40 protein-coding genes (1 of these 40 cut by a window edge) are annotated in these 57,671 nt (G+C 73.9%); 23 read left to right on the top strand and 17 right to left on the bottom strand.

All coding sequences use genetic code 11. The annotated features are described in order from the left end of the window. The 9 genes from K304_RS31265 to K304_RS0125235 form a co-directional block, all read left to right on the top strand. Positions 1-7,700, top strand: the 3' portion of a protein-coding gene (locus tag K304_RS31265; RefSeq protein ID WP_158687424.1) for a type I polyketide synthase. 487 nt of this gene lie to the left of the window's left edge; 7,700 of the gene's 8,187 nt are visible here — the last part of the coding sequence; its start codon lies beyond the left edge, outside the window; its stop codon occupies positions 7,698-7,700. 11 nt (positions 7,701-7,711) lie between these two features. Continuing rightward, on the top strand, positions 7,712-9,679 hold the full coding sequence (locus K304_RS31270; RefSeq protein ID WP_078529715.1) for an AMP-binding protein: 1,968 nt from the start codon (positions 7,712-7,714) through the stop codon (positions 9,677-9,679). Continuing rightward, complete coding sequence (locus K304_RS31275; protein ID WP_051308837.1) at positions 9,676-10,488, top strand: aspartate/glutamate racemase family protein; 813 nt, start codon at positions 9,676-9,678, stop codon at positions 10,486-10,488. Before K304_RS31270 ends, K304_RS31275 begins: the two co-directional genes overlap by 4 nt. Positions 10,489-10,499: 11 nt before the next feature. Then, on the top strand, positions 10,500-13,124 hold the full coding sequence (locus K304_RS31280) for an amino acid adenylation domain-containing protein (protein WP_051308838.1): 2,625 nt from the start codon (positions 10,500-10,502) through the stop codon (positions 13,122-13,124). After that, positions 13,121-21,244 (top strand): non-ribosomal peptide synthetase, encoded by an 8,124-nt coding sequence (locus K304_RS31285; protein ID WP_037791989.1) that lies wholly within the window; start codon positions 13,121-13,123, stop codon positions 21,242-21,244. Before K304_RS31280 ends, K304_RS31285 begins: the two co-directional genes overlap by 4 nt. Beyond that, entirely contained in the window at positions 21,241-22,533 is a 1,293-nt protein-coding gene (locus K304_RS0125220) for an MFS transporter (protein WP_027765968.1), read from the top strand. The genes K304_RS31285 and K304_RS0125220 overlap by 4 nt, the downstream gene beginning before the upstream one ends. 95 nt (positions 22,534-22,628) lie before the next feature. Beyond that, a complete protein-coding gene (locus K304_RS0125225; RefSeq protein WP_027765969.1) occupies positions 22,629-22,841 on the top strand; it encodes an MbtH family NRPS accessory protein in 213 nt (70 codons plus the stop codon). Positions 22,842-22,942: 101 nt separating this feature from the next. Then, on the top strand, positions 22,943-23,662 hold the full coding sequence (locus K304_RS0125230; protein WP_037792087.1) for a helix-turn-helix domain-containing protein: 720 nt from the start codon (positions 22,943-22,945) through the stop codon (positions 23,660-23,662). 7 nt (positions 23,663-23,669) lie between these two features. After that, positions 23,670-24,083: a hypothetical protein gene (locus tag K304_RS0125235; RefSeq protein WP_027765971.1), complete on the top strand. Its 414-nt coding sequence runs from the start codon at positions 23,670-23,672 to the stop codon at positions 24,081-24,083. Positions 24,084-24,111: 28 nt separating this feature from the next. On the opposite strand, the gene K304_RS0125240 is transcribed toward K304_RS0125235, so the two are convergent. From K304_RS0125240 to K304_RS0125250, 3 genes are all read right to left on the bottom strand, one after another. Further along, a complete protein-coding gene (locus tag K304_RS0125240; RefSeq protein ID WP_027765972.1) occupies positions 24,112-24,882 on the bottom strand; it encodes an SDR family oxidoreductase in 771 nt (256 codons plus the stop codon). Between the two features lie 2 nt (positions 24,883-24,884). Further along, complete coding sequence (gene paaI / locus K304_RS0125245; protein ID WP_027765973.1) at positions 24,885-25,295, bottom strand: hydroxyphenylacetyl-CoA thioesterase PaaI; 411 nt, start codon at positions 25,293-25,295, stop codon at positions 24,885-24,887. Between the two features lie 73 nt (positions 25,296-25,368). Next, entirely contained in the window at positions 25,369-26,394 is a 1,026-nt protein-coding gene (locus K304_RS0125250; protein ID WP_027765974.1) for an ATP-dependent 6-phosphofructokinase, read from the bottom strand. 264 nt (positions 26,395-26,658) lie between these two features. Between K304_RS0125250 and pta the strand changes: the two genes are divergently transcribed. The 3 genes from pta (at position 26,659) to pyk (ending at position 31,584) form a co-directional block, all read left to right on the top strand. Further along, on the top strand, positions 26,659-28,815 hold the full coding sequence (gene pta, locus K304_RS0125255; RefSeq protein WP_027765975.1) for a phosphate acetyltransferase: 2,157 nt from the start codon (positions 26,659-26,661) through the stop codon (positions 28,813-28,815). Further along, positions 28,812-30,074, top strand: a complete 1,263-nt coding sequence (locus K304_RS0125260) for an acetate kinase (protein WP_051308839.1) — start codon at positions 28,812-28,814, stop codon at positions 30,072-30,074. The genes pta and K304_RS0125260 overlap by 4 nt, the downstream gene beginning before the upstream one ends. 73 nt (positions 30,075-30,147) lie before the next feature. Next, positions 30,148-31,584, top strand: coding sequence for a pyruvate kinase (pyk, locus tag K304_RS0125265; protein WP_027765977.1), 1,437 nt, complete (start codon positions 30,148-30,150; stop codon positions 31,582-31,584). 90 nt (positions 31,585-31,674) lie between these two features. Here the strand turns inward: pyk and K304_RS0125270 are convergent, their stop codons facing one another. From K304_RS0125270 to K304_RS0125285, 4 genes are all read right to left on the bottom strand, one after another. Beyond that, on the bottom strand, positions 31,675-32,877 hold the full coding sequence (locus K304_RS0125270; RefSeq protein ID WP_078529717.1) for a toprim domain-containing protein: 1,203 nt from the start codon (positions 32,875-32,877) through the stop codon (positions 31,675-31,677). 112 nt (positions 32,878-32,989) lie between these two features. Continuing rightward, on the bottom strand, positions 32,990-33,568 hold the full coding sequence (locus K304_RS0125275; RefSeq protein ID WP_027765979.1) for a DUF6114 domain-containing protein: 579 nt from the start codon (positions 33,566-33,568) through the stop codon (positions 32,990-32,992). A 92-nt stretch (positions 33,569-33,660) separates the two neighbouring features. Further along, entirely contained in the window at positions 33,661-34,272 is a 612-nt protein-coding gene (locus K304_RS0125280; protein ID WP_027765980.1) for a DUF6230 family protein, read from the bottom strand. A 588-nt stretch (positions 34,273-34,860) separates the two neighbouring features. Beyond that, positions 34,861-35,820 carry a tetratricopeptide repeat protein gene (locus tag K304_RS0125285; RefSeq protein WP_027765981.1) on the bottom strand — a complete coding sequence of 320 codons (960 nt, stop codon included), beginning with the start codon at positions 35,818-35,820 and terminating at the stop codon, positions 34,861-34,863. A 128-nt stretch (positions 35,821-35,948) separates the two neighbouring features. On the opposite strand from K304_RS0125285, the gene K304_RS0125290 reads away from it, so the two are divergent. Continuing rightward, positions 35,949-36,539 carry a TetR/AcrR family transcriptional regulator gene (locus K304_RS0125290; protein ID WP_037791992.1) on the top strand — a complete coding sequence of 197 codons (591 nt, stop codon included), beginning with the start codon at positions 35,949-35,951 and terminating at the stop codon, positions 36,537-36,539. Between the two features lie 41 nt (positions 36,540-36,580). Here the strand turns inward: K304_RS0125290 and icmA are convergent, their stop codons facing one another. From icmA to K304_RS0125305, 3 genes are all read right to left on the bottom strand, one after another. Then, positions 36,581-38,281, bottom strand: coding sequence for a coenzyme B12-dependent isobutyryl-CoA mutase large subunit (gene icmA, locus K304_RS0125295; protein WP_027765983.1), 1,701 nt, complete (start codon positions 38,279-38,281; stop codon positions 36,581-36,583). 178 nt (positions 38,282-38,459) lie between these two features. Continuing rightward, positions 38,460-38,792, bottom strand: a complete 333-nt coding sequence (locus tag K304_RS0125300; RefSeq protein WP_027765984.1) for a DUF3817 domain-containing protein — start codon at positions 38,790-38,792, stop codon at positions 38,460-38,462. An 86-nt stretch (positions 38,793-38,878) separates the two neighbouring features. Continuing rightward, positions 38,879-39,391: a MarR family winged helix-turn-helix transcriptional regulator gene (locus K304_RS0125305; protein ID WP_027765985.1), complete on the bottom strand. Its 513-nt coding sequence runs from the start codon at positions 39,389-39,391 to the stop codon at positions 38,879-38,881. Between the two features lie 182 nt (positions 39,392-39,573). Here K304_RS0125305 and K304_RS0125310 point away from each other — a divergent pair, with 182 nt between their 5' ends. Then, positions 39,574-40,572: a winged helix-turn-helix domain-containing protein gene (locus tag K304_RS0125310; RefSeq protein ID WP_027765986.1), complete on the top strand. Its 999-nt coding sequence runs from the start codon at positions 39,574-39,576 to the stop codon at positions 40,570-40,572. Here the strand turns inward: K304_RS0125310 and K304_RS31290 are convergent. The 3 genes from K304_RS31290 to K304_RS0125325 all read right to left on the bottom strand — a co-directional run bounded on the left by K304_RS31290 (position 40,515) and on the right by K304_RS0125325 (position 43,370). After that, positions 40,515-42,293 (bottom strand): glycosyltransferase family 2 protein, encoded by a 1,779-nt coding sequence (locus K304_RS31290; protein WP_051308840.1) that lies wholly within the window; start codon positions 42,291-42,293, stop codon positions 40,515-40,517. The two genes, K304_RS0125310 and K304_RS31290, sit on opposite strands and share 58 nt — an antisense overlap. 421 nt (positions 42,294-42,714) lie before the next feature. After that, on the bottom strand, positions 42,715-43,017 hold the full coding sequence (locus tag K304_RS0125320) for an MTH1187 family thiamine-binding protein (protein ID WP_027765987.1): 303 nt from the start codon (positions 43,015-43,017) through the stop codon (positions 42,715-42,717). Beyond that, a complete protein-coding gene (locus tag K304_RS0125325) occupies positions 43,014-43,370 on the bottom strand; it encodes a DUF3817 domain-containing protein (protein WP_027765988.1) in 357 nt (118 codons plus the stop codon). Before K304_RS0125325 ends, K304_RS0125320 begins: the two co-directional genes overlap by 4 nt. A gap of 94 nt (positions 43,371-43,464) precedes the next feature. Between K304_RS0125325 and K304_RS0125330 the strand changes: the two genes are divergently transcribed. From K304_RS0125330 to K304_RS0125345, 4 genes are read left to right on the top strand one after another with little or no spacing between them, the layout of a single operon-like run. After that, positions 43,465-44,103 carry an AIM24 family protein gene (locus K304_RS0125330; protein WP_051308841.1) on the top strand — a complete coding sequence of 213 codons (639 nt, stop codon included), beginning with the start codon at positions 43,465-43,467 and terminating at the stop codon, positions 44,101-44,103. Next, positions 44,103-44,753 (top strand): AIM24 family protein, encoded by a 651-nt coding sequence (locus K304_RS0125335; RefSeq protein WP_027765990.1) that lies wholly within the window; start codon positions 44,103-44,105, stop codon positions 44,751-44,753. Before K304_RS0125330 ends, K304_RS0125335 begins: the two co-directional genes overlap by 1 nt. Beyond that, positions 44,750-45,499 (top strand): AIM24 family protein, encoded by a 750-nt coding sequence (locus tag K304_RS0125340; RefSeq protein ID WP_027765991.1) that lies wholly within the window; start codon positions 44,750-44,752, stop codon positions 45,497-45,499. The genes K304_RS0125335 and K304_RS0125340 overlap by 4 nt, the downstream gene beginning before the upstream one ends. A 13-nt stretch (positions 45,500-45,512) precedes the next feature. Continuing rightward, complete coding sequence (locus tag K304_RS0125345; protein WP_027765992.1) at positions 45,513-45,980, top strand: MarR family winged helix-turn-helix transcriptional regulator; 468 nt, start codon at positions 45,513-45,515, stop codon at positions 45,978-45,980. An 18-nt stretch (positions 45,981-45,998) separates the two neighbouring features. Here the strand turns inward: K304_RS0125345 and K304_RS0125350 are convergent, their stop codons facing one another. After that, positions 45,999-47,528: a sensor histidine kinase gene (locus tag K304_RS0125350; protein ID WP_027765993.1), complete on the bottom strand. Its 1,530-nt coding sequence runs from the start codon at positions 47,526-47,528 to the stop codon at positions 45,999-46,001. Continuing rightward, a complete protein-coding gene (locus K304_RS0125355) occupies positions 47,521-48,183 on the bottom strand; it encodes a response regulator transcription factor (RefSeq protein WP_027765994.1) in 663 nt (220 codons plus the stop codon). The genes K304_RS0125350 and K304_RS0125355 overlap by 8 nt, the downstream gene beginning before the upstream one ends. Before the next feature lie 113 nt (positions 48,184-48,296). Between K304_RS0125355 and K304_RS31295 the strand changes: the two genes are divergently transcribed. Together K304_RS31295 and K304_RS0125365 are read left to right on the top strand one after the other, a co-directional pair. Further along, positions 48,297-48,740: a PepSY domain-containing protein gene (locus K304_RS31295; protein ID WP_037791995.1), complete on the top strand. Its 444-nt coding sequence runs from the start codon at positions 48,297-48,299 to the stop codon at positions 48,738-48,740. A gap of 160 nt (positions 48,741-48,900) precedes the next feature. After that, positions 48,901-50,076, top strand: coding sequence for a CaiB/BaiF CoA transferase family protein (locus tag K304_RS0125365; RefSeq protein ID WP_027765995.1), 1,176 nt, complete (start codon positions 48,901-48,903; stop codon positions 50,074-50,076). 25 nt (positions 50,077-50,101) lie between these two features. On the opposite strand, the gene meaB is transcribed toward K304_RS0125365, so the two are convergent. Beyond that, positions 50,102-51,061 carry a methylmalonyl Co-A mutase-associated GTPase MeaB gene (meaB, locus tag K304_RS0125370; protein WP_027765996.1) on the bottom strand — a complete coding sequence of 320 codons (960 nt, stop codon included), beginning with the start codon at positions 51,059-51,061 and terminating at the stop codon, positions 50,102-50,104. 44 nt (positions 51,062-51,105) lie between these two features. Then, positions 51,106-52,311 (bottom strand): acetyl-CoA C-acetyltransferase, encoded by a 1,206-nt coding sequence (locus K304_RS0125375; protein ID WP_027765997.1) that lies wholly within the window; start codon positions 52,309-52,311, stop codon positions 51,106-51,108. 149 nt (positions 52,312-52,460) lie between these two features. On the opposite strand from K304_RS0125375, the gene mce reads away from it, so the two are divergent. The 3 genes from mce to K304_RS0125390 all read left to right on the top strand — a co-directional run bounded on the left by mce (position 52,461) and on the right by K304_RS0125390 (position 57,581). Continuing rightward, on the top strand, positions 52,461-52,916 hold the full coding sequence (mce, locus tag K304_RS31300; RefSeq protein ID WP_037791997.1) for a methylmalonyl-CoA epimerase: 456 nt from the start codon (positions 52,461-52,463) through the stop codon (positions 52,914-52,916). 240 nt (positions 52,917-53,156) lie between these two features. After that, on the top strand, positions 53,157-56,492 hold the full coding sequence (gene scy, locus K304_RS0125385; protein ID WP_027765998.1) for a polarized growth protein Scy: 3,336 nt from the start codon (positions 53,157-53,159) through the stop codon (positions 56,490-56,492). 135 nt (positions 56,493-56,627) lie between these two features. Next, positions 56,628-57,581, top strand: a complete 954-nt coding sequence (locus tag K304_RS0125390; protein WP_027765999.1) for a coiled-coil domain-containing protein — start codon at positions 56,628-56,630, stop codon at positions 57,579-57,581. Positions 57,582-57,671 lie beyond the last annotated feature (90 nt).

A 57,671-nucleotide genomic window follows, 5' to 3' on the forward strand; every position in this document is an offset into this window, starting at 1 on the left:
CGCTGGGGCTGCTCGACGACGTGGCGGGATTCGACGCGGAGTTCTTCTCGCTGTCCGGCCGCGAGGCCGCCTACGTCGATCCTCAGCAGCGTCTGCTGCTGGAGACCGCCTGGGAGGCGCTGGAGGACGCCGGCATCCCGCCGCGCTCGCTCGCCGGCAGCACGACCGGCGTGTTCGTCGGCATCAGCGCCAGCGACTACGGCCGCCTCCAGGGCGGCACGGGCGCCGCACTCGGCCCGTACAGCGGCAGCGGCCAGTCGCTCACCATGGCGGCCAACCGGCTCTCGTACCTCCTCGACCTCGGCGGACCGAGCATGGCCGTCGACACCGCCTGCTCCTCCTCCCTGGTGGCCGTGCACCTGGCGTGCCGGAGCCTGCGTTCCGGCGAGTGCGGCACGGCGGTCGCCGGCGGCGTCAACCTGATCCTGGCCCCCGACACCACCGAGATCTTCACGATGGCAGGGATGATGGCCGGAGACGGACGGTGCAAGACGTTCGACGCCGCCGCCGACGGCTACGTGCGGGCCGAGGGGTGCGGCGTCGTCGTCCTCAAGCGCCTGACCGACGCGCTCCGGGACGGCGACCCGGTGCTGGCGGTGATCCGCGGGACCGCCGTGAACCAGGACGGCCGCAGCAACGGCCTGACCGCGCCGAGCGGCGAGGCGCAACGTCGCGTGGTCCGGGACGCGTTGCGGGACGCGGGAATCCAGCCCGCCCGCATCGGCTACGTGGAGGCGCACGGGACCGGTACCCCGCTCGGGGACCCGGTGGAGACCCGCGCCCTGAGCGCCGTGCTCGCAGAAGGCCGCCGACCGGACGACCCGCTGCTGACGGGCTCGGTCAAGACGAACATCGGCCACGCCGAGTCCGCCGCCGGAATGGCCGGACTGATCAAGACCGTGCTGGCCCTGCGGCACGGCGTGATCCCGCCGCACCTGCACCTGAGGACGCCCAACCCGCGCATCGACACCGACGGCGTCCTGCGCATCCCGACCGTCGCGACGCCGTGGCCCGAAGGGGCCACGCCGCGTGCGGCGGGCGTCAGTTCGTTCGGCTTCGGCGGCACCAACGCCCACGTCGTCGTCACGGAGGCGCCGGAGGACGCCGACGGTGCCGCCGGACCGGGCGGCGAGGCGGGCGGCGAGGGCGCCGACGCGACCGGCCTGCGGCGGACGGACGTGCTGACGCTGAGCGCCCGCACTCCGGAGGCGCTGCACACCCTGGTCGACCGGTACGCGCGGGTGCTCCGGGACCCGGAGGGTCCGGCGTGGGACGACGTCTGCCACACGGCGGGCAGCGGCCGCACCCACTTCGCGCACCGCTTCGCGGTCGCCGCCGCGGACGCGGAGGAAGCCGCGGCCCGCGCGGAGCAGTGGCTGGCCACGGGGCGTGCCACGGGCACGCGCAGCGGACAGACCCTCGCCCCGATCGCCTCCGTCACCGCGGGCGGCACCCCTGCGGGCGGCGTGGCCTTCCTGTTCGGCGGCCAGGGCACCCAGTACCCCGGGATGGGGCGACGGCTCCTCGAGACCTCCCCCGCCTTCCGCCGCGCCCTGGAGGAGTGCGACGAGATCGCCGGGGCGCACCTCGGACGCACCATCACCTCGCTGCTGCCGGCGGAGTCCGCCGACGCGGACCTGCTCGCACGGACCCGCTACACGCAGCCCGTCCTCTTCGCGGTCGGGTACGCACTCGCCGCACTGTGGCGCTCCCGGGGCGTGGAACCGGCGTACGTGCTGGGCCACAGCGTCGGCTCACTCGCCGCGGCGTGCGTGGCGGGCGTCTTCGGCCCCGAGGACGGCCTGCGGCTGGCCGCCGAACGCGGCCGGCTCGTCGAAGAGCGGTGCGACGAGGGCCGGATGCTGGTCGTGCTCGCGGCCGAGGAGACCGTGCGGGAGGTCCTGGCCGGTCCGGACGTGGACGCGGCCGGTGCCGTCGTCGCCTGCGTCAACGGCGAGAGCAACGTCGTGGTCTCCGGCACGGCGGCCGGAGTGGACGCCGCCCGGCGCGCGTTCGCCGCCCGCGACGTGGTCACCCGCAACCTGCCGTCGGAGTACGCCTTCCACTCCCCGCTGATGGCCCCGGCCCGTGCCGCCTTTCTCGACGTCGCGCGCACCGTCGAGTTCGCGGCGCCCCGCATCCCCTTCGTCGGCGACACCGACGGTCGCCTCTTCGACGGGTCGCTGCGCCCGGACGCCGACCACTGGGCACGCCATCTGGAAGAGCCCGTGCGCTTCGCCGACGGCCTGCGCTCCCTGGCTGCCGAGGGCTGCACCACCTTCCTGGAGGCGGGCCCGGGCCGCACGCTGGGCACGGCGGGGCGTCGCACGGTGCCGGGCGCGCTGTGGCTGTGCTCGCTGCGGGAGGGCGCCGACGACCAGGCGGTGATGGCCGACGCCGTCGCCGGACTGTATGTCGCGGGGCATCCGGTCGACCGGGAGGGGGCCGGCGCGGGAAGGCCGCCGCGGCGCATCGCGGGGCTGCCCACCTACCCGTTCCGGCGCTCCCCGCACTGGCTCCCCTCCGCCGCGCCGCAGGACCCGGCGCTCCCGGCCGCCGGCCTCCGGCCGGCCGTCGCTCCCTCTCGTCCCCGAACGGAAGGAACCCTCCCCGTGGCACACCGGCCCGACGAATCTCCGGCGCAGGGCCGGGTGCTGTCGCTGCTCACCGAGACCGTCGGACGGCTGCTGGAGAACCCGGAGGCGGCCGATCCGGACGCGTCCTTCCTCGAACTGGGCGCCGACTCGCTGACGCTGATGCACACCCTGCAGGCGGTGCAGCGGACCTTCGGCGTACGCCTGCCGGTCGCCAAGCTCTTCGACGAGCTGAACACCCCGCGCCTGCTCGCGGAGTACGTCGAGGCGCAGGCACCGCAGGCCGCCGCCACCGCGGACCCGGCCGGGGCGGGGCCGCCGGAGCCGGCGACGTCCGTCGCCGCGCCGGGCACGCCCGCCGGGGAGCCCGCGGGGCGCGGGGCGCCGGGCGGCGACGCCGTCGAGCACTTCCTCTCCGTGCACGCCCGCGTGATGGACCAGGCGTACGAACTGCTGCGGGGCTCCGGGCGCCCACTGCCCCCGGGGGCCGCGGCGTCACCGGCCACCGCGACGGCGGAGGCGGGCCCGCGCACGGAACATTCGCACCGCGCCCCGACGGCCGCCCCGATCCCCCGCGCGGCGCCGGACACCTTCGTGCCGTTCCGGCAGGCCAAGGCGTCCGGCACGGCCGCTGCGTCCGGCTCCGGCCGGGCGGAGGGACGGGACGGCGAGGAGGCGAGCCGCCGCGCGTACGTCGCCGCCCTGGTGGAGCGGTACTGCGCGCGGACCGCCGAGTCCAAGGCGCAGGCCGTGCGGGAGCGCGTCCACCACGCCGACGTACGCCACGCGCCGCAGCCGCACCTCAACCTGAGAGAGGCGCGGTACCCGCTGGTCGTCACCCGCTCCGAGGGCTCCCGGGTGTGGGACGCCGACGGCAACGCGTACCTCGACCTCACCATGGGCTTCGGGGTCAACTTCTTCGGGCACCGCGAACCCTTCATCGAGCAGGCGCTCACCGAGCAGCTGGCCCGGGGCATGCACCTCGGCCCGCACAACGACCTCGCCGCCGAGACGGCGGAACTGGTCTGCGAACTGACCGGCCAGGAGCGGACCGTCTTCTGCAACACCGGTTCGGAGGCGGTGATGGTCGCGGTCCGGCTGGCACGCGCGGTGACCGGCCGGTCCAGGGTCGCGCTGTTCGCGGGTGCCTACCACGGTTCGGCGGACCCGATCCTGGCCGTGCAGAACCCCGACGGCTCCTCCGCCCACGCCGTGCCGCTCGCGCCGGGCATCCCCGAGGAGGTCGCGGCCAACGCCCTCGTCCTCCCCTACGACGACCCGGCCTCCCTGCAGGCGCTGCGCGACCACGCGGGCGAGCTCGCCGCCGTACTCGTCGAACCGGTGCAGAGCCGGCGTCCGGACATCCAGCCCGGGGAGTTCCTGCGCGAGCTGCGGGAGCTGACCCGGCAGGCGGACGTGCCGCTGATCTTCGACGAGGTGATCACCGGCTTCCGCATGCATCCGGGTGGCGCGCAGGCGCTGTTCGGGGTGCGAGCGGACCTCGCCGTCTACGGGAAGGTGATGGGCGGCGGCATGCCGATCGGTGCCGTCGCCGGCCGCGCGAAGTACCTCGACCCCATCGACGGCGGCGCCTGGACCTTCGGCGACGCGCCCTACCGGCAGAGCGTCCGGACCTTCTTCAGCGGAACCTTCTGCAAGCACCCGCTGGCGCTCGCGGCGGGCCGGGCCGTGCTGCGCGAGCTGAAGCGCCGGGGGCCGGCCCTGCAGGAGTCCGTCAGCCAGAAGACGGCGGCCCTGGCGTCCGCGGTCAACGGCCTCTTCGAAGCGGCCGACGTACCCGTCCGGCTGACCGCCTTCGGCTCTCTCTTCCGGTTCCGCTTCCTGCGGGAGACCGCGCTGTCGGAGACGGTGGAGGTCTTTCACACCGCCCTCGCGGCGAAGGGGATCTACGTCTGGGAGGGCCGCAACTGCTTCCTCTCCACCGCGCACACCGACGAGGACGTGGCCACGCTCGTCGCGGCACTCGCGGAGACCGCCGACGAGATGACCGAAGCCGGCTTCTTCCCCGGCGCGCGCACCATCCACCCACCCGCGAGCGTGCCGCCGGGCGACGCGCAGCACGAACTGTGGCTGCTGGCCCAGACGGGCGAGGACGCCTCGCGGGCCTACAACGAGAGCGTGCGGCTCGACCTCCGGGGGACGCTGGACCTTCCGGCGCTCCGTGAGGCCGTGCAGGCGGTGGTCGCCCGCCACGAGAGCCTGCGGACCGTGTTCAGCCCGGAGGAGGGCCGTCAACGGGTCCTGCCCGTCGACGCGTTCGACGTGCCGCTGGTGCGGTTCGGCGCGTCCGGTGCGGACGCGGCGGGCTGGGCGGACGCGGCCGCCTGGGCGGACGAGGTCTTCGACCTGGAAACCGGGCCACTGGTCCGCGCCGCGGTGGAACGGCTCGACGACACCCACCACCGCCTGCACCTGACCGCACACCACACCGTGGTGGACGGCTGGGCCTTCCGCGTGGCGCTGGAGGAGATCGGCCGGCTGTACTCCGCGGCCGTCGGCACGGACACCGAACCGCTGCCGCCGGCCCGCCAGTTCCGGGAACTGGTCCAGCGCGAGCACGAACGCCGCAGCGGTGAACGCCTGCGGGCCCACGAACGCTTCTGGCTGGACGCGCACGCCGACCCCGCGCCTCCGCTCCGGCTGCCGACCGACCGGCCCCGGCCCGCCCGCCCCTCGTCCGAGGGCGCGTCGGTGACCGTCACCCTCGACGACGGCCTCTCCCGCCGGATCGCCTCCGCCGGCTCCCGGCTCGGGTGCACCCCGTTCACGCTGCTGCTCAGCGCGTACGCCGGGCTGCTCCACCGGCTCACGGGCACCGGCGACGTGGTGATCGGCGTGCCGGTGGCCCAGCGCGACGAGCCCGGCGCCGACCGCGTCGTGGGCAACTGCAGCAGCGTGTTGCCCCTCCGCAGCCGCCCCGCACCGGACGCGTCGGTCCGGGACGTCACCGCCGCGATGCAGCGCCATCTGGCCGAGGCGTTCGCGCACGGCGACTGCTCGTTCGCGGCGATCGCCGCCCGGCTGCCCCGGGAAACCGAGGGCCCGCGGCGGCAGTTGCACGCCACCCTGTTCAACCTCGACCAGGCCCCCGAACCGCCCGAGCTGGCAGGGCTGGAGGTCTCGCTGGGCACGCCCGGACGGCGGCACGTCAAGTGCGACCTGGCCATGGACGTACTGCAGGAGGGCGAGCGCTACCACGTGACCGTCGAGTACCGCACCGACCTCTTCGACGCCGCCACCGTGCGCGGCTACGCCGACGCGTACACGCGGCTGCTGGAGACCTTCCTCGCCGCGCCCGACGGGCCCGCACCCGACGGGCCCGAGCCCCTCACCGGTACCCTGCGCGACGCCGGGACGAGAACGCCCCCGGCCGAGGAATCCCCCGCCGTGGAGTCCGTCCCCTCGGTGCCCGCCGCCGAGGCGGTACCGGACGCGCCGCCCGCCTACCGGGCCCCGCGGAACGCCACCGAGGCCGCCCTGCTCGCCGTCTGGCAGGAGGTGACCGGCAGCCAGGACGCCGGGACGGACGACGACTTCTTCGCCCTGGGCGGCCACTCGCTCCAGGCTGTCCGGGTGGTGGCCGCCGTGCGCGAACGGCTCGGCGCGACCATGCCGGCGCGCTGGCTGTTCGAGAACCCGACCGTCGCCGCGCTGGCCGCCCGGCTCGGCGCGGGCGAGGCCGTCGCCGCCCCGCCGTCCCGGCGGGAACGGCCGGACGTCCTGCCGCTGTCCCACGCGCAGCAGAGGCTGTGGTTCCTCGGCCGGCTCGAAGGCCCGAGCTCCACCTACAACCTGCCGCTGCCGCTGCGGCTGACGGGCCCGCTGGACACGGAGGCGCTCACCGCTGCCCTGGGCGACGTGGTGGCACGGCACGAGCCGCTGCGCACCGTCTTCGAGGAGCGCCGGGGCGTGCCGCGCCAGCACATCCTCCCGGTCGAGGACGTCCCGGCGGCCCCGGCCAAGCGGACCCTCGAACCGGCCGAGCTGGACGCGGCCGTACGACAGGCCGCCGCGCACCCCTTCGACCTGGCCGACGAGGTGCCCCTCAAGGGCAGCCTGTTCGAACTCGGCGAGCAGGACCACGTACTGCTGCTGGTGCTGCACCACGCTGCGGGCGACGGCTGGTCGCTGCCGGTGCTGGCCCGCGACCTGACGACCGCGTACACGGCGCGCCGCGCCGGGCGGGCGCCGGACTGGGCTCCGCTGGAGGTGCAGTACGCCGACTACACGCTCTGGCAGGCCGAGCGGCTCGGCTCCGCGAAGGACCCGGAGAGCCTGCTCTCCCGGCAACTCGGCTTCTGGCGCGAGGCCCTGGCGGGTCTGCCGGACGAGATCGCGCTGCCCGCGGACCGCCCGCGCCCCCGGGTCGCGAGCCACCGCGGCGGACAGGTGCGGTTCACCGTCGACGAGCGGGTGCACGCCGCGCTGGCGAAGCTCGCCCAGGAGAGCAGCGCCAGCGTCTTCATGGTGACCCAGGCCGCTCTCGCCGTCCTGCTCGACCGGCTCGGTGCGGGAACCGACGTCCCGATCGGTACGCCGGTGGCCGGCCGGCCGGAGGAGAACCTGGAGGACCTGGTCGGCTTCTTCGTGAACACCCTGGTCCTGCGCACCGACACCTCCGGGGAACCCACCTTCCGTCGGCTCGTCGAGCGCGTACGGGACGCCGACCTGGCGGCCCTGGCGCACCAGGACGTTCCGTTCGAGCAGCTGGTGCAGGCGCTCAACCCGCCGCGCTCGCGCGCCCGTCACCCGCTGTTCCAGGTGATGCTCGGGTTCGAGACGGAGGGCCCGCTGGAGCTGGAGGCCGCCGGGCTGCGGATCACCGAGGAGCCGGACCCCACCGACGTCGCCAAGTTCGACCTCTTCCTCAGCGTGCGGGAACTCCGCGCCGGGGACGGCGGCCCCGCGGGGCTCTCCGCCTGCCTGGAGTACAGCACCGACCTGTTCGACCCGGCGACCGCCCGGACGCTGACCGCCCGGCTGGAGCGTCTGCTCACCGCCTTCGCCGCCGACCCGGACCTGCGCTGCGCGGACCCGGCGCTCGGCCCCGAGCACCCCGAGAACCCCGAGAACCTCGAGAAGTGAGGGACACCCCCATGCCGGACAGCGACGTGCGGACCGCACCGACCCACCGCGTCGTGGTCGACCACGCGGGCCGGTACTCGGTCCACCCCGCCACCCGTGCCCGCCCTGCGGGCTGGCACGACGCGGGCTTCGACGGCACCGAGGATGCCTGCCTCGACCACGTCGCGCGGACGTGGTCCGGACCCGCGCCGACCCCGCTGCGCCGTCATCCGGCGTACCGACGGGCGGGCCGGGACACCCTCGTCGCGGTGCTGCGCGGGCACGCGCGGCAGCGACCGGACGACGTCGCCTGCACGGTGCTCGGCCTGCGCGGCGAGGAGACGGAGGAGGCCACCTACGCGGACCTCGACCGCCGGGCGCGGACCGTCGCCGCCGCCCTGCTCCGCCGGGCGGCACCCGGCGACCGCGCCCTGGTGGCGCTCCCCACGGGTGTCGACTTCGCGGCGGCCTTCTTCGGCTGCCTCTACGCGGGGATCGTCGCCGTCCCGGTCCCCCTCCCGGAACCGTCACGGGGCTTCCGGCGCCAGCTCGACCGGCTCCGCCTGCTGGTCGAGGACGCCGGGCCCGCCGTGGTGCTGACCACGGCGGACTTCGCCGGCAACACGGAGGCGGACGTCCTCGGTGACGTCGAACGCCTCGCCGTCGCAGGGCTGGAGGACGCGCTCGCGGACGACTGGCGGGACCCGGGCGCCACCCCGGAGACCCTCGCGTTCCTGCAGTACACCTCCGGTTCGACCAGCGCGCCCAAGGGCGTGGTGCTCACCCACCACAACATCATGGAGAACCTGGCCGCGGTGTGCGGCGCCCTGCGGTCGGCCGACGGCTTCGGCGTGGACACCGCCCCCGTCCAGGACTTCCGGTTCGTCAGCTGGCTGCCGCTCTTCCACGACATGGGCCTCTCCCAGCTGCTCATCCCCCTGTTCGCCGGCGGGCGCACCGTGCTGATGCCGCCCGCCGCGTTCCTGCTGCGCCCGGCGCTCTGGCTGGAGACCATCAGCCGCTACCGCGCCGCCGTGGCCAGCGGGCCCGACTTCGCCTACGGCATGTGCGCCCGGAAGATGAAGGACGAGGAGGTGGCGGCGCTCGACCTGAGCAGCTGGAGGCTCGCGCTCAACGGCGCGGAACCGGTGCGCTGGGAGTCGCTGCAGGCCTTCACCGAACGGTTCCGGGCGGTGGGCTTCGACCCGTCCGCGCACCTCCCCTGCTACGGCATGGCCGAAGCCACCGTGTACCTGAGCGGCGGCCGCGGCGCGGGCGAGGCGCGCGTCCTCGACATCGACGCCGAGGCGCTGGAGCTGTCCGGGCGCGTGACGCCGGCGCGCGACGGCGAAGGGCGGCGGCTGGTCTCCTGCGGACGCGTCCCGGAGCATCACGACCTGCGCATCGTCGACCCGCAGACGCTGCGCGAACGCCCCCCGGAGCACCTCGGCGAGATCTGGGTGTCCGGCGACAGCATCGGCCTCGGCTACTGGCAGAACCCGGAGGCGTCCCAGGAGCGCTTCGGTGCCCGGCTGGCGGGCACCGACCGGACCTTCCTGCGCACCGGAGACCTCGGATTCCTCTCCGGGGGCGAGCTGTTCGTGGCGGGGCGGGCGGACGACCTGATCATCATCGACGGCAGGAACCACTTCCCCCAGGACCTGGAGGGCACCGCCGCCGACAGCCACCCGGCCCTGGCCGGCGGCAAGTGCGCGGCCTTCCCCGACCCGGACCCGGACGTGCCGCGCGTCGTGCTCGCGGTCGAGACGCGCGGCGACCGGCGCGTCCTGCCCACCGGCGAACAGCCCTCCACCGCCGCCGAGGTGACCGCCGACGAGGTCACCCGGGCCGTGGTGCGGCGGCTGGTGGAGGACCACCACGTCGGCGTCTCGGCCGTCGTCCTGCTCCGGCCCGGCGGCCTTCCCCGCACCACCAGTGGCAAGATCCAGCGGAAGCTCACGCGGAAGCTGTACGGCGCGGGCGGACTGAAGACCTGGTGACAGCCCGGCTGCCCCTCCTGCCCGGCTCCCGGCCGTCCACGGCGCACGGCCGGCCCGGCGCGACCCCCGCCACCGGACGCGGGGGCGGGGGCGAGGCGACGGGTCCGGTCCTGGGGATCCTCGGCGGCATGGGGCCGCTGGCCTCCGCCGCGTTCCTGCAGACCGTCTACGAGACGGCCGTGGAGCGGTCCGGCGCTGCGGCGGAGCAGACGCTGCCGCGCTGCCTGCTCGACTCCGACCCGGGCTTCCCCGACCGCACGGACACCATCCGCAGCCGTGGGGAGGCCGCGTGGGCCGACCGGTTGCGCCGCGGTGTCGGCGGACTGCTGGACATGGGGGCCACGCGGGTGGTCGTCGCCTGCGTGACGGCGCACCACTTCGTCGGCGCGCTGGAGCCCGAGCACCGGCGACGGCTGATCTCGCTGGTGTCCACGACCCTCGACGAGCTGGCGGCCGCCCCCGCGGGCGCGCGCTACCTGCTCGTGGCCACCGACGGCACCCGGGAGGCGGGGATCTTCCAGCGCGCACCGCGCTGGCCGGAGTCGGCGCACCGGGTCGTCCTTCCGGAGCCGGACGTGCAGCGGGAGCTGCACGGGCTGCTCTACCGCCTCAAGGCGGAGCCGCTGACCGCCGCCCTGGCGGACCGTTTCCGCGTGCTCGCCCACCAGCACGGCTGCACGGGCCTGATCGCCGGGTGCACCGAACTGCACCTGCTGTCGCAGTGGCAGCGCAGGAACGGCGACGGGACCACCGTCATCGACCCCCTGCTGGCCATCGCCACACAACTCACGACCCTGCTCAGCCGATAGAGGAGTACACGGTGGAATCGGAGACAGCACTGCGGCACTGGCGGGAAAGACTGGCCGGCTTCGCGCAGCCCACCGCCCCCGGCGGCTGGTCCCGCCTCCCGGCACCGGACGCGCCCGGCTCCGGCAACGACCGCGCCCGAACCTCGCTGCCCTGGACGCCCGCGCGGGTCGCCGAGCTCGACCGCGCGGCCGAGGCCGCCGGCACGACCGCCGAACGGCTGGTGACCGCATCCTGGGGGCTGGTGCTGGCGGCGCACGCGGGCGAGCGGGACGTGCTGTTCGGCGTGACCACCGGCAGCGCCCCGGACGGAACACCGGTCCCGGTACGCCTGGACACCGGCCCGGAGCAGGGCGTGGGCGCCTACCTGGAAGCAGTCCGGGAGGCGGAGGAGACCGGCCGCCGGCACGCCGGACCGACACTCGACCAGCTCGCCGCCTGCGCCGACCTGCGCGGCGACGTGCCGCTCCTGGCGACCTCGGTCGTCTGCGCCCGCACCGGACCGGCCGCGACGCCGTCCGGCCCGGACGGCGTCGTCGTCACGGCCCGGTTCGGCGACGAGGAGCCGGGGCTGCTGCTCGACCACGTCCCCGGCACCCTGACCGACGACCACACGCACCGGCTGCTCGCCCACCTGGACCGGATGACGGGCACCCTGGCCGGCGCGGCCGCCTCCCCCGGAACGCTGCTCGGCGAACTCCTCGTCCTGCCGCCGGAGGAGTACGACACGGTGGTGCACGCGTGGAACGCGACCGACACCGCACGCGGCCCCGCCCGGTGCCTGCACGAACTGTTCGAGGCCCAGGCCGCCCGGACCCCGCACGCGCTCGCCGTGGTGCAGGGCGGGGAACGCCTGGACTACGCGGAACTGGACGCGGCCGCCGACCGGCTGGCGGCCCGCCTGGCGGCGGCCGGTGTGGGCACCGGCGACATGGTCGCGTTGAGCCTGCGCCGCACGGTGCGGTCCGTCGTGGCGCTCCTGGGCGTACTCAAATCCGGGGCCGCCTACGCCCCCGTCGATCCGCACCTGCCCGCGGAACGCTTCCGCGAACTGGTCGGCGCCCTGGCCGCGCCGGTGGTGCTCACCGACCACGACGCGGTGCCCGAGGTGGTGGACCGCTGCCGGGATCTGCCGGAGCTGCGCGAGGTGCTGTGGCTCGGCGGGAACGGGACCGCCCCCGCGACCGCGCCGGGCGGGCCCGCGACCGGCTGGGCCCTGGCCGACGTGCCGCCGGACTCCCCCGCGCCCGATCGGTGCAGGCCCGAGGACGCGGCGTACACGATCTTCACCTCGGGCTCGACCGGCACGCCCAAGGGCGTGCTGATGACGCACGCGCCGGTCGTCAACCTCATCCGGTGGGTCAACGACACCTACGGGGTCGGTCCGGACGATCAGGTGCTGTTCGTCGCCTCGCTGAGCTTCGACCTGTCCGTCTACGACGTCTTCGGAATGCTCGCCGCCGGTGGCAGCATCCGCGTGGCGGCCGAGGAGGACGTACGCGACCCGCAGCGGCTGCTGGCGCTCCTGGACGACGAACCGGTCACCTTCTGGGACTCCGCCCCCGCCGCGCTCCAGCAGCTGGTGCCGTTCCTGACACTGCGCGACACGGCGGCCGAGCACTCGCTGCGCCTGGTGTTCCTCAGCGGCGACTGGATACCGCTGCCCCTGCCCGACGCCGTCCGGGCCGCCTTCGCCGGCCCCGAGATCGTCGCGCTCGGCGGCGCCACCGAAGCCGCCGTCTGGTCCAACCACCACCGCGTCGACCGGGTGGACCCGGCCTGGCGGAGCATCCCGTACGGCCGGCCCATCGACAACGCCCGCTACTACGTCCTGGACGCCGCACGGAACCCGTCCCCCGTCGGCGCCCCCGGAGACCTGTACATCGGCGGCGCCTGCCTCGCCGAGGGTTACCTGGGCGACCCGCGGCTCACCGCCGCCAAGTTCGTACCCGACCCGTTCACCGCGGAACCCGGCCGGATGTACCGCACCGGGGACCGCGCCCGGTTCGGGCCGGACGGGACGATCGAGTTCCTCGGCCGTCAGGACCACCAGGTGAAGATCCGCGGCTTCCGCGTGGAGCTGGGCGAGATCGAGACCACGCTCGCCGACCTGCCCGGGGTCGCGTCCGCCGTCGCCGTGGTGCACGGCGAGGCCGCCGCCGCGCACCTCGTGGCGTACGCGGTACCGCGGCCCGGTGCCCGGCTCGACACCGGCGAACTGCGCGCCGCGCTCGCCCTCCGGGTGCCCGCCCACATGGTGCCCGCGCGGGTTCTGGTGCTGGACGCGCTGCCGGTCACCCCCAACGGCAAGCTGGACCGGGACGCGCTGCCCTCGCCCACGGCCGAGGACGGCGGGCGCCCGCCCTACCGGCCGCCGGGCACCCCCGTCGCGGAGGCGGTCGCGGAGATCTGGGCCGAGGTCCTCGAGGTGGACGAGATCGGCGCCGAGGACAACTTCTTCGACCTCGGTGGCCATTCGCTGCTCATCACCCAGGTGATGGCCCATCTCCAGGCCGACCTGGAGGTGGAGATCCCGCTGCTCGAACTCCTGGAGAGCCAGACGCTCTCCGCCTTCTCCGACGTCGTCGAGAAGGCGCTGATCGCCCAGATCGAGGCCGGCGGGGGCGAGGACCGGTGACCACGAGCCTTCCCGGGCCCGACCAGGACACCGGGCCCGACCCGGGCACAGGGCCGAGCCCGGACCGTGCGGACCGCACCCGGGCGCTGCTGGCGGAACGGCTGGCGCGGGCGGGCCGCAGCCGCGAACGCCGCACGCTCTCCCGGGGCGAAGGCCCCGTACCCGCGGCGCCGCAACAGGAACGCATGCTGTTCCTCCAGGAACTCGACCCGGACGGCACCGCTTACCACATGGGCTTCGGCCTCCGGCTGGAGGGCCCGCTGGACCCGGACGCCCTGGAACGCGCGCTGCGCGGCATCGAGCGGCGGCACGAGGTGCTGCGCAGCACGTACGTCCGGCGGGACGGCAGGGAGATGCTCGTCCCGCACGAACCGTCGTTCGTCCTCCGCCGCACCACCCTCGCAGCCGACGGGGAGAGCCCCGGGGACGCCGCCGCCGAGGCCGGGGCGGCTCTGCGCGCGCTGCGGGACGCGGAGTTCCACCGGCCGTTCGACCTGCGCCGGGGGCCGGTGTGGCGGGCGCTGCTCGTCCGTACGGGCGCCTCGGCCCACGAGTTGATGCTGAGCGTGCACCACATCGCCTTCGACGGGATGTCGGTGGACGTGTTCCGGCGGGAGATGCTGGAGGGCTACGCGGCCGAGCTCGGCCGGGGCGACCACCCCGCCGGGCCCCCGGTCCGGTACGCCGACCACGCCGCCTGGTTCCGCCGGCGCCTCGACGCGGGCGCCTACCGCCGCCAGCTCGACTTCTGGCGGGCGCGGCTGGGCGACCGACCGCCCGCCCTCGAACTGCCCGCAGACCGCCCGCGTCCGGGGCGACCGACCCGTCCCGGCGGCGTGGTCCGCTCCGCGGTGGACCCGGACCTGGTCGCCGCCGTACGGGCGCTGGCCCGGGACACGTCCGCGACGCCGTTCATGGTGCTGGCGGCCTGCTTCCACGCCCTGCTGCACCGCTACTCGGGACAGCCGGACGTGCTGATCGGCACGCCGGTGGCCGGCCGTGGCGCCGCCCACGCGGGGCCGTTGATCGGCCTGTTCGTCAACACCGTGGTGCTGCGGGCGGGTTTCCGGCCGCGACTGACGTTCCGTGAACTGCTGGACGCGGTACGGGAGGACGCCGCCACGGCCTTCTCCCACCAGGACGTGCCGTTCCACCACGTGGTCGAGGAGGTCGGCGTCGAGCCGAGCCTCGCCCACACCCCGCTGTTCCAGGTGATGTTCGTGTGGAACACCGCGGACTCCGGCACGGCGGAGACGGGCGGCGTCCGGGCGCGGCCGGTGCCGCGCGAGGACCCGGCCACCGCGAAGTTCGACCTCACGCTGGAGGTGAGCGAGCAGCCCGGCGGCTGGGAGCTGGAGCTGGAGTACGACCGGGAGTTGTGGGACGAGGCGACTGCCGCCCGCATGCTCGGGCACTACCTGGCGCTCGCCCGTTCCCTCGTCACCCGGCCCGGCCTCGCCGTCGGCGCCCCGGCCCTGGCGACGGAGGGCGAGCTACGGGCGGCGCTGCGGGACGCCACCGGAGCGGTGCGCGACCACCCCGGGCCGGTCGACCTGGCCGCCATGATCGCGCAGCGGGCCGCGGCGGACGGGGCCGCGATCGCCCTGAGCATGGACGGCGCGCACCTGACCTACCAGGACTTCGACCGGCGCGCGAACCGGCTGGCCCACCACCTGCGTGCGCAGGGCGCCGGGCCGGAGCAACCGGTCGGCGTACTGCTGGAGAGGTCCTTCGACCTGGTCGTCGCGATCGTCGCGGTGGTGCGCGCCGGTGCGCCCTATCTGCCGCTGGACCCCGCGCACCCCGCCGAACGGAACGCCTCCGTCCTGCAGGACGCCGGCGCCCGCCTGGTGGTGACCACCGCGGCGCACGCCTCGCCGCCGGACTGCGCGGTGCGGCGAGCGGGCTGCACGGCCGTGGCCGTCGACGCGGACGCCGAACGGATCGCCGCCCGCCCCGGCGTGTGGGACCTTCCCGGCGCCCTGCCCGACCAGCTCGCCTACGTGTTCTACACCTCCGGATCGACCGGCCGCCCCAAGGGCGTCATGGTCGGCCACCGGGCCGCGCACAACCAGATCCGCTGGCAGATCGACCGGTTCGGCCTCGGGCCGGGCGAAGCGGTGCTGCTGAAGACCAACATCACCTTCGACGACTCGGTGGTCGAGGTCTTCGCCACGCTGGCCTCCGGCGCGCGGCTGGTCGTCGCCGACCCGGCGGGACACCGCGACCCGGAGTACCTGCGCACGGTCATGGCCCAGGAACGGGTCGGCTACGTCCGCTTCGTACCGACCATGCTCGCGGCCCTGCTCGAACACGGCGGAGACGTGCCACTGCCCGCTCTGCGGGTCGTCAAGAGCGCCGGAGAACCGCTGCCGCCGGAACTTGCCGCCCGCTGCCTGGACGCGCTCGACGCCGAGCTGTTCAACGCGTACGGGCCGACCGAGACGGCCGTCAACGTGACCGCCGCCCGCTGCCTCCCCGCCGATCCGCGCATCGCGATCGGCCACCCGGTGGACAACACCCGCTGCCACGTGCTGGACGCCGAGCTGAACCCGCAGCCGGTCGGCCTGCCCGGCATGCTGTACGTCGGCGGCGTCCAGCTCGCCCGCGGCTACCTGGGGCGGCCCGGGCTGACCGCCGACCACTTCGTGCCGGACCCGTTCGGGCCACCCGGCGGCCGGCTGTACCGCACCGGGGACCTGGTGCGGCGCCGGGAGGACGGCGGTCTGGAGTACCTGGGCCGCGCCGACCGGCAGGTGAAGATCCGGGGCACCCGCATCGAGCTGGGCGAGATCGAGGCGGTCCTCGCCGAGCACCCGTCGGTGAACCAGGCGGTCGTCACCGCCCGCAACGACGGCCCCGACGGGCCGCGACTGGTCGCCTACGTGCTGCCGGGCACGGCCGCCGCACCGACCGCCCGGGAGCTGCGCGGCGCGCTGATCCGGAAACTTCCCGCCTACATGATGCCCGCGGCCTTCGTCGTCCTGGACGCCTTCCCGCAGTTGCCGAGCGGCAAGGTGGACCGCCGCAACCTGCCGGCGCCGGAGACCGTCCGGGGCGGCACGGGACCGGGTGGCGGGGCGGCGGCCGGGCGGGAGAGCCGGCTGTCCGGCGACGCGCCCCACGAGCCGCCGTCCGGCGACGTGGAGCGGCGCCTCGCCGCGATCTGGGCCGAGACGCTGGGGCTCGCGACCGGCGAAGTCGGCCGCCACGACGGGTTCTTCCACCTGGGCGGCCACTCCCTGCTCGCCGTGCAGGCCGTCTTCGCGGTACGGGAGCGGCTCGACCGGCAGGTGCCGTTGCGGCTGCTCTTCGAGGCACCGACCGTGGCCGCCTTCGCGGAACGGCTCGCGGAAGCGGAGGACGCCGCGACCGCCCCCGAGGACAGCGGCGACGGCGAGGACGGCGCCGCGGGGAATCACCGCCGGGACCCCGGCGGCCCTGCGGCGGAACCTCCCGGCCGCACCCGCGTCGTCCCCCGCCCCCCGGGGGCTCGGGAGGTCTCCGCAGCCGAGGCGCGGATCTGGTTCGCCGACCAACTCGATCCGGGCGACCCGGCCTACAACCTGCCCGTGGTGTGCCGCCTGCACGGTCCCGTCGACCTGAGCGCGCTGCGGGACGCCCTGCGGGCGCTCCCCCGCGCGCACGAGGCGTTGCGCACGTCCTTCCCCGGCGTCGACGGCAGGCCCGTCCGCGAGGTCGCGGACGCCGTGGAACTGCCGCTGCGCACCGTGGACCTGCGGGACCGCGGCGCCGCCGACCGTGCCGCCGCGCTGCACGAGGTCCTGGCCGAGGAGAGCGGCACGCGGTTCGACCTGAGCCGGGGGCCGCTGGCCCGCGCGGCCGTCGTCCGGATCGCCGACGAGGAGGCGGTCCTGGCGCTGACGGTGCACCACGTGAGCGCCGACGGCTGGTCGGCCCGCGTCCTGATGGAGGACCTGGCCGCCGCCTACCGCGGCGGGGGGCGCTCCGCGTCGCCGCCCGCGGAGAGGACGCTCGGTGCCGGGGACTACGCGGCCTGGCAGCGCCACGCCCTGAGCGACGAGGTCCGGGCGGCGGAGGCGGCGCACTGGCGCGCGCGCCTTACCGGGGCGTCCGGCCAGGACCTCCCCGCGGACCGCCCACGGTCCGCGGGAGGGGCGGGCTCCGCCGGGTCGGCCCACCGGTTCACGCTGCCCGACGGTCCGTGCACCCGGGTACGGGAACTCGCCGACCAGGAGCACTGCACGCCGTTCGTCGTGCTGCTGTCCGCCTACGCGGCGCTGCTCGCCCGCCACTGCGGCACCGGCGAGGTGACGCTCACTCTGCCGGTGGCCGACCGCGAACGGCCCGAACTGGTCCGAGTCGTCGGCCTGTTGCTCAACACGGTGGCGCTGCGGTTGCCCGTCCGGGAGGAGTGGACCTTCCGCCGCCTGGTGCGCGAGGTCCGGGACGTCGTGCTGGACGCCTGGGAGCACCGGCTGCTGCCGTTCGACGAGGTGGTGGACGCGGCCGGTCTCGACGGCCGGGAACTCGCCCGCCACAGCGTGTCGATGGACCCGGTCACGGTCGGCTCCCTGCCCTTCGCCGACGGCGTCCGCCTCGTGCCGGAGCCGTTCACCCCCGACCACGCGAAGGCGGACCTCGCCCTGTTCCTGGAGGAGGACGACCGGAAGGGTCTGGCCGGCTGGCTCGTCCACCGGGTCGACGTCCTCGACCCCGGGCGCGTCGCGCGGATGGCCGGACACCTGCTGACGCTCCTCGACCGGGGAACGGCCGCGCCCTCGGCCCGGCTCGGCACCCTGTCCCTGCTCTCCCCCGGCGAACGGCGGGCGCTGGCGCCCGGCACGCCCGAGCCGTACCGGAGCCGGCCGGGCACCCTGCACGGCCTGATCCTCGACCAGATCGCCCGGACCCCCGACGCGACCGCCGTCGTGTCCGGCGAGGAGGCGCTGAGCTACCGGCGGCTGGGCACACGGGCCTGCCGCCTCGCACGGCGGCTCGCAGTGCACGGCGTACGGCCCGGCTCGCTGGTCGGCCTCGGCCTCGGGCGGGGCGTGCAGCAGCCCGTGGCCGTGCTGGCCGTGCTGCTGACCGGAGCGGCGTACGTGGCGGTGGACCCCCGGCATCCCCGGCGACGCCTGCGGGAGTTGCTGGCGGACAGCGGCGCCGGACTGCTGGTCACCGACCGTCCCTGGGCGGACGCCTTCGACGGCGCCGGACCACCGGTCCTCGTGCTGGGAGACGACGACGCGGCAGACGACACGGCCGGTGACTCCCCGGACGACGCCGTGGAGGCGCCGGTGCCGCAGACGGCCGGGCAGGTGCCGCCCGGAGCGCTCGCCTACCTCGCCTACACCTCCGGCTCCACCGGCCGCCCCAAGGGCGTGCGGACCTCGCACGGCGCGGCCGCCGCGTATCTGCGGGACTACCTCGGGGACCGCTTCGGGCTCGGGACGGAGGACACCGTCCTGCAACTCGCCGGGCTGTCCTTCGACGCCTCGGTGCGCGACCTGCTCGGTCCGCTCACGGCCGGAGCCCGGGTGGTGCTGCCGGACGACGACCAGGCCGCCGACCCGGAGGCGCTCGTCACGGCGCTCGACCGGCACGGTGCGACCTGCCTGCTGAGCGTGGTGCCCACGCTGTTGCGGGCGCTGCTCTCCACCGCCGAGGCCCGGCGGTCCGCCGGGTCCCCGCCCGGCGCGCGGCTGCGGCTGCTGCTGACCGCGGGAGAGCCCCTGGACACCGCCGACTGCGCGCGGGCGGGTGCGGCCTTCGCCGGGCGGCCCTCGGTCGTCGACCAGTACGGTCCCACCGAGGGCACCATGACGACCACCTGCATGCCGGTCCCGCCCGGGGAGGGCGCGTCCGGGCCGGTGCCGATCGGCCCTCCGGTGGCCGGTGCCCGGCTGTGGGTCGTCGACCCGTACGGCGAACTCGCTCCGGTCGGGGTTCCCGGTGAGGTCTGGATCGGCGGGGCGCGGCTGGCCGACGGGTATCACGGGCAGCCCGGACTCACCGCCGACCGCTTCGTGCCGGAACCGTTCTCCGGGGAGCCGGGTGCACGCGCCTACCGGACCGGTGACCTGGCACGGAGGGAGGCCGACGGCACGCTCACGTTCCTGGGCCGCAACGACGACCAGGTGAAGATCCGCGGCCAGCGCGTCGAACCGGCTGCCGTGGAACGCGTGCTGCGTACGCTGCCGGGCGTCGCGGAAGCCGCCGTCGTCGCGGTACGGAGCGCGGCGACCGGGCGACCGGACCGGCTGCTGGCCTGCGTCGCACCCGGCACGCTCGACCCGGATGCCCTGCGGAGCGGGCTTCTCGCCCTGCTGCCCGAACAGCAGGTGCCGGAGACCTTCCGCCGGGTGCCGGCACTGCCGCGGACCGCGAACGGCAAACTGGACCGGAAGGCCGTCGCGGCGCTTCCCGACGAGCCGGTCGCCGCCCCGGCCGGTCCGCCACGGTCCGCCTCCGAGCGTGCGGTCGCCGCCGCCTTCACCGAGGTGCTGGGCGCCGAACGCGTCGGAGCGCGGCCCGTCGGCCGGGAGGACGACTTCTTCGCGCGCGGTGGACACTCCCTCCTCGCGGCGCAGTTGGCGGCCCGGCTGCCGCGTCCGGCGGACGGCGGTGCGGTGCCCCTGCGGCAGGTGCTGGACCTGCGGACGGTGGCGGCGCTGGCCGCCTGGCTGGACGCGTCCGGGGCGGCGCCGTCCGGCGTCGCGCGTTCCGCGCACGTCCCGGCCGAGCACGTCCCGGCCGAGCACGTCCCGGCCGAGCACGTCCCGGCCGCGCCGGAAACGGGGCCGTACGCCCTCACCGCGGGGCAGGAGTTCGTCTGGCGGCACCAGCAGCGCGAACCCGGCACGGCCGCCTACCACATCGGCTTCCACGCCCGGGTGCACGGCCCGCTGGACGAGGTGGCGCTGATCCGCGCCCTCGACGCGCTGACCGCCCGTCACGCCGCGCTGCGCACCCGGTTCGCCGACGAGGGGAACGGGCCGGTGCAGACGGTGGCCCCGGCCGCGCTGATACCCGTACGCCGGCACGACACCCGCGGACGGACGGCGCCGGTGGCGGCGGCCGAGGAGGCCGCCACCGCCGACCTGCGCGAGCCCTTCGACCTGGCCCAGGGCCCCCCGGTCCGCGCGACGCTCGTACGCTGCGGCGCCGACACGTACGTCCTGGGGCTGACGGTGCACCACATCGTGGCCGACGGCTGGACGCTGTCGGTGCTGGAGAACGACCTGGCGCTGCTGTACAACGCGTTCGCCGCCGGCCGGCTCCCGGAACTCCCCCCGGCGGGCGGCTTCCTGGCGCACGCGGCGGCGGAGCGGGCGTATCTCGCCTCCTCCGCCGCCCGGGAGAGTCTGCGTCACCGGGCCGAGCTGCTGCGCGCCGTGCCCACGGCGCTCCCGCTGCCGTGCGACCTGCCGCGGCCCGCGGCGTGGTCGCTGGAGGGTGCGGTGGAGCACTTCGCCCTGCCGCCCGGCGTGGCCGCCGGCGTCCGGCGGCTCGCGGAGGACACCGGCTGCACGGTCTTCATGGTCCTGCTGGCCGCCGTGCAGCGGTGGCTGGGCGAACTGTCCGGTGCGGAACGCTTCCTGGTGGCGGTGCCGGTCGCCAACCGGAACGACCCGGAGTCGGAGACGGCGGCGGGCCCGTTCGCGGGCATCGTCCCGGTGCCCGCGGACCTGCGCGGCGCACCCGGGTTCCGTACCGTACTGGGACGCGCCCGGGAGGCGTTCCTGGCCGCGTGGGAGCACCGCGCCCTGCCGTTCGAGAGGACGGCGGAGGAGCACGGGGGCGGCGACGAGAGCCGCCCTCCGCTGTGCCAGGCCATGTTCGCGGTGCAGAACGTGCCGTCCGCCGCCCACGGGCTCGACGGCCTCCGGGCGGAGCCGCTGTCGCTCGACCGGGGCACCTGCCGCTACGAACTCCACCTGCGTTGCTACGACACCCCGGAGGGCGTCTCCGGCTGGCTGGAGTACAGCACCGCGCTGTTCGAGACGGAGCCGCTCCGCCGCCGGCTCGCGCGGTTCCTCGCGCTGCTGGACGAGTCCGTCGCGGAGGCCCTGGACGGCGCACCGGAGCGTGCGGGGGCCCCGGCGGAGAGCCACGACGGGAAGGACGTCCGGTGAGGGTCTTCAACCTGGTCTGGGCCGGTCAGGCGGCGTCCATGATCGGCACCGCGATGACCGTCTTCGGCCTGGGCGTCTGGGTGTTCCTGGAGACGGGCTCGCCGACGGCGTTCACCACCCTGGTGATGGCGGGGTCGCTGCCCGGCCTGCTCGTGCTCCCCTTCGCGGGCGTCCTGGTGGACCGCTGGGACCGCCGGCGGGTCATGCTGGTCAGCGACCTCGGAACGGCCGTGCTGCCGCTCGCCGTCCTGGCGCTGCTCTCCGCCGGCGCGCTCGAACTGTGGCACCTGTACCCGCTGGTCGCCGCGGCCTCGGCGTGCAAGGCGTTCCAGTGGCCCGCCTTCTCCAGCCTGGTGTCCCAGGTCGTCGGCAAGGACGACCTGAGCAAGGCCAACGCGCGGGTCGGGCTCGCGGAGGCGGGCGGACTGGTCCTCGGCGACCTGCTGGCCGGAGCGCTGTACGGCGTGGTGGGCCTGGAGGGCCTGCTGCTGGTCGACCTGGCCACCTTCGGCCTCGCCGGCACCGCCACACTCGCCTCCTTCCGGCTGCTGCCGCCCCTGCCGCCGACGCGCACCGGCGGCGACCGGCGCGGGCCCCGGGCGCTGGGCGAGGAGATGGCGGAGGGCCTGCGCTTCATCCGGCAGCGCCCCGGGCTGCTGGGGCTGCTGGTTTTCTTCGCGGCCAACAACCTGCTGATGGAGATGTCGCTGGTCCTGGTGGCGCCGCTCGTCCTCGGCGCCCACGCTCCTTCGGCGCTGGGCGTGGTGAACGCGGTCGGCGCCGTGGGCATGATCGTGGTCAGCGCGCTGCTGAGCTTCGTCCGGCTCCCCCGCGGGCTCGTGCGCACCGTCTTCGCGGTCACCCTGCTGCACGGGTGCCTGCTGCTGCTCATGGGTGCGCATCCGGCGCTGTGGATGCTCGGCCTCGGCCTCTTCGGCATCCTCGGCGGCTACGCCGTGACCAACGCGGTGACGCCGACCCTGTGGCAGCGGAAGACGCCGACGGAGATCCAGGGACGCGTCTTCGCCGTCCGGCGGATGATCGCCTGGTCCGCCGAGCCGGTGGCCTACGGTCTCGCGGGGCCGCTGGCGCTCCACGTCGGCGGCCCGCTGGCCGGGGCGGCCCCCTGGGGGACGGCCGACGGAACGGGAGCGGGCATCGCCATGATCCTGCTGCTGGCCGGACCGCTGCTGCTGGTGGTGGCCGCCCTCGCCTACGCCCGGCCCCGCGTGCGCCATCTGGAACGCGAGCTGCCCGACGTGGCGCAGGCGGAGCCCGCCGCGACCTGATCCCCCCCCCCACTCCGACTCCGGCTCCGGCTCCGGCCTCCGCAACGGCCGGGCGTGCCGTGCCCGCCACCCCTCGACGACGAAGGAGCGCACCGATGGACGACGACACCCAGGACCACCGCGGCTACCAGGTGGTTCTCAACGACGAGGAGCAGTACTCGGTATGGCCCGCGGACCGCGGCCTCCCGGCCGGGTGGCGGGCCGAGGGCACCACCGGCGACCGGGAGGAGTGCCTGCGCCACATCGACGCGGTGTGGACCGACATGCGGCCGCTCGGACTCCGCCGGCAGCTCGACGGCACGGCCTGACCGAACGGTCACGCGCCGCTGGAGGAAGGCACACGCCGCACGGCGGCAGTTCGGCGGAACGACCGATGGGCCGGGCGCCGGGCTGCTCCTACGGTGGACGGATGCGACAGAACCGCCCGTACCGGCCGGTCGGCTCGTTCGACGCGGTCGCCGCCCGCCGCCTGCGCCAGGCGCTGGGAATGACGCCCGCCCACGTCGCACACGGCATGTGGGCGGCGTTCGGGCTGCGCGTCCCGCCGCACACGGTCCTCGCCTGGGAGGAGGGCGACGGCGTCCCCGGCGAAGGCGAACTCCCCGCGCTGGCGGGCGCGTTGTGGTGTGCGCCGGGCGACCTGCTGGGCGAGCCGCAGACGCTGCGGCAGCACCGGATGGCGGCCGGCATGGCGGTCTTCGACCTGGCGCTGCTGATCGGCATGGACCCGGCGGTCTACGAACGGATGGAGCAGGCCGGGCACTGGGACGGCGACGACCGGCAGGCCGCGGCGCTCGCCCGCGCGCTGCGGCTCCCGCCGGACGCGGCGCTGGACCTCACCGGCCGCTCCGCGCACCTCGCCGAGCTGCTGCGCTCCGCCGTCACCACGCGCTGGCAGTCCTACGCCGGACGCGTCGCCGACCTGGTGCCCCTGGAGCGGAGCCGCCTGGAGGACGCGCTGCGCGACCTGCACCGCGCCTACCAGTCCGCGACCGCCGGCTCGCTCCACTGGGGCGGCGCCGGCTCCGGCCGCCGCGACGACTCCGCGACCCTCTCCGCCGACTTCCTCGACGGCATTCTGGAGCGGTTCTGGGAACGCGCCGGTGTCACCGGCACAGACCGGCGATGATGACCACATGCTCCGGACACTGCGCGCGGCGGGCCCGGCCTGCCTCCTGACCGTCACCCTGCTCTCCGGTTGCGGTCCCAACGAGCCGTCGGCCTCCGACCGGTCCTCCCGGCCTGCCGGCCCGACCTCCACCACGACCGCCGCCCCGGAGGCGGCGGCCCGGCTGGCGGGCCGCTTCCACGAAGCGGACGGCCCCGCGGACGTCTACGGCATCGAGGTCGCCTACGGACCCGGCGACGTGCCGCTCGTCGTCGTCCGGACGCACGGCACCGACCACGACGCCGCGACCTTCCAGGAGCTGAAGACCTCGCTCACCGGCTTCCTGGCGCGCGAGGAGGGCGTACCGCTCCAGGAGGGCTACCTGCTGGACGTCTACGGCCCGGACGGGTCGCTGCGGCACCGGCTGGACGCCCGGCCCTGACCCGGGCCGGTTCCGGGGCGGGAACGGGTCAGCCGGTGACGCGGTGCACCTTGTGCTGGGCGGCCTGGGCGCGGGGGCGCACGACGAGCAGGTCGACGTTGACGTGCGGCGGCCGCGAGGCCGTCCACGCGATGGTGTCCGCGACGTCCTCCGCCGTCAGCGGGTCCGGCACTCCGTCGTACACGGCGGCGGCCCGGTCGGCGTCGCCGCGCATCCGGTTGAGCGCGAACTCGTCGGTGCGCACCATGCCCGGCGCGATCTCCACCACCCGCACCGGGCGGCCGCACAGTTCCAGCCGCAGCGTGGCGGCCAGTGCGTGCTCGCCGTGCTTGGCCGCGGCGTAGCCGCCCCCGCCCTCGTAGGCGACGAACGCGGCCGTCGAGGACAGCACGATCACGGTGCCCTCCGCGGCCTCCAGCCGGGGCAGCAGCGCCTGGGTGACGTGCAGCGTGCCCAGGACGTTGACCTCGTACATGGTGCGCCAGTCGTCCGGGTCGGTGGCGTCGACGTGCTCGGTGCCGAGCGCCCCGCCCGCGTTGTTGACCAGCAGCGTCAGCGGGCGGTCGCCGAGGGCGTCGGCGAACGCGCGGACGGCGGCCCGGTCGGTCACGTCCAGCGCACGCGCCTCCGCGCTCCCGCCGGCGTCGGCGATCTCGCGCGCCACGGCCCCGATGCGCTCGGCGCGGCGCCCGGCCAGCACCACATGATGGCCCTCGGCGGCCAGCCGGCGTGCGGTCGCAGCGCCGATGCCGCTGCCGGCACCGGTGACGACGGCGGTGGGGAGCACGTGCTCGGTCATGATCAACCCTCGGTGGTGCGCTGGATCGTACGGCTGCGGCCCCGGAACTCGGCGACCACCTCGTCACCGCGCAGCACGGTGACGTCGTAGACGCCGCTGCGGCCGAAGCGGGTGCGTTCGGTGGCGACGGCGGTGAGCACGTCACCCTCCTTCGCGGACGTCGTGAACGTGATGTCCGCGCCCGCCGCGACGGTGACCGGGCCGTGGCTGTTGCAGGCGCAGGCGAACGCGGTGTCCGCGAGCGTGAACACGAACCCGCCGTGCGCGATGCCGTGCCCGTTGACCATGGAGTCGGTGACGGTCATCCGCACCCGCGCGGCACCGTCCCCGGCCTCCAGCAACTCCATCCCGAGCCGCCGCGAGGCGTCGTCCGCCTCGAACATCCGGTGCGCCGCGTTCCGCTCTCCGCCCATCCGCCGATCGTAACCGCCGCCCGGCACCCGACGACGTGCCGGTCCTCCGGGGGCCGGAGGACCGGGCTGCGGGTCAGAAGACGGCTTCGGTCTCGTCCATGCGGTGCTGCGGGACGCGCTTGAGTTCGGAGACGCCGTCGGCCAGCGGGACCATCACGATGTCGGTGCCGCGCAGCGCCGTCATCCGGCCGAACTCGCCGCGGTGGGCGGCCTCCACCGCGTGCCAGCCGAAGCGGGTGGCGAGCACCCGGTCGTACGCGGTAGGGGTGCCGCCGCGCTGCACGTGGCCGAGGATGACCGGCTTGGCCTCCTTGCCGATGCGATGCTCCAGTTCGATCGCGAGGCGGTTGCCGATGCCGGCGAAGCGCTCGTGGCCGTACTGGTCGATGACGCCCTTCTCGTACGGCATGGAGCCCTCGGCGGGGTGCGCGCCCTCGGCGACGCAGATGAGGGCGAACTTCTTGCCGCGCGCGAAACGTTCTTCGACCATCTTGGCGAGTTCGTCGACCTCGAAGGGGCGCTCCGGGACGCAGATGGCGTGCGCGCCGGCGGCCATGCCGGCCTCCAGGGCGATCCAGCCCGCGTGGCGGCCCATCACCTCGACGACCATCACGCGCTGGTGCGACTCGGCGGTGGTCTTGAGGCGGTCCATGGCCTCGGTGGCGACGCCCACCGCCGTGTCGAAGCCGAAGGTGCGGTCGGTGGCGGAGATGTCGTTGTCGATCGTCTTGGGGACGCCGACCACGGGCAGGCCCGCGTCGGCGAGCATCCGCGCGGCGGTGAGGGTGCCCTCGCCGCCGATGGGGACGAGGGCGTCGAGCGCGAGGCGGGCGATGAGCTCCTCGGAGTTCTCGCACGCCTCGGCGAGCCGGGCGCGTTCCAGCCGCGAGGAGCCGAGGATGGTGCCGCCGCGCGCCAGGATGCCGCTGACGGATTCCAGGTCGAGTTCGCGGTACCGGCCGTCGAGGAGGCCCTTGAAGCCGTCCTCGAAGCCGATGACCTGGTCGCCCCGGTCGGCCACGGCGCGGTGGACGACGGACCGGATCACGGCGTTCAGACCGGGGCAGTCGCCGCCCGCGGTGAGGACTCCGATGCGCATGAGCTTCGCTTCCTGCTCGCTGGATCACGCTGGCGGCTGTGGCAGCGTCGGGGTGCTTGGGCGGTGGGATTGTTTCACGAGTTGAACGCAGGGGGCACATCCCTGTCCGGCATACGGTCCGGTAGCCGCTCCGTGACGCACCGGCGCGACGGGCCGTGCGGCTACCGTCAACGCCATCAACACCCGGCAACACTGTCAGGAGCAGGATTCCGCGCGCCACCGCGGCCGCGAGGCGCACGACACGGACGACGAGGGAGAGCACGCGTGACGCGCAGTGTGTACGTGACCGGCGTCGAACGGGGGGACGGCCGTCAGGTCGTGGAGCTGGGGGTGATGGAGCTGCTCACCCGGCACGTGGACCGGGTCGGGGTGTTCCGTCCGCTGGCGCACGACGGCCCGGACCCGATCTTCGACCTGCTGCGCGCCCGGTACCGGCTGACCCAGCCGGCGGGCACGGTGGTCGGCCTGGGACACGACGAGGCGGCCGCACTGCAGGCGGAGAGGGGCACGGACGAGCTGGTGGCGCGGCTCGTCGCCCGCTTCCACGCGGTGGCGTCCGGCTACGAGGCCGTTCTCGTACTGGGCACCGACTTCGCCGACACCGGGCTGCCCGCCGAGCTGGCGCTGAACGCGCGGCTGGCGAACGAGTTCGGCGCGGCCGTGCTCCCGGTCGTCGGCGGCCACGGCCAGACCGGGGAGTCGGTGGTCGCCGAGGTGCGCAACGCGCACCACGCGTACGCGTCGCTGGGCTGCGAGATCCTCGCGATGATCGCGAACCGGGTGCAGGCCCCCGAGGCGCGGGACGCCGCCCGCACCCTGGCCGGGCACCTGCCGGTGCCCGTGTCCGTGCTGCCGGAGGAGCCCGCGCTGTCCGCGCCGACGGTGGCCCAGGTGCGCGACACGCTGGGCGCCGAGGTGCTGCTGGGGGACCCGGCGGGGCTGTCCCGCGACGTGCGGGACTTCGTGTTCGGCGGCGCCCACCTGCCGACGTTCCTGCCCGCACTGACCGAGGGCTGCCTGGTCATCACCCCGGGCGACCGCGCCGATCTGATCATCGGCTCGCTGGCCGCGCACTCCGCGGGCTCCCCCGCCCTCGCCGGCGTGCTGCTCACCCTCGCCGAGCGGCCCGGCCCGGAGACGATGGCGCTGGCCGAGCGGCTGGCGCCGGGGACGCCACTGCTGGCCGTGCCGCACGGGTCGTTCCCCACCGCGGCCGAGCTGTTCGAGCTCCAGGGCAAGCTGACGGCGGCCACGCCGCGCAAGGCGGAGGTCGCACTGGGCCTGTTCGAGAGGCACGTGGACACCCCGCGCCTCACCGAGCGGCTCTCGGTGGTCCGCAGCGCCCGCGTCACGCCGATGATGTTCGAGCACGAGCTGATCGAACGCGCCCGGGCGCACCGCCGCGCGGTCGTGCTGCCGGAGGGCACCGAGGAGCGGGTGCTGCGTGCCGCGGAGGTCCTGCTGCGCCGGGACGTGTGCGACCTGACGCTGCTCGGCGACCCGACGGCGGTGCGCAGGCGCACCGCGGAGCTGGGCATCGACCTGCCGCTGCTGGAGGACGACGAACTGCCGGACACAGCCGCGGCCACCGCCCGCGTCGTCGACCCGCAGACCTCGCCGCTGCGCGAACGGTTCGCCGAGCTGTACGCGAAGCTCCGTGCCCATCGCGGGGTGACGTACGAACTGGCGTACGACGTGGTGGCGGACGTCTCCTACTTCGGGACGCTGATGGTGCGCGAGGGCCTGGCGGACGGAATGGTCTCGGGAGCGGCACACTCGACGGCGGCGACCATCCGGCCGGCCTTCGAGGTGATCAAGACGAAGGCGGAGGCGGGCATCGTCTCCTCGGTGTTCTTCATGTGCCTGTCCGACCGGGTGCTGGCGTACGGCGACTGCGCGGTCAACCCCGACCCGGACGCCGAGCAGCTCGCGGACATCGCGGTGCAGTCGGCCGGCACGGCGGCGCAGTTCGGCGTGGAGCCGCGGATCGCGATGCTGTCGTACTCCACCGGCACCTCCGGTGCGGGCGCGGAGGTGGACAAGGTGCGGCGGGCCACCGAACTCGTCCGGTCGCGGCGGCCGGACCTGCTGGTCGAGGGGCCGATCCAGTACGACGCGGCGGTGGAGCCGTCGGTGGCGGCGACCAAGCTGCCGGACTCGGAGGTGGCGGGGCGGGCGACCGTACTGGTCTTCCCGGACCTGAACACCGGCAACAACACCTACAAGGCGGTGCAGCGTTCGGCCGGCGCGGTGGCGGTCGGACCGGTGCTCCAGGGGCTGCGCAAGCCGGTCAACGACCTGTCGCGCGGCGCGCTGGTCTCCGACATCGTGAACACCGTGGCCATCACCGCGATCCAGGCGCAGTCCGGACGGGCTCCGGCCGCCGGCCGTGCGCGCGCCGGGAAGGAGGCGCGGGCATGAGCGCCACCCCCACCACGGCCCCCGCGGGGGCGACGCGCGTCCTGGTACTCAACTCCGGCTCCTCGTCCGTGAAGTACCAGCTGCTGGACATGGCGGGCGGCGGACGGCTCGCGTCCGGGCTGGTGGAGCGGATCGGCGAGCAGACCTCGCGGCTCGCGCACACCCCGCCCGCCGGGCGGGACGGAGCCGGCCAGGAGGGCGGGGAGCGCACCCGGGAGGGCCGCATCGCGGACCACGCGGCGGCGCTGAAGGCCGTCGCGGAGGAGCTGGCGGCGGACGGGCTGGGCCTGGACTCGCCGGAGCTGGCGGCGATCGGCCACCGCGTGGTGCACGGCGGGCGCCGCTTCACCGAGCCCACGGTGATCGACGACGCCGTGCTGGCGGAGATCGAGCGCCTGGTGCCGCTGGCGCCACTGCACAACCCCGCGAACCTCACCGGCATCCGCACCGCCCGGGCGCTCGGCCCGCACCTGCCGCAGGTGGCCGTCTTCGACACCGCGTTCCACACCACGATCCCCGAGCCCGCGGCCCGCTACGCGATCGAGAAGGAGACCGCCGACGCGCACCGCATCCGCCGCTACGGCTTCCACGGCACCTCGCACGCGTACGTCTCCCGCAGGACCGCCGAGCTGCTGGGCAGGGACCCGTCCGAGGTGAACGTGATAGTGCTGCACCTGGGCAACGGCGCCTCGGCGTCGGCGGTGCGCGGCGGGGTCTGCGTGGAGACCTCGATGGGGCTGACGCCGCTGGAGGGCCTGGTCATGGGCACCCGCAGCGGCGACACCGACCCGGCGGTGATCTTCCACCTGGCGCGGGTGGCGGGCATGTCGGTGGACGAGATCGACACGCTGCTCAACCGCCGCAGCGGCCTGACGGGGCTGTGCGGCGACAACGACATGCGGGAGATCCGCCGCCGGATCGAGGCGGGCGACGAGGCGGCGCGGCTGGCCTTCGAGGTGTACACGCACCGGCTGAAGAAGTACGTGGGCGCCTACTACGCCGTGCTCGGCCGGGTGGACGCGGTGACGTTCACGGCCGGCGTCGGGGAGAACGCGGCCGAGGTGCGGGCGGCGGCTCTGGAGGGGCTGGAGGGGCTCGGGCTGTCCGTGGATCCGGGGCGCAACGGGGTACGCGGCCGGGAGCCGCGGCTGATCTCGCCCGGGGGTGCCCCGGTCGCGGTGGCCGTGGTCCCCACGGACGAGGAGCTGGAGATCGCCCGGCAGACGTACGCACTGGTCGGCGCCGGGGAGGCGGCATGATGAGGAGAACCGTATCGGAGCAGGCTCACCCCCGTACGTTCCGCTTCTGAACAAAACCGATAGGATCGTCCTCATGCGCCGTTCCAAGATCGTCTGTACTCTGGGCCCCGCCGTCGACTCCTACGAGCAGCTGAAGACGCTGCTCGACGCCGGCATGAACGTGGCCCGCTTCAACATGAGCCACGGCAGCCAGCCGGAGCACGAGGAGCGCTACCACCGGCTGCGGAAGGCCGCGGACGAGGCGGGACGGGCGGTCGGCGTGCTGGCCGACCTCCAGGGGCCGAAGATCCGCCTGGAGACCTTCGCCGAGGGTCCGGTGGAGCTGGTGCGCGGCGAGGAGTTCACCATCACCACGGAGGACGTGGCCGGTGACAGGTCGCAGTGCGGCACCACGTACAAGGGCCTGCCGGGCGACGTGGCCAAGGGCGACCCGGTGCTGATCAACGACGGCAACGTGGCGCTCCAGGTCGTCGAGGTCGACGGGCCGCGGGTGCGCTGCATCGTCATCGAGGGCGGCGTCATCTCCGACCACAAGGGCATCAACCTGCCGGGCGCGGCCGTGAACGTGCCGGCGCTGTCGGACAAGGACGTCGACGACCTGAAGTTCGCGCTGCGGATGGGCTGCGACATGGTCGCGCTGTCGTTCGTGCGGAACGCCGCCGACGTGCGCGACGTGCACCGGGTGATGGACGAGGTCGGCCGCCGGGTGCCGGTCATCGCCAAGGTCGAGAAGCCCCAGGCCGTGGAGAACATGGAGGAGGTCGTCCTCGCGTTCGACGGCGTGATGGTGGCACGCGGCGACCTCGCGGTGGAGTACCCGCTGGAGCGGGTGCCGATGGTCCAGAAGCGACTGATCGAACTGTGCCGACGGAACGCCAAGCCGGTGATCGTGGCGACCCAGATGATGGAGTCGATGATCACCAACTCGCGCCCCACGCGCGCCGAGGCGTCGGACGTGGCGAACGCGATCCTGGACGGCGCGGACGCGGTGATGCTCTCCGCGGAGTCCTCGGTCGGCCAGTACCCGATCGAGACCGTCAAGACCATGTCGAAGATCGTCGAGGCGGCGGAGCAGGAGCTGCTCAGCCGCGGCCTCCAGCCGCTGGTGAAGGGCAAGAAGCCGCGCACGCAGGGCGGTTCGGTCGCCCGCGCGGCATGCGAGATCGCGGACTTCCTGCACGCCAAGACGCTGATCGCGTTCACCAAGTCGGGTGACACGGCCCGGCGGCTGAGCCGCTACCGCGCCGCGCAGCCGATCCTCGCCTTCACCACCGAGGTCGCCACCCGCAACCAGCTGACGCTGAGCTGGGGCGTGGACTCCTTCGTCGTCCCGCACGTCAACACCACCGACGAGATGGTGGAACTCGTCGACGCGGAGCTGCTGAAGCTCCAGCGGTACGACGCCGGCGACAAGATGATCATCACGGCCGGTTCGCCGCCCGGCGTTCCGGGCACCACCAACATGGTCCGGGTGCACCACCTCGGCGGCGCGGAGCAGACCGCCGTCTGACCCGTCTCCCGGACGGGCGAAGGACGGGAACGCAAGGGCCCCGTCTCCACCGCGCGGTGGAGACGGGGCCCTTGGCCGTCGCGGCCGGCGTCAGCCGCCGGTGATGGTGGAGTGCAGCCCGGGGACGGTCAGCGTGCCGCCGAACTGCCCGGCCTGCTGGACCGTCACGTCGGTGAAGAAGACGTCCGGCAGGTTGAGCGGCGGCGGGTGCTCGGGGTCGAAGGTGATCGGGATCAGACCGAACAGCTTGCCCTCCAGACGCTCGGTGTAGAGCGTCACCTGGCCCTCGCGGATCGTGGAGGTGGAGCCCGGCGCGGCCTTCACGTGGTACTGGAGGCCGTCCTGCCCCTGCACGATCTGGTGCAGGTCGCCGATGTCGACGCTGTCGGCGGTGAACTTGAGGACCTGCTTGGTGCTGCCGTCCGCGGTGCGGACGTTGAACACGCCCTCGTAGTCCTGGCCGCGGATGGTCAGCGACGAGGCCTTCAGCGTCCACGGCTGGTTGGGCAGCATGGCAGGCGTCTGCTCCGCCTCGCCGGCGACCTTCTCCTCCTCGACGCAGGGGAAGACCTTCTTGCCGTCCTCGCCCACCGGCAGCTCGGACTCGTCCGTCGCCCCGCCGTCGCCGGCCTCGTCCGAGGACGCATCGTCGCCGGACGAGCCGGACAGGCCGTCGGTGACGTCGCCCAGGCCCTCCTCGACCTTGCCGACGGTGTCCTCGACGCCCTCGCCGACCTCGCCGACGGCGTCACCGACCGGGTCGGAGGAGTCCTTCTCCGCCTTCTCCGGGGTCTGCGACGCGTCCGGGGTCTCGGAGGGGGTGGGCTCCGGCTCGGCCTTCTTCTCGCGGTCGCCGCCGCCCAGAAGGTCGCCGAGGGCGTCGCCGACGCCACCCAGCAGGCCGCCGGAACCGTCCTCCTCGGACGGGCTCGGCTCGGGCTCCGCGGAGCCGCCGGAGCCGCCCGAACCGGACGAGCCGCCGGCCGCGTCGTCACCGGAACCGGAGCCGGAATCCGAGCCGGAGTCCGACGCGTCGTCCTGCTCCGCGTCCTCCTTCTCCTGCTCGGCCTTCCGCTCGGCCTCGGCCCGCTTGCGCTCCTCCTCGGCCTTCGCGGCGTCCTCCGCCTCCTTCTCCGCCTCCTCCTCGGCGCGGTCCTGCTGCGAGACGCAGGGACCGTCGCTGAAGGGGTTCTTGGGCAGCGGCTTGGCGTAGGCCAGCTGCGGCGTCACGCCCATGCTCATCAGGACGGCCGACGGCATGGCCACCATGGCCACCGCCTTGCTCGCCGGCACGTTCAGCCGGGTCAGGAAGGGCTTCCTGGGCGCCGCGTGCCGTGGGCCGGTTCTTTCCCGGCGAGCGCCCGGAACGGAAGTCTCCGCTCCAGTCGCCTCCTCGTGCAGCTCGTCACCCGGCACGGTGCCTCCCGTTCGCGTTGTTCGCGTCCGCGCCCGCCGTCGGGGACGGGGGCGTTCCAGTGACTGACAGGTCGTCGAGGGCACTGCCGGTGCCCTGGGCGGGGACGTGCGTCGTGTCACCGGCGTCGTCCGCCTTCGACTCGACGGGTTCGGGCGGCGACGACCGTACGGATTCGCCGGGCACCCAGGACAGGCAGAGGGCACCGCCGACCAGCCCCAGCAGGAAACCGATCAGGAAGGCACCGAAGTTGGAGACGACCAGAGAGACCAGAGCCAGCAGGATCGCCGCCACTCCGGCGAACACCCGGGAGTGCGGCTGGAACCACATGGTGATCCCGAGGACCACCAGCAGGATGCCGATGATCAGTGAGCCGGCACCCGCCGTGGTGGACATGCGGATGGTGAGCGATCCCAGGGTCAGGTTCTGGTAGGGGACGTACATGATGGGGATGCCGGCCAGCAGCGTCAGCATCCCGCCCCAGAACGGGCGCTGTCCGCGCCACACCCGGAAATTCCGGCGCATCCGGGCGAACCGGTCCGCCTCTCGCGCATGCGTGTCGGCGCTCATAGGTACAGCTCCTCGGGGACTGGCACAGGTATTGCGGGGTGGAGCATCCGTACGGGCGCGGAAAGCGCACCCGCGCCCGTACGGTCAGTGCCTCAGTAGCACTCGTGCTTGCCCGTCTTCACGGACATCTTGAGACCACTGAGCTTGAAGGTTCCTGCCGTCGTCGCCCAGGCACGCTGCTTGACGTCGGTCAGCACGGCGCTCTCGGCCTGCTGGGCGAAGGAGCCCGGCAGGTACTTGTCGCCCTTGTTCGGACCGGGGCCCTTCGTGGTGTCGTCCACCGAGACGCCGATGTCGATGTTCTTGAACGTGGCGTTGGCGGACAGGACGTCGGCGTCGACGTACAGCTTCTTCGCGACGACCGGGTCCTTGTCGCCGGCACCCAGCACCATCGACACGTCGCCGAACCCGGGGACCGGGACGACGACGGACTGGCACAGGCCCTTGATGTCGGCGCTGTTCATACCGACGACGGTGACCGGCTTGACACCCTTCGCGGTGCTGTCCACCGCGCCGTACTGGGTGAAGCCCTCGGCCTCGATGCGCTCGGCCGTCAGCTTGAACTGCTGGCCGGAAACGCTGAACGAGGCCGCGAGCGCACCCTGGGAGAGGGCGACACCTATCGCTGCCGTTGCGGCAACGCTCGGGACCATGACGACGGCGAACCGCTTCCATCTGGTCCCGCCACGAGCCAGGGACTCCATGACTTTCCTCCTTCTCGGACGTACATCTCCGATGCGGGCCTGCGGTCCCGCACGGGATGGGAGAAGTGCTACGTCCTCGGGAAGGAGAGCGCCGTCACCTGGGGACGCGAGCATGTCACTCCCGAACTGCCGGCGATCACCCCCGAGCGACAACCACTGGCCACGCTCTCGCGCAACCCGCACTCGGACAGGCCCTGCCGTTGTGGCAGAGACCCCCCTGTCCGCGACCGGCGATCGTGCTCACCGGTCCACTCGGTGGGGACCCGTCAACACCGATACCCGGATGGTGCCGGGACTACGGGAGAACGGACCGAGCGTGGCCGATCGTGGTGCATCTGCGGCCGACACACAAGGGGTTCGTTACTTGCGAGTAACGATCGGGTGTCCGAAGCGGGGCAGCTCAGCCTAGAGCGGCGACAGCCCGTGTCGGACACCGGATCCGCAACACGGGGATTAGTCGGACATGACATCCCGAAACCGGCGGGGTGGCTTACTGCGAGTAACGGCGGCCGCAATTGCCAAGTTTTGGCAAAGTGCGGCCGCCGTGTCGCTAAATCAACGTCTACCGGATCTTGCTCTTCCGCCTGTTCAGAACAGTACGCGTGCCAGGGCACTACGGGCGGTGACCACACGCGGGTCGTCCGCGCCGATCACCTCGAACAGCTCCAGCAGTCGCAGGCGCGCGGCCTCCCGGTCCTCGCCGGCGGTCCGCTGCACCGTCTCGACCAGACGCCCGAAGGCGTCCTCGACGTGACCGCCGACCAGGTCCAGGTCCGCGGCACGGAGCTGGGCGGCGACGTCCGCCGGATTCCCGGCCGCCTCCTTGCGCACCTGCTGGGCGTCCAGGCCCTGCACACGGCCCAGGAGTTCGGCCTGCGCCAGACCGAGCTTCGCCTCGGTACTGGCCGGGTCGTCGGCGAGCACGTTGCGGTAGGCCTGGACGGCGCCGGCCAGATCACCGGCGTCCAGCGCGTCGTGCGCGGCCGCCAGCGCCGGGTCCTCCGGCACCTGCGGCTCCTCGGGCTCGGGGGCCTGCTCGCCCTCGGGAGCACCCTGGAGGCCGGTGATGCCGAAGCGCTGCTCGGCGACCTGCACGAGCTGGTCCAGCGTCTCCCGGACCTGCTGCTCGGGGGCGGCTCCCTGGAAGAGCGGCAGCGCCTGCCCGGCGACCACCGCGAAGACCGCGGGAATGCCCTGGACGCCGAACTGCTGGAAGAGCATCTGGTTCTGGTCGACGTCGATCTTGGCGAGCAGCAGCCGGCCGGCGTACTCCTCGACGACGCGCTCCAGCAGCGGACCGAGCTGCTTGCACGGCCCGCACCACTCGGCCCAGAAGTCGATGACGACCGGGACCTCGGCGGACCGCTGGAGGACCTCGTTCTCGAATCCCGCCTCGTCGACGTCGATGACGAGACCGGCGGGCGCGGGCGCGCCGCCGCCTTCGGCGGCCTGGGCGCGCGCGTGTTCGGCCTTCTGCCGGGCTTCCCCCGCCGCCTTGACCGCGGCGAGGTCGACCGCTCCGCTGATGGACATGTTGCGTGGCTGCATGGGACCAGTCTCCCCCCTCCGCGCACGGTTCGTCGCCCGGTCCCCGCAGTCCGGCGAGGACGATTGTTTCGATACGAGTCGTAGCGTAACACGGAGCCCCGGAACGGCGTCCCGCTACGCTGCCCGGCATGGCACGACCCCGCAGCACCGCCGCCGACGGCGCGATCCTCGACGCCACCCGGGCCGCGCTGGTCGAACTCGGCTGGTCGAAGCTGACGATGGGCGACGTCGCGGCCCGCGCCGGCGTCGCCAAGACGACGCTCTACCGGCGCTGGCCGGGCAAGAACGAGCTGGTCGTGGACGCGGTCGCGGTGCTCTTCGACACGCTCGAACTCCCGGACCGGGGCAGCCTGGAGGCCGATGTCGAGGGCGTCGTCCTGTCCTTCGCACGGCTGCTGGAGCGGCCGGAGACGCAGACCGCGCTGATGGCCGTGGTCGCCGAGTCCACCCGCGACCCGGCGCTGCGCGCCCGCATCCGCACCGCGGTCGTGGACCGGCAGAAGCGCCTGGTGCTGGAGGGCCGGGAACGCGCGCAGCGGCGCGGCGAACTCCCGCCGGACCAGGACGAGGAGTCCGCCGCCCGCCACGTCGACCTGGTCTTCGACGTGATCGCGGGCGCGGTGGTGCACCGGGCACTGGTCAGCGCGGAGAAGGTGGACGCCGACTGGGCGTCCACCTTCTCCCGGCTGCTGATCGGCGGTCTCGGCGCGGCGGGCTGAGCGTTCGGCCGACCCGGCGGCCCGGACGACCGTGGCACGGCTCAGAAGACCGGCGGCTCGGTGTACTCGCCCCACTCCTCGCGCAGCGCGTTGCAGATCTCCCCGAGGGTGGCCTCGGCGCGGATCGCCTCCAGCATCGGCCCGATCATGTTCGCGTCCGAGCGGGCGGCCTTCATCATGTCCTCCAGCGCCCGGGTGACCGCGGCGTCGTCCCGGCGGGACTTGCGCTCGCCCAGCTCGCGCACCTGCTCGCGCTCCACCTCGTGGCTGACCCGAAGGATCTCCAGGTCGCCGGTGACCGAGCCGGTGTGGCAGTTGACGCCGACGACCTTCTTGTCGTCCTTCTCCAGGGACCGCTGGTACTGGAAGGCTGCCTCGGCGATCTCGCCGGTGAACCAGCCGTCCTCGATGCCGCGCAGGATGCCCGAGGTGATCGGCCCGATGGGGTGGTTCTCGTCCGGGTGGGCGCGGCGTCCGCGTTCCTTGATCTGGTCGAAGATCTTCTCCGCGTCCGCCTCGATGCGGTCGGTGAGCTGCTCGATGTACCAGGCACCGCCCAGCGGGTCCGCGACGTTGGTGACGCCGGTCTCCTCCATCAGCACCTGCTGGGTGCGCAGCGCGATCTCGGCCGCCTGCTCGCTGGGCAGGGCCAGGGTCTCGTCCAGCGCGTTGGTGTGCAGCGAGTTGGTGCCGCCCAGCACGGCGGCGAGCGCCTCGACGGCCGTACGGACCACGTTGTTGTACGGCTGCTGCGCGGTGAGCGAGACGCCGGCGGTCTGCGTGTGGAAGCGCAGCCACTGCGCCTTCTCGGACGTGGCGCCGTAGACGTCGCGCATCCAGCGGGCCCAGATGCGCCGGGCCGCGCGGAACTTGGCGATCTCCTCGAAGAAGTCGAGGTGCGCGTCGAAGAAGAAGGACAGGCCGGGCGCGAACCTGTTCACGTCCAGCCCGCGGGAGAGACCGAGCTCGACGTAGCCGAACCCGTCGGCGAGCGTGTACGCCAGCTCCTGCGCGGCCGTGGAGCCGGCCTCGCGGATGTGGTAGCCGGAGACCGAGAGCGGCTTGTACGCGGGGATCTCGTGCGCGCAGTGCTCCATCAGGTCGCCGATCAGGCGGAGGTGCGGCTCGGGCTGGAAGAGCCACTCCTTCTGCGCGATGTACTCCTTGAAGATGTCCGTCTGCAGCGTGCCGTTGAGCACCGCCGGGTCGACACCCTGCCGCTCGGCGGCGACCAGGTACATGCAGAAGACCGGGACGGCCGGACCGGAGATCGTCATGGACGTCGTCACGTCGCCCAGCGGGATGTCGGAGAAGAGGACCTCCATGTCGGCCGCCGAGTCGATGGCGACGCCGCAGTGGCCCACCTCGCCCAGCGACTTCGGGTCGTCCGAGTCGCGGCCCATCAGCGTCGGCATGTCGAAGGCGACCGAGAGGCCGCCGCCGCCGGCCTCCAGGATCATCTTGTAGCGCTCGTTGGTCTGCTGCGCGTTGCCGAAGCCGGCGAACTGGCGGATCGTCCAGGTACGGCCGCGGTATCCGGTCGCGTGCAGGCCGCGGGTGTAGGGGAACTCGCCGGGCCAGCCGATGCGCTCGAAGCCCTCGTAGGAGTCGCCCGGGCGCGGCCCGTAGACGGGGTCGACCGGGTCGCCGGAGAGCGTGGTGAAGTCCGCGTCGCGCTTGCGTGCCGCGTCGTACCGGGCCTGCCAGCGCAGGCGCCCTTCCTCGATGGCCTCAGCATCCATGCGGTGTCTTCTGCCTCTCTGTGCCCCTCGCGCCGGGCGGCGGAGGCGGCGAAAATACTAGGACGTCCTAGTAAGTGTCCGCCCCGAAGGCACCGGAACGCAAGGCGGACCCTTCAGACGCAGGTCGCACGGGGTGTCGGCCGGCGCGCGGAGGCGCCGGAAGCGGACGGGCAGGCCCTCAGACCTTCGCCGTCGCCGCGGAGGAGTCCTCGATCAGCGGCTCGACGTCGCGGACGACGTTGCGCTCCACGAAGAAGGCCGCGAGCGGGATCGTCCCGGAGACCAGCACCCACAGCAGCTTGCCGAACGGCCAGCGCGCCTTCTGCCCCAGATCGAAGGCGAAGATCACGTAGATGATGAACAGGACGCCGTGCAGCTGCGAGATCGCGAAGGTGACGTTCTCACCCATGCCGAAGCCGTACTTGAAGACCATCGCGGTGCACAGGGCGAGCAGCATGACGGCCGTGACGTAGGCCATCACGCGGTAGCGGGTCAGCACGCTTTTCTTCATGCGGCGAGGGTATCCGCCCGCCCTCCGCTCCCCGGCGCCGCCCCCGCGGCCCCCGCGCCCGCCCGGCGGACCTTCGAGGGCCGGGCCTACGCCGGGTCGTCGAAGTCGTCCGCCGCGACCCGCAGCGGCCTCAGCAGCGAGAAGATCGCGTCGCACTGCGCGTCGTCGTAGCTCGACAGTCCGAAGTCCATCGCCATCAGGTCGCGCGTCGCCGCGTCGCAGACCTCCCGCCCCTTGTCGGTGATCGACGCGAGCGTCCCGCGGCCGTCCTCCGGATTCGGCCCCTTGGTCACCAGGCCCGCGCGCTGGAGCCGGTCCACGGTGTTGGTCACCGACGTGGGGTGCACCATCAGCCGCTCGCCGATCTTCGACATCGGCAGTCGGCCGGCCCGCGAGAAGGTGAGCAGCACCAGCGCCTCGTACCGGGCGAACGTCAGACCGTACGGCTTGACCACGGCGTCCACCTGCGACAGCAGGATCTGGTGGGCGCGCATGATCGAGGTGATCGCGGCCATCGAGGGCGCCGGGCCCCATCGCCGCTTCCAGAGTTCGTCGGCGCGGGCGATCGGATCGAACGGCAGGCTGAGCGGCTTCGGCACGCACCCGACCCTACCGGCCGGTCATATCGTGAGCGCAAGCGTCTCACCGACCGGTCCCCCTGCAGGCCACCGGACGGTTTCGGGCGGGGGCGCAGCGGGCAGCGGCACAAGCGGGGGAGGCGTAGCCGCCGAGGCACCACGTCACCATGCGCCCTGAGGCCGGACCAGCCTGGAGGGGGAACATGCCGCTGCGCATGCATTTCGGCACCGAAGACCTGCTCAACTGCCGTTTCGCGCTCTCGCCTGCCTGGGAGACCCAGCAGGCCGTCCGGCTGCTGGCCCGCCCCGGACAGTGGGGCCACCACCTGCCGTGGCTGCGGCGGAGCGTGCGCGCCGCCGAGACGCTGGGCCTGGAACCGCTGTGGCTGCTGATGCCCCGGCGGGGCTGGACACCCGACTTCCTCTGCCCGCCGCCCGGCGGGCCGGTGCAGTCCTTCGACGAGGAGATCGAACGCCTGCGGGCCACCGACCCGGTCACCGCCAAGGAGGAGATGGCCCGCGCCCTCGCCGACACCCCCGGGGCGGCCGCGTCGCCGCTGGGCCTGGCGATGCTCGGCGACCCCGCGCGGGCCGTGCAGAGAGTGGCCGACGCCACCGTCCGGGCCTGGGAGACTCTCGTGGCCCCGCACTGGCAGCGGCTGCGGGCGCTGCTGGAGGCCGACGTCGCCTTCCACACCCGGAGGCTGGCCGACGGCGGCCTCGCCGCGCTCTTCGACGGACTGCACCCGCACGTGACCTGGGCCGACGGCGCGCTGACGATAAGACGCGCGGAGGAGGCGGCACAGACGCTGGGCGGCGAGGGACTGACGCTGATGCCCAGCGTCTTCGTCTGGCCGGACGTGGTCAGCGGCTTCCACGCGCCGTGGCGGCCCGCCGTGGTCTACCCGGCACGCGGCATCGGCTCGCTGTGGTCGGAGGCCGAGGCCGGGCCGGGATCGCCGGAGGCGCTGGAACGGCTGCTGGGCGTGAACCGGGCCGCGGTGCTGGCGGCGCTCACCGAACCGGCGTCGACGACCACGCTGGCAGCGCGGCTGGGGCTGGCGCCGTCCTCGGTGTCCGTGCACCTGTCGACGCTGCGCGGCGCCGGACTGCTGACCTCGCGCCGGGCACGGCACCAGGTGCTCTACGAACGCACACCGCTCGGCATCGCCCTGTCCGCGGGCGACGGCGAGCTCGCGTAGGCACCCGGCCCGGCCTGTGCGCCCCGCCCGGTGTGCGGCATCGCGCGCCCGCCGTGCGGGCGGCGGGTGAGCGCCCAGGCCAGGAACGGCGCCAGCGCGACCGTCAGGGCCAGCAGCGCCCACACGCCGATCACCGCGTGGGTGTGTCCCAGCCACAGCGACGCCGCGAGCGAACAGCCCAGCACCGCCGCCCACCCCAGGTGGGTGCGGAACGTCCGCACCCCGTCCTCGCTGGTGGACTCGCCCTTCGGCGTCACCACGAAGCGGCACGGCCGCCGCAGCAGGGCCGCTCCCAGCGCCCGCGCGTACACCGGCGCCGCCAGCGCGGACATCGCCATGCCCGCCAGCCCGCCGGAGCCCTCCGGTTCGTGCGGCGAGACGTTGTGCCGCCTGTTCCACAGGTACAGCCCGACCTGGAGCGCGGCCGCGTCGCCGTACAGCATCAGCCAGGTCTGCGGCGGCACCGTGACGCCGGAGGAGCCCGCCCACAGGAAGAGCGCGCAGCTCAGCGCACCCAGCACCCACGTGGCGGCGCTCATCGGGTAGTACGCCAGCATCAGCGAGTAATGGAGCTGCCGGCCGGCCGGCAGCCGGTGCGGAGGGCGGCCGTACTGACGCAGCAGGGTCTCGAAGGTGCCGCGCGACCAGCGCAACTGCTGGGAGAAGTAGTCCGTCCACGACTCGGGCCCCTCCCCCACCGCGAGCACGTCCGGGGTGTAGACGGAGCGCCACCGGCCGCCGGTGGCGGGGTTGCGGCGGCGGTGGATCTCGAAGCCGGTGGCCATGTCCTCGGTGACGGAGTCGTGCAGCCCGCCCACCTGCCGCAGGGCCGCGATCCGCACCACGTTGTTGGTGCCGACGAACATCGGCGCCCCGTACCGGTTGCCCGCCCGCTGGATCAGCGCGTGGAAGAGGAACTGCTGGCTCTCGGCGCACTTGGTGACCAACCGGTCGTAGTTGCCGTACACCTGCGGCCCGACGACGAAGGCGACGTCGGGATCGCGGAAGTAGCCCAGCATCCGCTCCAGATAGGCGGGCAGCGGCACGTGGTCGGTGTCGACGGAGGCGAAGAACTCGTAGGCGTGGCCGTGCGCCTCCAGCCAGGCGTTGTAGTTGCCGTGCTTGGTCCGGGCCCGGAACGGCCCCCGGGGACGGTTCCACTCGGGCACTCCGCGGCGGGTGAAGTGGCGCACGCCCAGTTCCGCGCACAGCGCCCGTGCGGCGGGGTCGTCCCCCTCGTCCAGCAGCCAGACGTGCCGCCGCCCCCGGTGCCGGACGCGCAGCGCGCCCCGCAGGGTGGCCCGGACCATGGATATCGGCTCCTTGCCGGGCACGTACGTGGTGAGGAAGGCGACGGAGACGTTGCGCTCCGGACGCACGGGCACCGGGTCGCGGGCCACCAGCGTGGCGTGCGCGACGGACACCACGCCGAGCAGCCGGAACAGCTCGATCAGGCCGATGGCGCCGAGCATCACCGTGTCGGCGACGACCAGCCAGCCCGGAGCCGCGTCGCCCCGGCGCGACCAGTGGGCCGGCCATATCAGCCACACCAGCAGCACGGCCGACAGCGCGGGCGCCGCGGCGATCAGCAGCACGACGCCGAGCCGGTGCCGCTCGCGGGACAGCAGAGTGCGGTACCGCACCCGGTAGTCCGGGCCCGCGGCCGCGAGCGGCCCGGCGAGGCGGCTGTACCTCTCGTAGTCGTCACGAGACGGCGCCACGGCTCCCTCCCACCTCGCGCACGGGCCGTCCGTCCGGGCCCGCACGGATGCCTCCACCCTTGGGCGCCGCCCCCACCCCCGCGACCTGGAGACCCCCGTCCGGGTCACCCGGGCGGGGGCACCCGCCACGCTCCCCCGGCCACCGGGCCACCGGGCCACCGGGCCACCGGGCCACCGGCGCCCAGGGCGGCGCGCGGCCGTGCAGCCGACGTGACGGATCGGCGCCAACTACTGGCTGCGCCGGGGCCGTTCGCTCAGAAGCCACCCGTCGGCGGGAACAGCGGGCGTGGGGACTGCGGCGGGGCTCCAAGGCCGAACCGGGAGCGCCGCGGTGCTCGGGGACGTGCCGCATCGGTCCCGTTCAGGTCAACAGTGCGCCCGTAGCGGCGGATTCGGGGTGGAGTTCCGGTGTGGGGGCCGGTCAGTGGTCGTCGGCGGCGAGGTGGCGTTCGACGGTGTCGACCTTGGCGGTGAGGCCGTCGGTGACGCCCTCGCGGATGTCGGCCTTGAGAACGAGGGAAACGCGGGGCGCGCGGGCCTCGACCGCGGCGACGGCGCGGCGCACGACGTCCATGCAGGCGTCCCAGTCGCCCTCGATCGAGGTGAACATCGCGTCGGTGCGGTGGGGCAGGCCGGACTCCCGGACCACCCGCACCGCGTCGGCCACGTGGGCGCCGACATCCTCGCCGACGCCCAGAGGTGTCACGGAGAAGGCGACGATCACTGAGCCGTCACGCTCTCGCCCTGCCCGGTGGGCGCGCTTCGGGTCGCGGCGACGGCCTCGTTCTCCTCGCGGCGCAGCCTGCGGTCCGCGAAGAAGCCGCCGGCGGGCAGCACGGACAGCACGAAGTACAGGGCTGCGGTGCCGAAGGACCACTTGGTGCGGTTCCAGGCGTCCAGCAGGAAGAGCACGTACAGGACGAAGAGGAAACCGTGGATCGCGCCCATCACCGGCACGGCGTTGAACTCCGTGGTGCGCTTGAGTGCCGAGCAGACCAGCAGCAGCAGGAAGGAGACGGCCTCGGGCACCGAGACGAGGCGGAGTCGACGCATGGCGGAAACGGTCTTGATGTCCACGGCGGGTTTCCTCGATCTTTGTGAACGGATGCACAAACTTTTGCCATTGTGGCACCTCCCTCCAGGGCGGCGACCACCGGGTAGGTTCACTCCCGTGGCTCATTTCCGACTGCAAGGTGGCAAGGTGCTCGCCGTCGCGATGGCGGGCGACGCCGTGAAGGCCAAGAACGGCGCGATGGTCGCGTACGACGGCCGGATGGCGTTCAAGAAGCTCTCCGGGGGCGGTGAGGGCCTGCGCGGCATGGTCACGCGCCGCATCACCGGCGAGCAGATGGAGCTCATGGAGGTGAAGGGCGAGGGCACCTGCTGGTTCGCGGACCGCGCGAGCGACATCAGCCTGGTCGCGCTGAACGGCGAGACGCTGTACGTCGAGTCCAGCAACCTGCTGTGCGCCGAGGCGTCGCTGCGCACCGGCACCAGCTTCACCGGCCTGCGCGGCGCCTCCCAGGGCACCGGCCTGTTCACCACCACCGTGGAGGGCACCGGGCAGGCCGCGCTGACCTCCGCCGGCACGCCGGTGGTACTGCGCGTCTCGCACGGCCAGCCGCTCCAGGTCGACCCCGGCGCCTACGTGGCGCACACCGGACGTCTGCGGCAGGACTTCCAGTCCGGAGTGAACTTCCGCACGTTCCTCGGCGAGGGTTCCGGCGAGGCGTTCCAGATCCGCTTCGAGGGCGAGGGCCTGGTCTACGTGCAGCCGAGCGAGCGCAACACGATCGGGGGGCAGATCTGATGCCGTTCCAGCAGATCAACTCCAAGATCGTGGAGGCCCGGGTCACGCCGGGCTCGCGCATGTTCAGTCAGCGCGGCGCGATGATCGCCTACACCGGGCAGGTCGGCTTCACACCCAACATGTCCGGCGGCCAGGGCGGCGTGATGGCCATGATCGGCCGCCGCGCGGCGGGCGAGGCGGCGCCGCTGATGACCGTCGAGGGCGACGGCACCGTGATGTACGGCCACGGCGGCCACCACGTGCAGGTCATCGACCTCACGGGCGACACGCTGTACGTCGAGGCCGACCGGCTGCTCGCGTTCGACGGCACGCTGGAGCAGGGCACGATGTTCATGGGCTCCCAGGGCGGGGTCATGGGCATGGTCCGCGGTCAGGTGAGCGGCCAGGGCCTGTTCACCACCACGCTCCGCGGCCACGGCTCGGTCGCCGTCATGGCCCACGGCGGCGTCCTCGAACTGCCGATCACCCCCGACCGCCCGGTCCACGTCGACCCGCAGGCGTACGTCGCCCACCACGGCGACGTGCGCAACAAGCTCTCCACCGCACTGGGCTGGCGCGACATGGTCGGCCGCGGCTCGGGGGAGGCGTTCCAGCTGGAGCTGTCCGGCAACGGCACGGTCTACGTGCAGGCGAGCGAGGAGAAGCTGTGACCACCGCTGAGGACTTCACGACGCTGCCGTCGGACGACAACGTCAACCCGTACACGTTCTGCGTGGAACTGCGCGGCAGCCGGTGGTTCCTGCAGAAGGGGAAGATGATCGCCTACTACGGGCAGATCGACTTCCACGGCATCGGCCACGGCCCGCTGGACCGGCTGGTCGCCGGCAGCTTCCACTCGCCGCTGCACGCGCAGGACTGGACCGTCGCAGAGGGCAGCGGCAAGATGCTGCTCGCCGACCGCGCCTTCGACGTCAACAGCTACGACCTGGAGGACGGCAACCTGACCGTCCGGTCCGGCAACCTGCTGGCCTTCGAGCCGTCGCTGTCGCTGAAGCAGTCGATCATCCCCGGCTTCCTCACGCTGATCGGCACCGGAAAGTTCGTGGCCGCGTCCAACGGCGAGGTGCACTTCGTCGAGCCGCCGGTGCGCGTCGATCCGGAGGCGCTGGTCGGCTGGGCCGACTGCCCCTCCCCCTGCCACCACTACGACCACCAGTACATGCGGGGCGTGCTGGGCGGCCTCCGTGCCGTGACCGGGCTGGGCGGCACCTCCGGCGAGGAGCACCAGTACGAGTTCACGGGAGCGGGAACCGTGCTGATCCAGTCGACCGAGGTGATGAAGGACGTGCCGCTCGCGGGCGAGGGCGCGCACCAGGGCGGCCACGGCGCCGCCGGGCAGCAGACGCCGCGACTGCCCGGCCAGCTCGGCGACCTTCAGCGACGCTTCGGACTCTAGGTACGCTCTCGACATGAACACGGACAAGGGCTGGCTGAGCGACGCGGAACAGCAGGCCTGGCGCACACACCTCGACGTCAGCCGGCTGCTCATGTACCAGCTGGAGCGCGACCTCCAGCCCTTCGGGCTGACCAACAACGACTACGAGATCCTGGTCAACCTCTCCGAGTCGCCCGAGCACCGGGTGCGCATGAGCGAGCTCGCGCACCGCACCCGGCAGTCCAAGAGCCGCCTGTCCCACCAGATCACCCGCATGGAGAGCGCGGGGCTGGTGCGGCGGGAGAACTGCGAGTCCGACAAGCGCGGGCTGTTCGCCGTGCTGACCGAGCAGGGCTGGGAGACGATGCGGAACGTCGCGCCGCATCACGTGGCGTCGGTACGCCGGCACTTCATCGACCTGCTCACCCCGGAGGCCCTTCAGGAGCTGCAGACGTCGCTCTCCACCGTGGCCGACCACCTGCACACCGCGCACGACCGCTGAACGGCTCGGGGCCGCAGGTCAGGACGGCAGACGGAGGGTGAAGAGGGCGCCGCCCTCGGGCGCGTCGGTGACGGTGAGGGTGCCGCTGTGGCGTTCCGCCACGTCGCGGGCGATGGCGAGGCCCAGCCCGGCGCCGCCGTCGTCACGGCTGCGGGCGTCGTCGAGGCGCACGAAGCGGGCGAAGATCCGTTCCCGCTCCCCGGGCGGCACGCCGGAGCCGTCGTCGGCGACCTCCACCACCCCGGTCCGTACCGACACCCGCACACCGGCGGAGGCGTGCCGCTGGGCGTTGTCCAGCAGGTTGCCGACCACCCGGCCGAGCTGCGCGCGCGACCCCGTCGCCACGGTGTCGGCGCCCTCCGGCACGTCGAGCCGGACGGGCACCCCGGCGACCCGCTGCCGCAGCTCGTCCCGCACCACCTCCGCGAGGTCGACCCGCCCGGTGCCGGGCTGCTCCCCCGCGTCCAGCCGGGCGAGGAGCAGCAGGTCGGCGGCGAGACTCTGGAGCCGGACGGTGTCCTGCACGGCGCCGTCCAGGTCCAACAGATCGGGGTGGTGCGCGCCGACCTCCAGCTGGGTGCGCAGCGAGGCGATGGGGCTGCGCAGCTCGTGGGACGCGTCGGCGACGAACCGGCGCTGCCGCTCCACGGCGCTCTCCAGCGCCCCCAGGGTCTCGTTGGTCGTACGGGCCAGCGCGGCGACCTCGTCGCGGGCTTCCGGCTCGGGGACCCGGCGGGACAGGTCGGTGCTGGCGGTGATGTCGGCCATCCCGCGCCGGATGCCCTCCACCGGCCGCAGCGCCCGCCGCACGACCAGCCAGGTGACGGCGCCGACCACGGCCAGCACGACCGGCAGGCCGACCAGCATCGCGCGGGTGGCCGAGGAGACCGCCTCCTCCTGGGCAGCGAGCGAGGCCCCGGCGTAGACGCTCACCGGGGTGCCGTCCCGGGTGACGGCGTGCACGGCGACGACCTGGAAGTCCTGGCGGCCGGTCGCCTCGCTCCCGCGCGCGAACTCGCCGTCCTCGTCGACGGGCAGGGCGAGCACCTCGCTCCGGCTGTTGCGGTCGACCTCGACGGGTTCCGGCGCGGGGGCCGTCGTCGTGGGCCCGTCGTCGTCCCCGCCGTCCGCGGCGTCGCCGGCATCCGCGTCGTCCGCGTCGTCCGCGTCGCCGCCGGCGTCCGCGTCGTCGTCCCCGCCGTCGCCGGTCGGGCGGGCCGTCTCCGGCGGGTCCGGCCTCTCCTCCGCCGGGGAGAAGTCCGCGAACGAGCCGCCGGGAGCCGAGGACCCCAGGACCCGTCCACGGCCGTCGACCACCTGCACCGGCTCGTCGACGTCCAGGCCGTCGACCCGGGACACGCCGCTCGCCCGCACGTCCGTGACCTGCGCGGCCACCTCGCGCGCCGCGGACTCGGCGCGCAGCCGGGTGTTGTCCGCCAGGCCCGCCCGGAGGGTGAACACCACGGCCACTCCGGTCAGGACGAGTGCGACGGCCACCACCGCGGTCGCACCGGCCGCGGCCCGCAGCCGTACCGAGCCCCTACGCACGGCCGTCCAGCCGGTACCCGGCCCCCCGGACCGTGCGGATGCGGCCGGCACCCAGCTTCCGGCGCAGCGCGCTCACGTGCACCTCGACCACGTTGACGTCGCCCTCGTAGGCGAAGTCCCAGGAGTGCTCCAGGATCTCCGCCTTGGAGACGACCTCCCCGGCCCGCGAGGCGAGCTGCTCCAGGACGGCGAACTCCTTCGCCGTCAGCGCGACCTCCTCCTCGTCCACCGTGACCCGGCGGCTGCCCGGGTCGACGGCCAGGTCCCCGACCCGCAGCAGGGCCGCGCCGCCGCGCGTCCGGCGGCGCAGCAGCGCCCGTACGCGGGCCAGCAGCACCACGTAGCTGAACGGCTTGGTCAGGTAGTCGTCGGCGCCGGTGTCCAGGCCCTCGGCCTCGTCGTACTCGCCGTCCTTGGCGGTCAGCATCAGGATCGGCGTCTCGTCCCCGGCCGCGCGCAGCGCGGAGCAGACGCGGTAGCCGTTCATGCCGGGCAGCATGATGTCGAGGACGATCAGGTCGTAGCCGCCCTCGCCCGCCCGGTGCAGGCCGTCCAGCCCGTCGTGCACGACGTCCACGACGAAACCTTCGGCGGTCAGGCCGCGTGCCAGCGACACGGCGAGCCTGCGCTCGTCCTCCACGATCAGCAACCGCATGCGCCCAGCTTGCCCGACCGGACCTGAAGGGATCTTCAGGCGGCTTCAGCGTGCCTTCAGCTCCGGCTTGCGACGGTGTTCCCACATCGCAGGAACGACACGGGAGGAACCCCATGAGCCGCAAGCTGGTCATCGCCGCCGTCGCCGCGTCCACGCTCGCCGTCGGCGGCACGACGGCCGCCTTCGCCGGTGACTCCGGCGGCACGGACGCGCCGTCGCAGGGCGCGTCGCAGGACGACGACCGGGACGACGCGGACGACCGCAACGACCGCGACGACCGCGACGACGCGAAGGCGCTGTCCGGCGCCCAGCTCAGCGCGAAGGAGGCCGTCGACAAGGCTCTGGCCTCGGTGAACGGCAAGGTCGAATCGATCGAGCTGGACGACGAGGACGGTGGTCGCCTCGCCTGGGACGCCGACGTGCTGGGCGACGACGGCACATGGCACGAGGTGCGCATCGACGCCGACAGCGGCGAGGTGACGCAGCAGAAGGACGACGACCGCGACCGGGACGACGCGGACGACCGGGACGACGGCCGCGACCGCGACGACGACTGACGGACCCGTCCGGCACCGGGGCGGCCGTGCGGGGCCGGGAGTGCTCTCCCGGCCCCGCGCCGTGGTGGCGGCCGTGCTTCACTGGCGTCCGTCGCGCCCCCGGCCCGTACGACCCGGCCGGGATCGTCGACCGTCCGGTTCGCCCAGCGGGGAGACAGGCATGCAGCCCCTTCGCGGAATCACGGTGGTGTCGCTCGAACAGGCCCTCGCCGCGCCGTACGCGAGCCGCCACCTCGCCGACCTCGGCGCGCGGGTGATCAAGGTGGAACGGCCCGGCACCGGCGACTTCGCCCGCGCGTACGACGCGCGCACCGCCGGTCTCAGCGCGCACTTCGTGTGGGCGAACCGCAACAAGGAGTCCCTCACGCTCGACTTCAAGGACCCGCGCGGCCTGGACGTGCTGCGCCGGCTGCTGGCCGACGCGGACGTGTTCCTCCAGAACCTGGCGCCCGGCGCGACGGCGCGCGCCGGTCTGGGCGCCGAGGAGCTGCGGGCGCTCAACCCGCGCCTCATCGTGTGCGACATCTCCGGCTACGGGTCCCCGGGACCGTACGAGGGGCGCAAGGCCTACGACCTGCTCGTGCAGTGCGAGGCCGGCCTGGTGTCCGTCACCGGCACCGAGGAGGAGATGGCGAAGGTCGGCGTCCCGGTGTCCGACATCGCCGCGGGCATGTACGCCTACAGCTCCGTCCTGGCCGCCCTGCTGGAACGCGGACAGACCGGGACCGGCAGGCACCTGGACGTCTCGATGCTCGAATCCGCCGTCGAGTGGATGGGGTTCCCGCTGTACTACGCCTACGACGGCGCGCCGCCACCCCCGCGTTCGGGTGCCGCGCACGCGACCATCCAGCCGTACGGGCCCTTCACGGCGGGTGACGGGACGGTCGTGATGATGGCCGTCCAGAACGACCGCGAGTGGCGCGGCCTGTGCGCCGCGTTCCTGGACGACCCCGGGCTCGCCGACCACCCCGACTACGCGACGAACGCCGGCCGCAGCGACCACCGGGAGGCTCTCGGAGCGGTCCTCGCGGCCCGCTTCGCACAGCTGACCGGCGCCGAGGCCGTCGGCCTGCTCGGCTCCATCCCCGTCGCCAACGCCCGGGTCAACACCCCGGCCGAGGTGTGGGACCACCCCCAGCTGGCCGCGCGCGGCCGCTGGCACGAGGTCGCCACGCCGGCCGGTCCCGTCCGGGCGCCGGCCCCGCCGGGTCAGCTCCCCGGCGAGGCGCGGACGGACCCGGTGCCCGCGCTCGGCGCACACACCCGGGCCATCCTGGCCGAGCTGGGGCTCGCCGAGGACGAGATCGACCGGCTGATCGAGGACGGCGCGGCGTGACGGGACCGGAGGTCCGCCGCCCGGATCAGCTCTCCTGCGTGAGTCCCGCGACCAGTTCGTCCGCCGCCGCGTAGGGGTCGAGCGAGCCGCTCACGATGCGTTCGGCGAGCGCGCCCAGCCGGCGGTCGCCACTGAGGCTGCCGATCCGCTCGCGCAGGGCGGTCACCGCGATGGTCTCGATCTCGCGGGCGGCCCGCCGGGCGCGCCGCTCCCCGAGCACCCCGCGCTCCTCCATCCAGGCGCGGTGCTTCTCCAGCGCCTCGACGACCTCGTCCAGGCCCTCGCCGCGGGCGGCGACGGTCTTGACGATGGGCGGACGCCAGTCCCCCGGGGCACGCGCCTCGCCGAGACCCAGCATGTGGTTGAGCTCGCGGGCCGTGGCGTCCGCGCCGTCCCGGTCGGCCTTGTTGACGACGTAGACGTCGCCGATCTCCAGGATGCCCGCCTTCGCGGCCTGGATGCCGTCGCCCATGCCCGGGGCCAGCAGGACCACGCTGGTGTCCGCCTGGGAGGCGATCTCCACCTCCGACTGCCCGACGCCCACCGTCTCGACGAGGATCACGTCGCAGCCGGCGGCGTCCAGCACCCGGATGGCCTGCGGTGCGGCCCAGGCGAGGCCGCCGAGGTGACCGCGCGTGGCCATCGAGCGGATGTAGACGCCGGGGTCGGAGGCGTGCTCGCTCATCCGCACCCGGTCACCGAGCAGCGCGCCGCCCGAGAACGGGGACGACGGGTCGACCGCGAGCACGCCGACCCGCTTCCCGGCCCGCCGGTAGGCGGAGACCAGCGCGGAGGTCGAGGTGGACTTGCCCACGCCGGGCGAGCCGGTCAGCCCGACCACGTACGCGTTCCCGCAGCGCGGAGCGAGAGCCGCCATGACCTCGCGGAGCTGCGGGGACGCCCCCTCGACCAGGGAGATCAGCCGGGCGACGGCACGCGGCCGCCCCTCCCGGGCCTGCGTCACCAGCGTGGGGACGTCCACCACTTCTCATTCCTCCGTACAGCCGGACTGCCGAACCGTCGAACCGCTCACTTGCCGGGGACCCGCAGCACCAGCGCGTCGCCCTGGCCGCCGCCGCCGCACAGCGCCGCGGCGCCGACGCCGCCGCCCCGGCGGCCCAGCTCCAGCGCCAGGTGCAGGACGATGCGTGCACCGGACATCCCGATCGGGTGACCCAGTGCGATCGCGCCACCGTTGACGTTCACCCTTTCAGGTGACACGCCGAGGTCCTTCGTCGACTGGACGCAGACGGCGGCGAACGCCTCGTTGATCTCGACGAGGTCCAGGTCGCCGACCGACAGGCCCTCCTTCTTCAGGGCGTGCTGGATCGCCTGGGACGGCTGCGACTGGAGCGAGTTGTCCGGGCCGGCGACGTTGCCGTGGGCGCCGATCTCGGCGATCCACTCCAGGCCCAGCTCCTGGGCCTTGGCCTTGCTCATCACCACGACGGCTGCCGCGCCGTCGGAGATCTGCGAAGCGGAGCCGGCGGTGATGGTGCCGTCCTTGGCGAAGGCGGGACGCAGCTTCCCGAGCGACTCGGCGGTGGTGTCGCCGCGGATGCCCTCGTCCTGCGAGAAGACGACCGGGTCTCCCTTGCGCTGCGGGATCTCGACCGGGGCGATCTCGGCGTCGAACAGGCCGTCCGCCTGGGCCTTCGCGGCCTTCTGGTGGGAGGCGGCGGCGATCTCGTCCTGCTCGGGGCGGCCGATGCCCAGGCGGGTGTTGTGCTTCTCCGTGGACTCGCCCATGGCGATGTTCTCGAAGGAGTCGGTGAGCCCGTCGAACGCCATCGCGTCGAGCATCTCGACCGCGCCGTACTTGAAGCCGGAGCGCGACTTGGGCAGCAGGTGCGGGGCGTTGGTCATGGACTCCTGGCCACCGGCGACGATCACGTCGAACTCGCCGGCGCGCACCAGCTGGTCGGCCAGCGCGATGGCGTCGAGACCGGAGAGGCACACCTTGTTCACGGTCAGTGCCGGGACGCTCATCGGGATGCCGGCCTTCACGGCGGCCTGCCGGGCGGGGATCTGGCCGGCGCCGGCCTGGAGGACCTGGCCCATGATCACGTACTCGACCTGGTCGCCGGCGACGCCCGCCCGCTCCAGTGCCGCCTTGATCGCGAAGCCGCCGAGGTCGGCCCCCGAGAAGGACTTCAGCGACCCGAGCAGCCGCCCCATGGGGGTGCGCGCACCCGCGACGATGACCGATGTGGTGCTGCTGGACGTGTCCGTCATGGCAGGGTCCCTTCCAGCGGGAGGTTAACGACTGTTATCCACACGGTACTGAGCGGTCACGTCCCCGGTCACCGGTCGAACGGTGTGACCGTGCGCACGTTGCGTAATCGCGCATTGCGGAACCGCGCCCGACACGCTGCACTGTCCTCATGCTGACGCGTATCGATCACATCGGGATCGCCTGTACCGACCTCGACGCCACCGTCCAGTTCTACCGTGCCACCTACGGCTTCGAGGTGTTCCACACCGAGGTCAACGAGGAGCAGGGGGTCCGCGAGGCCATGCTCCGCATCAACGGCACCGACGACGGCGGGGCCTCCTACCTCCAGCTGCTGGAGCCGACGCGTGAGGACTCCGCGGTCGGGAAGTGGCTGGCCAAGAACGGGGAGGGCGTCCACCACATCGCGTTCGGCACGGCCGACGTGGACGGGGAGGCGGCCGGCATCCGCGACAAGGGCGTGCGGGTGCTCTACGACGAGCCGCGGCGCGGCTCGATGGACTCACGGATCACGTTCCTGCACCCCAAGGACTGCCACGGCGTGCTGACCGAGCTCGTGACCTCCGCCGCCACCTCCGGCCGGGGGGCGGAGCACACGGACCACTGACGTCCGCTTCCCCGGCCGGTAGAGTGGCCGCGCGGCCGGGGCCGCTTGTCCAAGACCCCGGGAAGAAGCCGTGCCCAGGCCCTGCCCGGGCAGGCGCGGGTTCCTCGTTCCGCCGATGATCTGACACCATTTCCTCGGCACGTCCGGGAGATGTCCCGTACGGGCGTCTGCCGCGCATGGTGACGGGGGTGCAGGACAGTTCACCTTCATAGGCGACCAGGGGACGGATGGGACCGCGCAGTGCGGGGCAACGACCGCTACGAGGCTGACGACCACCTCTCGCGATTCGAAGCCGAGATGGAGCGGCTGAAGAAGGAGCGGGAGAAGGCGGTCGACCACGCCGACGACCTCGGCTACCAGGTCGAAGTGCTGCGTGCCAAGCTCCACGAGGCGCGCCGCGCTCTCGCCACGCGCCCGGCCGCCGGCTTCGAGAACCTCTCCCACCAGGCCGAACAGCTCCTGCACAACGCGCAGATGCAGGCCGACCAGATGCGCTCGGACGCCGAGCGCGAGCTGCGGGAGGCGCGCGCACAGACGCAGCGACTCCTCCAGGAGCAGGCCGAGGCCCAGTCGCGGCTGGAGTCCGAGCTGCACGCCGAGGCCGTGCGACGCCGGCGGCAGCTGGACGAAGAGCTGTCCGAACGCCGCTCCACGGTCGAGTCGCACGTCAACGAGAACGTCTCCTGGGCCGAGCAGCTGCGCACCCGCACCGAACAGCAGGCGCGCCGCCTGATGGAGGAGACACGGGCCGAGTCCGAACGGTCCCTCGCCCAGGCGCGTGCGGAGGCGCAGCGGCTCACCGAGGAGTCCCGCCACCGGATGGCCGGCGAGGCCGAGAACGCCCGGGCCGAGGCGGACGCCATGCTGCGCCGCGCCCGCGCCGAGGCAGAGCGGATGCTCTCCAACGCCACCGGGCAGGCGCAGGAGGCCGCCGAGCAGGCCGAGCAGCTGCGCAGCCGCAGCTCGGGCGAGGCCGAGAGCAGCCGCCGCGAGGCCGCCGACCTGGTCCGCCGCGCCGAGGCGCGGATGCGGGAGGCCGAGACGGCCCTGCGCGAGGCCCGCGCGGAGGCCGAGAAGAAGCTCACCGAGGCCGAGGAGGCCGCCACCAAGAAGCTCGGTGACGCGGAGTCGGTCAACGAGCAGCGGGTGCGGACCGCCAAGTCCGAGGTGGCCCGCATGGTCGGCCAGGCCACCAAGGAGTCGGAGGCCCTCCGCGGGGAGGCCGAACAGGTCCTCTCCGACGCCCGCACCGAAGCCGAACGGCTCGTCGCCGAGGCCCGCGAGGAGGCTCGCACCCGCACCGCGGAGGAGTCGGCCCACCAGCTCGCCGAGGCCGCGCGTACGGCCGAGGACGTGCTCAACAAGGCGTCCGACAAGGCCAAGGCCACGACGAAGGCGGCCACCGAGGAGGCCGAACGACTCCGCCGGGAGGCGGAGGAGGAGGCCGACCGGCTCCGTGCCGAGGCGCACGACGTCGCCACGGAACTCAAGGGCGCGGCCAAGGACGACACCAAGGAGTACCGCGCCAAGACCGTCGAACTCCAGGAGGAGGCGCGGCGGCTGCGCGGCGAGGCGGAGCAGCTGCGCGCCGAGGCGGTCGAGGAGGGCGAGAACATCCGCGGCGAGGCCCGCCGCGACGCCGTCCAGCAGATCGAGGAGGCAGCCAGCAGCGCGGAGGAGCTGCTGGCGAAGGCGCGCACCGACGCCGAGGAACTCCGCGGCGACGCCGCGACGGAGAGCGAACGCGTCCGCACCGAGGCGATCGAGCGCGCCACCAGCCTGCGGCGGCAGGCCGAGGAGGCGCTGGAGCGCGCCCGCAAGGAGGCCGAGGAGCTGCGCTCCGGCGCGGAGGAGCAGGCCGAACAGAGCCGTACCGAGGCCGCCGAGGCGAGCCGCCGGGTCCGGGAGGACGCCGAGCAGGCCGTGGCCGAACTGCGCGAGGAGGCCGACCGGGAGCTGGAGCGCCTGCGCACCGACGCCGAGGACAAGGTGTCCCGCGCGGAGGAGGAGCTGCGACTGGCCCGCGGCGAGGCCGACCGGCTGCGCGAGGAGGCCCGCACCGAGACCGAGCAGTTCCGGGTGGAGGCCGCCGAGAAGCGCCGCGCTCTCCAGCAGCAGGCGGAGGACGAGGCCGAACGGGTCCGCACCGAGGCGATCTCGGACGCGACCCAGGCACGCGCGGAGGGCGAGAACGTCGCCGTGCAGCTGCGCAGCGACGCCGCCGCCGAGGCGGAACGGCTGCGGACGGAGGCGCAGGAGTCCGCGGACCGGATGCGCCGGGAGGCCGACGCCGCGGCCGAACGCACCAACACCGAGGCCTCGGAGGCACTGGAGGCCGCCCGCGCCGAGGCCGAGCGGCGGCGCCGGGAAGCGGAGGAACTGCTCGCCCACGCCCGCGAGGAGGCGCACCAGGAACGCACGGCCGCGCGCGAGCAGGGAGAGGAACTGCTGGCCACGGCGCGGCAGCGGGTCGACGACGCGCAGGCCGAGGCCGTCCGCATCGTCGAGGAGGCCGAACGGCACGCCGCGGACCTGGTGGCCGGTGCCGAGGACACCGCACGGCAGGTGCGCGAGTCGGTGGCGGGGCTGCACGAGCAGGCGGAGCAGGAGATCACCGGGCTGCGCCGCGAGGCGCAGGAGGAGCTGGAGGCGGCGCGTTCGCTGGCCGAACGCACCGTGGACGAGGCGCTGGAGGCCGCCGAGCGGACCCGCGCGGATGCCGACCGCGCCCGGGACGAGGCCCGCGAGGACGCGGCACGCAAGCGCGGCGAGGCGGCCGAGCAGGCCGACACGCTGCTGGCGCAGGCCCGCGAGGAGGCCGAGACGTCGGCCTCCTCGGCCCAGGAGCGGGCCGACAGGCTGCTCGCCTCCGCCCGCGAGGAGGCCGAGGGCATGGTGAACAGCGCCCGTGCGGAGGGCCGCGAGAGGGTCGAGAAGGCCCGCGCGGATGCGAACACCCTGCTGGAGGAGGCCCGGACCGACGCCGCCGCGACCCGGGAGCGCGCCGAGGAACTGCGCGACCGGATCACAGGCGAGGTGGAGGAGTTGCACGAGCGGGCCCGCCGGGAGTCGGCGGAGGCGATGAAGTCCGCCGGTGAACGGTGCGACGCCCTGGTGAAGGCCGCCGAGGAACAGCTCGACGAGGCACGGCGGAAGGCCGGGGAGCTGGTCGACGACGCGGAGTCGGAGGCCGGAAAGGTGCGGATCGCCGCCGTGCGCAAGGCGGAGGGTCTGCTCAAGGAGGCCGAGCAGCGCAAGGCGACGCTGCTGACCGAGGCGGAGAAGACCCGCGAGGACGCCGAGGCCGAGGCCCAGCGGACCCTCGACGCCGGACAGCGTGAACTCGAGGTGCTGGAGCGCCGTCAGGAGGACATCAACGCCGAGATCTCCCGTGTGCAGGACGTGTTGGAGGCCCTGGAGTCGTTCGAGGCGCCCGGCGGCGCCGGCGGCGGCAAGGGGTCCGGAAAGAACAGCGGCGGCCGGAAGAGCGGTTCGGACTCCGATGCGAACGGCGGCGTCAAGGCCGGTGCCGGCGCAGGCGGTTCACGCGGCGGTGGCAAGCCGTCCGGGCGTTAGCCACTCGAACGAGCGAGCATTCTCCACAACAAACGGGCATCAGCTCGATGACACGCCGCTTGTCCCCCTAGGATTCCCTCTATCACTCCCCGATACCCCAGCCCGACAACCCCCGTCTGACTCGACAGGAACCCCATGAGCGACACTTCCTCCCCCTTCGGCTTCGAGCTCGTGCGGCGTGGCTACGACCGCGGTCAGGTGGACGACCGCATCACCAAGCTCGTCGCCGACCGGGACAGCGCACTCTCTCGCATCACCTCTCTGGAAAAGCGCATCGAGGAGCTGCACCTCGAGACGCAGAACGCCCAGGCCCAGGTCAACGACTCGGAGCCGTCGTACGCCGGTCTGGGCGCGCGCGTGGAGAAGATCCTCCGTCTCGCCGAGGAGGAGGCCAAGGACCTGCGCGAGGAGGCCCGCCGGGCCGCCGAGCAGCACCGCGAGCTCGCCGAGAGCGCCGCGCAGCAGGTCCGCAACGACGCCGAGGCGTTCGCCTCCGACCGCAAGCAGAAGGCGGAGGACGACGGCGCCCGCATCGTCGAGAAGGCCAAGGGCGAGGCCACGCAGCTGCGTTCGGACGCGGAGAAGGACGCGCAGTCCAAGCGCGAGGAGGCCGACTCCCTCTTCGAGGACACCCGTGCGAAGGCCGCCCAGGCGGCCGCCGACTTCGAGACCAACCTCGCCAAGCGCCGCGAGCAGTCCGAGCGCGACCTGGCGTCCCGCCAGGCCAAGGCCGAGAAGCGGCTCGCGGAGATCGAGCACCGTGCGGAGCAGCTGCGGCTGGAGGCCGAGAAGCTGCGCACGGACGCCGAGCGCCGGGCCCGCCAGACGGTCGAGACCGCGCAGCGCCAGGCCGAGGACATCGTGGCCGACGCCAACGCCAAGGCCGACCGCGTCCGCAGCGAGTCCGAGCGCGAGCTGGCGGCGCTCACCAACCGCCGCGACAGCATCAACGCGCAGCTGACCAACGTCCGCGAGATGCTGGCGACGCTGACCGGTGCCGCCGTGGCCGCGGCCGGTCAGCCGGGCGGCGAGGACGACACGGACGACGAGTCGGTGAGCCACGGCGTCCCGGCCCAGCAGTCCCGCTGACACCACCCTCGGCACGCCGCTCGCACGGAGCCCCGGCCCGCAAGGGCACGGGGCTCCGTGCGTGTCCGGGCGGGTTCTCTGCGTGTCCGG

It is taken from the genome of Streptomyces sp. CNS606 (assembly GCF_000426325.1).

Bases quoted from the DNA above. Each gene is read 5' to 3' on its own strand.
- K304_RS0125285 (WP_027765981.1), bottom strand. From the start codon at position 35,820: ATGCAGCCACGCAACATGTCCATCAGCGGAGCGGTCGACCTCGCCGCG.
- K304_RS0125365 (WP_027765995.1), top strand. From the start codon at position 48,901: ATGCAGCCCCTTCGCGGAATCACGGTGGTGTCGCTCGAACAGGCCCTC.
- K304_RS0125260 (WP_051308839.1), top strand. From the start codon at position 28,812: ATGAGCGCCACCCCCACCACGGCCCCCGCGGGGGCGACGCGCGTCCTG.
- K304_RS0125275 (WP_027765979.1), bottom strand. From the start codon at position 33,568: ATGAGCGCCGACACGCATGCGCGAGAGGCGGACCGGTTCGCCCGGATG.
- K304_RS0125280 (WP_027765980.1), bottom strand. From the start codon at position 34,272: ATGGAGTCCCTGGCTCGTGGCGGGACCAGATGGAAGCGGTTCGCCGTC.
- pyk (WP_027765977.1), top strand. From the start codon at position 30,148: ATGCGCCGTTCCAAGATCGTCTGTACTCTGGGCCCCGCCGTCGACTCC.
- K304_RS0125345 (WP_027765992.1), top strand. From the start codon at position 45,513: ATGAACACGGACAAGGGCTGGCTGAGCGACGCGGAACAGCAGGCCTGG.
- K304_RS0125235 (WP_027765971.1), top strand. From the start codon at position 23,670: ATGCTCCGGACACTGCGCGCGGCGGGCCCGGCCTGCCTCCTGACCGTC.
- paaI (WP_027765973.1), bottom strand. From the start codon at position 25,295: ATGGGCGGAGAGCGGAACGCGGCGCACCGGATGTTCGAGGCGGACGAC.
- K304_RS31295 (WP_037791995.1), top strand. From the start codon at position 48,297: ATGAGCCGCAAGCTGGTCATCGCCGCCGTCGCCGCGTCCACGCTCGCC.
- K304_RS0125300 (WP_027765984.1), bottom strand. From the start codon at position 38,792: ATGAAGAAAAGCGTGCTGACCCGCTACCGCGTGATGGCCTACGTCACG.
- mce (WP_037791997.1), top strand. From the start codon at position 52,461: ATGCTGACGCGTATCGATCACATCGGGATCGCCTGTACCGACCTCGAC.
- K304_RS31270 (WP_078529715.1), top strand. From the start codon at position 7,712: ATGCCGGACAGCGACGTGCGGACCGCACCGACCCACCGCGTCGTGGTC.
- K304_RS0125250 (WP_027765974.1), bottom strand. From the start codon at position 26,394: ATGCGCATCGGAGTCCTCACCGCGGGCGGCGACTGCCCCGGTCTGAAC.
- K304_RS0125335 (WP_027765990.1), top strand. From the start codon at position 44,103: ATGCCGTTCCAGCAGATCAACTCCAAGATCGTGGAGGCCCGGGTCACG.
- K304_RS0125355 (WP_027765994.1), bottom strand. From the start codon at position 48,183: ATGCGGTTGCTGATCGTGGAGGACGAGCGCAGGCTCGCCGTGTCGCTG.
- K304_RS0125290 (WP_037791992.1), top strand. From the start codon at position 35,949: ATGGCACGACCCCGCAGCACCGCCGCCGACGGCGCGATCCTCGACGCC.
- K304_RS0125375 (WP_027765997.1), bottom strand. From the start codon at position 52,311: ATGACGGACACGTCCAGCAGCACCACATCGGTCATCGTCGCGGGTGCG.
- K304_RS0125310 (WP_027765986.1), top strand. From the start codon at position 39,574: ATGCCGCTGCGCATGCATTTCGGCACCGAAGACCTGCTCAACTGCCGT.
- K304_RS0125230 (WP_037792087.1), top strand. From the start codon at position 22,943: ATGCGACAGAACCGCCCGTACCGGCCGGTCGGCTCGTTCGACGCGGTC.
- K304_RS0125240 (WP_027765972.1), bottom strand. From the start codon at position 24,882: ATGACCGAGCACGTGCTCCCCACCGCCGTCGTCACCGGTGCCGGCAGC.
- K304_RS0125225 (WP_027765969.1), top strand. From the start codon at position 22,629: ATGGACGACGACACCCAGGACCACCGCGGCTACCAGGTGGTTCTCAAC.
- icmA (WP_027765983.1), bottom strand. From the start codon at position 38,281: ATGGATGCTGAGGCCATCGAGGAAGGGCGCCTGCGCTGGCAGGCCCGG.
- K304_RS0125390 (WP_027765999.1), top strand. From the start codon at position 56,628: ATGAGCGACACTTCCTCCCCCTTCGGCTTCGAGCTCGTGCGGCGTGGC.